Origin of the sequence: Methanobacterium sp., assembly GCA_012838205.1 — an archaeon.
In the GTDB taxonomy this organism is placed as follows: Archaea; Methanobacteriota; Methanobacteria; order Methanobacteriales; family Methanobacteriaceae; genus Methanobacterium.
Genome location: DUPR01000024.1, coordinates 1 through 57,671, shown reverse-complemented (window position 1 = coordinate 57,671; position 57,671 = coordinate 1). Strand labels below are relative to the sequence as shown.

Here is a 57,671-nt window from a genome sequence, read left to right as displayed (position 1 = left end):
AAGCCATCTTTTGTTTGACTGGTGCAAAGGCGGAGATGGTGGCTGCTGGGGGAGTAGCAGGGGCAGAAGGTTCGGTATGGCTTGCAGTTAGTGGAGTAAAACAAGAAGTCGCAGTTGCACAAAAATTAATAAAATCTTTATCAAGGGAGCCCTTATTCTCATTACCAGAAAATGAATAAAGTAACATACAGTGCATTTTTTTAAAAAGAAATTCTATTAATTTCCGGTAAGACAGCATCTATTCTGGAAATATTTTTAACCTCCAATCTCCTTAATTATAGCTTGATGCATCCTACGGATGAACTCTATCCTCTCTTCATACTTTAAAACATCAAGATATCCCTGTGAAACCAAGTTAAAGGCGAACGGTGATGGTATTCTAGTGTCAATACGTTTGATCTCCATTTTACCATTCTCAATAAGCTTTAAAACTTTTTTTGCATTTTTAACATCCATAAAATCTTCCATAACCTCTCTTCTGGCTTCTTTGAGGATTGAAAAATTAGGATCCAACTCCTTAACAAATTTAAGCAATATTTTACCCTTTACTTGTTGACGGCCCACTGACTTTTCCTGGCCTTTATAACGCCTTAATATCATAAGAGAACGACCTGCACAGTGGCGAAAACGACCAGCCAGTGTTTCTGTCCGATCAATGGCTTCTTGAAGATATTTCTCAAGATTTGCTGTTGTTAACTCCTGAAAAGCTTCTAAACCTCCAATTTTGCCCTCACTGGATAGGTAAAACCCATTATCAGAAATGGAAATCATCACATCATGACGATATCTCCTTGCTATAACATAAGCCAAAGCACGACTCAGAGCATCATTAACCCGCCTTCCAAATAACGTATGGAATACAACGAATTTACGACCACCAAATCCAGTGTAATACTCAACCAGGAGGGTTCTCAGATTAGGGACTATTGCATACAGATATTGTTCTCTAAAATACTGGTAAATTGAGTGTGCAGCGTTATAATCTAGGTAAAGATAATCGTGTATAAAATCTATTATTTCCTTTTTATTCCTTCCTTTTTTAAATTCCCACTCTAAAATTCCCCGAAACTTCTGGATCTCCATGGCTAAATCAAAGGATAAGGGCAGTTGTTCTGAAAACCATGAAGGAATAGTTGGAGGCCCTGAAGCAGGGCTGACATTAACACTCATCCCCCTAGCATAATTGAAACGGTAAATACGACCACCAAGCACAAAACTGTCACCTTTTCGGAGTTTTTCCATAAAATCCTCTTCAATACGGCCTACAACCTCCCCACCACATTTCACCACCGCAGCACTACGGTCAGGAATAGTTCCAATGTTGGTTGAATATAACATACGGGCTAGTTTTCCCCGTCTACCCATGCGGTTTTCATCCCAATCCACCCATATCTTGGCATAAACATAACGCTCCTCTAGTCGGCTGTATTCACCAGCTAGATAACTCAAAACACTGTGATAATCCTCTTTTTTAAGTTCACGATAAGGATAACTCCTCCTAATAAGTTCCAATGCGTCATCTAGATCCCATCGTTGGTCAATGGCCATCCCATAAATTTGTTGTGATAAAACATCCAGACAATTCTCAGGGATATGAATCTCATCAATTTTACCTTCCATGGCGTTTTTAAGGATGAGTGCACATTCCACCAAATCATCACGGTCCACCACCATCATCCGACCTTTAGATTTTTCATGTAGTTGATGTCCACTTCTACCAATCCTTTGCAAAGCTCTGGAAACAGATTTAGGACTTGATACCAATATTACAAGGTCGATGTAACCTATGTCAATTCCTAATTCCAGACTGGTAGATGAAACAACAACCTTCAATTTGCCTTGTTTTAGTTTGTTTTCAGCTTCTAATCGCAACTCCCGAGAGAGACTGGAATGATGGGCCATAATGTTCTGATCATGATAGCTATCTGGGTACCTTTTTTTGAGATTGAAAACCACACTTTCTGTGCCACTACGGGTGTTCGTGAAAATAAGGGTTGTCTTGTGTTCTTGGATGAGTTCATGAAGCATTTTATACATAGCATTGTTAGTTTCATCAGGATCAGTGGCTATAATATCCTTAACTGGACAAATAACTTCCATATCCAGTTGTTTAAGATAGTTTACATCTACTATCAGACAATCACGTGGCTGACCATAATAATATCCTACCAGGAATTCCGCCATTCTCTCAAGAGGGTGGACTGTGGCACTGAGTCCAATTCGTACAAATCCTCCGGTTAAATGTTCCAATCTCTCCAGACTAAGACTGAGGTGAACACCACGCTTGTTTTCGGCCAGGGAATGAATTTCATCCACAATTACATAACGAACCTTAGATAATTTCTCCCTGAATTTGGGAGCGCAAAGAAGAATAGAAAGAGATTCGGGGGTTGTTATTAGGATGTGTGGTGGTGTTCTAAGCATCTTTGACCTTTCGTATTGGCTAGTGTCACCTGTACGAACAGCTTTACGGATATTAAGTTTGCGTCCTGATATATTTTCAATTTCTGATAATGGTTCTTCTAAATTCTTTTCAATATCATTATCCAGAGCCTTAAGAGGTGATATATAAAGACAGTAAACCCGATCCTCCAAGGTATCTTGTTCAGCCAAGCGGGTTAATTCACTGATTATGGATAGAAAAGCAGTAAGTGTTTTTCCAGAACCCGTTGGTGAGGATACCAGTACATTTTTTCCCTGGTGGATGTCCACAATTGATTGGCGTTGTGCCTCAGAAAATGTTTCAAACTTTCCCTGAAACCATTCTCTGGCCCAGGGATGAAGTATATTGTAAATCTCATTATCCGAGTATTTTTTTTCCTGTCGCGTTATCATATTATCCTAAAAATCTATGAAATGAGAGTCATAAGGATAAGACTCTTTTTGAACCTTTAATAGATGGCTTATTTTTCCAAAATAAAAAATTTCAAAGTTTTCAACACCATAAATTTCCATATCATGCCAATTGGTTTTGTTTAAAAAGGGGGAGAGGGATTTCTCGTTGAGAACATCAGAACCTTCGGTTATGAAATTAAAAGAGGGCATAACAATTATATTTTTACTTCGGAATTCTCCAGCTAGAAAACATTTAATCTTCTCTATCCTCTCACCACTTCTAATTCCAACTGAAGGATGTTCATGGCCTATGATTAGTGTTTCTTCTTGTATTTTATCCCAGTCAGATGGAATTTTATCACCATGCATCACCAAGAAATTATCAATAGAATACGATGGATATACATCAAGTCCTGTTTTTTTGGCAATAATTGGAGTTAATGGGTCGTGATTACCTTTGATTAGAATGATCTTTTCAAAATTTCCCTTCAAATAATCAATGAATTGTATTGTTTCTCTCCATTCTTGGCGGTTAATCTTTCCAAATTCATGTTTCAAATCTCCGTTGATAATAATGTTGGAACAATCACTTCTGGAATGTATATCCCCCATTCTCTTGATGATCTTTGAATACTGGAATTTTGGTATCATTATCCCCTGATAATTTAGGGCTTCCTCATATCCCAAGTGAAGATCGGTAATAATCAGGTGATCTTCAACTTCCAGGGCTAGATCTAATATTTTGGCACCATAAATATTATCATAATCCATGAAAATCCTCTAAATTTTAGAAAAAATATAATAAATCCTTTATAGATTATTCGGATTAAAGTATAAATTTTTTTCCAATAGTTTTAATGCATCAACCCATTTGCAGTAAATTAACATAAAATATAGATTAGGTGTTGTTCATTCAATGTGAAAAAAAATTATAGAGTTGGAGTTTTAAAAAACAAAAAATATGACTCCAATTATTTTTCGCTGAAAGTTTGAGTAACAGGGAGGTTCCGCAGCCATCCCAAGTCACTCTGATACAGCATTCGGATGTCTTTAATTCCCAAGCGTATCATGGCTAATCTTTCAATACCCAGTCCAAATGCAGCAACTGGTGTTTTGACACCTAATGGTTCTAAAACTTCAGGACGGAACATTCCAGATCCGCCTAACTCTATCCAGCTTTCCTTTTCTGGCAAGTAAACCTCACATTCTGTTGAAAGGTAAGTGTATGGGAAATAAGCTGGCCGGAAACGGACTTCAAAGCCTAATTGGTGATAGAACTCTTTTAAGATCCCTAAAAGGTTTTTGAAGTTAATGTCTTCTGCAGCCACAATGCCTTCCACTTGATGAAACTCGGGAAGATGCTTGTAAGTGATAGTTTCCCTGCGGAAAACCCGTCCCACTGAGAACATTTTTAATGGAGGTTTGTTTTCAGCTAAAAACCGGGCGGATACACATGTAGTGTGTGTTCTGAGCACTGCCTGCTTGGCAACATCTCTATCCCACTGATATCCCCATCCTTCACTCCCGGTATGACCACCATCTTCATGGGCCTGACCAACCTTTTCCACCAGATTATCCATGGGTAAATGGGTAGTTTCAGGTGATTTAACATAGAAAGTATCCTGCATCTCCCTGGCGGCATGGTCCTGGGGTTGGAAAAGGCAGTCGAAGTTCCAAAAAGCTGATTCTAGTATAGTGCCTCTGGACTCAGTAAAACCTAAATTCAGGAATATGCGACGTATTTCTTGGATGGTCCTCTGCAATGGGTGCATTTTACCCGGGAAAACCAGGGGGTGTTCAGCATTTATATCATAACCCCTGTAATGGAGGTTTTTCCAGTCTCCACTTTTTAATTGTTCATGAGTTAGCTGTGTGGCTTCTTTTTTGATTTCAAAACCATAATCAAGGATTTCTTGACCTTTAGATGTTATTTTAAGGGTGTAATTCGAATTTTTATTTAAATTAATCAGGCCTTTTCTTTTTTTAAGGAGTTGGAATCCTTCTTTAAGTGATGAGGATAAGCCATTTATGGTTAAGATTTTCCCAGAATTCAAAATAGTATCCAAGAGAATTTCATCTATTCCAGGCTTTTCTAAGGCATGTTCACCTTTGCTGGTTATGGTCACATTACCTTTATCCAAAGCAGCCCAACCTTTTTTAAGGAGCCATCCTATGGCAATTTTAACTTCTGAAGGTTCAATCCCTGATTTAATTGCAAGATCCTTCATATGTATTGTGTGATTTTCATGGAGTGCTTCTAAGATTTTGCGCTCAGGCAAACCTTTCTGAGCATAATCAGTACCGGAAGGTCCTAAACTCAGGAATTCATCAACATTTTTTTCTACATTAATAATTCCTTTAGATTCCAAAGCCCCGGCAGCGCTCATAACTTGTTTTATATTTAAATCTTGTGATTGGGCCACATCTTCAGGTAAGGTTTCTCCCCCTGCCTCTCCAATGGCCTTTAACACCTTCTTCTCGTAAAGATGCATTTGATTGATGATCTTATCTATCATTTTAAACCTCAAAATTACTTATTATTGGATACAGTTTATTATAATAATAAAAATATCATTTATCAGTTAAACTAAGTTTGGAACTTTAAATCTTATACTCTTTATAATTATTTAGATAATTAATCATTATAGATGATGCTGTGAAATCAGCAGTTGTTCCTGGATTCAAATCATTTTCTATTAATCTTTGGTCAAATTGCTCCAGTAGCTTTTTACCGTTCTCAGTTAAAATTCCTCCTTCTTCCAGTACGGACTTCGCTTGGAGGGATACTTCTTTAGCTTTTTTTTCACCATATTTACGGCTTATGAGAGTGTCTGGAACCTTGGAGAGAATTGTGAGGAAGGTCTGTACTGTGGCGATGTTTATACCATGTTTTGTTTTAATTTTGTTAAATAATGGAAAACCAAGATCAAAGGTCACTGGCATTTGATGAGTCAGTTCATAGGAAAGACAATCCCATTCTGATGACATTTCCAAGACATGGAACATATTTATGTTTTCATCAAGGAGTTTCTGGGTGGAACTATCACTACCAACATCTAACTCTTCTTGTTCACCCATCCCCCCTGCATCAGCGATGTTAATTGACTGATAAAGATGCACTGCATCTTTAGGAGTGGTTAATCTTAATATTTGGTCTATTTTACTCCTTAAATCGTTAATATTATTGGTCATACCTGCTGCAGCGCAAATTGGGGTTAATAACATTATTATCCCTAAATTGGTGTTATTAGCAACCCATCGGTCTGTTTCAGTCACTGCTTCCAAGATTAAATTTCCAAGACCAATCTTTCCCCATTTTTCAGGGGTTTTTCTAAGATCAAAACCTTTCGATGCGGTTTTTGCCATAATATTCCCTATAGCTATTCCGCTAAGGAGAAAATCCTCAAAAGCCATGTCAGAGAAGTCTTGAGTTCTGTGGACATTTCCAGGTTTGGGATGACCACTGACTTCCAAAACAGATGCTATTTGGGCGCATTTGCCCACAAAAACAGGGTCCAATAATTTCACCTCAAATTTTTATCATTCTCTCAAATTAATAGAATTGATTTTTCCAATGATAGTAAGTTTCTTTCGCCTAACATTCTTCTTTAATATTCCCCTCTAAAAACTCAGGGGTGAAATGAGAGATGATAAGATCGGCTCCTGCTCTTTTAATTGATAATAAGGATTCATATATGGAATCTTCAGTGAGGTATCCTGCATCAATTCCTGCTTTAAGCATGGAATATTCTCCACTAACTTGATAAGCAGCAGTGGGAACTTGAAAAGCTTCTTTAACCCGCTGTATAACATCCAAGTAAGCCATAGCTGGTTTTACCATCACTATGTCCGCACCTTCCTCCAGATCAAGTTCAGTTTCCATGAGTGCTTCTTCAATATTGGAAGGGCTCATTTGATAAGTTTTACGGTCACCGAATGATGGTTCTGAACATACAGCATCCCTAAATGGAGCATAGAAGGCTGATGCATATTTTGCAGAATAGGACATTATTAAAGTGTCCTGAAATCCTCCATTATCCAGCATTTCCCGAATTTCTCCAACCCGACCATCCATCATATCCGAGGGCGCTACAATATCTGATCCTGCTTCAGCATGGCTTAAAGCTGTTTTAACAAGTAATTGAAGGGTTTCATCATTAACAATTTGATTCCCTTCCACAATTCCGCAGTGTCCATGGCTAGTGTATTGGCAAAGACAAACATCTGTGATTACCACCAGATCTGTTTCTGCTTTAAGACGTCTCACAGTCTGTTGAACAATCCCGTCATCTGCGTAGGCCGCAGTTCCCATTTCATCCTTTTCTTCTGGCATTCCAAAGAGTAAAACAGATTGAAGTCCAATTTTTTCCAGCCTTTTAGCTTCATCAACAGCATCCTCCAAACTGTAACGGTACTGGCCAGGCATGGTATCAATAGGCTCCCCTGCACCTTCTTCAAGTTCTTCTTTGATGAATAGGGGGTAGATAAAATCTTCAGAGTTTAGTACTGTTTCGCGGAGAATTTTCCTTATCTGGCTGGTTTTTCTTAGTCTACGCATGCGACGAGTTGGGAATTGCATTTGATCACCATCTATATCCATACTCTACATATATTATTTAATTCAATGATGGGCATTTAAACATTACATTTAATCTATTTCTTCATAGATATATTATTTCATTGAGTATATCGTCTGAATTCTTTCATATCTTTAAAATATCATCATAAGGCTTTTTACGGTAATATCTTTTTGCATGTTCCACTAACAACGCATGGTATTCTTGATAGATAGGTACAGATAAAGGTAGATTATTTTCAAAGAGTTTTTTCAACTCCATGTAACTAATTTTCTCATCCACCAAGCTCAGATTGCTGAAAATTCTTCTGGTGTAGGTATCAACAACAAATTCGGGTTTTTTGTAAGCATAAAGGAGGATTGAGTCAGCAGTTTCGTTACCTACTCCTTTAACCTTTAAAATTTCGTTTCTACTTGGAGTTGTTCCTTCCAGGGATGAGAAGAACTTGGTGATCCCACGTATGTAAGTTGATTTTTGATTTAAAAACCCTGCTGGGCGAACTGCTTTTTTCAGTGCTTCATCATCTAATGAAATAATTTTCTCAGGATTAAAATTTGTAATCTTTTTTAAATTCAAAAGGGCCTTTTCTGCTGACGTCCAAGCAGTGTTTTGGGTTAGAATTGACCCTAAAATAATTTCATATTTCTGTTTCTCAGTTTCAGGAAGTTCATAATTAAGGGGATGGTAACCATGAGTAGCACCACTTTTATTCAAATTTTCTGATTCGAGGTCTATTAATGGCCACCAACCTTGAGGACCGTAAAGATTGTAAAGTTTTTCATAGATTTTTAATATGGATTCATTCATGCAGTTGATCTCCTGAAATTAAAAAAACTTTGAAATAGATATATCCGACATTATTAATAAGTACAAAATAAATTGTTAAATTGTGTGGAATTATGAGAATTAAATGTGATAGATGCATTTTACGTGGATGGGAAATCTCTGATATTGATAGTTTAGTGGAAAATGCCAACAATTATCGTATTGCTGTTAATATGAGAGATCTTTTCCCACACCCCTACACAATTGAGGATGCAAAAACATGGATTGAGATAACCAATAATGATGAAACGAAATGTAATTTTGCAATAACCGTCAATGATCAAGCAATCGGCGCCATAGGACTAGCTTTAGGGGAGGATATAGAAAGAATATCTGCAGAAGTGGGATACTGGCTAGGAGAAAAATATTGGGGCACTGGAATCGCATCTTCAGCTTTAAAGGGAATTGTGAATTACGGATTCAATGATTTAGGGCTAAAAAGGATATTTGCCAAACCTTTCGAACATAACATGGCCTCAAGAAGGGTTCTTGAAAAAAATGGATTCTATCTCGAGGGTATCTTAAAAAGAAGTGCTTTCAAAGAAGGAAAAATATATAACCAAGCATTATATGCTGTTACTCAATGAACATTCTACTATGGTGAATTAAATGGCATGTAAAGTGTGTAAAAACGATGAACATGAATTGGAACAATTGTTATCACCTTATATAACACTTTATTCCCGATGACCCTAAACTGAAGAAAAACCCCACTTTAAAAATCACTGGAATGAAATTCTCTCTGATCCAAATCTTTCATACTTAATTGTTCGGTGGATGGAAAGATAAACTCATCATACACCTTAGCTATTATTAAAAATCTAATACAGATCAGCCAGACCCTACGGTTTATTTAACTGATAATACAATGAATTAATACCATAGTTCTATTTATTATAGCTACCAATATTAATAATCAGAGTTTAATGGATGTGGATTCAATGGCAGGCAACACTACCGGGAATTTGTTCAGGGTCACCACCTATGGGTCCAGCCACGGCACTGCACTGGGTGCGGTAGTGGATGGTTGTCCAGCAGGACTGAAACTGTCACGTGAGGATATACAATCAGAATTAGACCATCGTCGACCAGGCACCAGTAAAATAACTACTAGTCGAGGCGAAACTGATCAAGTAGAAATTTTATCTGGAATATTCCAGGGGAAAACAGATGGAACACCCATTTCTGCAGTGGTGTATAATAAGGATGCTGATTCATCTGCCTACGAACCCTTCCGAGATAAACCTCGCCCAGGACATGGTGATTTCACATGGACTTCCAAATATGGTAGATATGATTACCGTGGAGGGGGCAGAGGGAGTGGTAGGGCCACAATTGGTCATGTTATAGGTGGGGCTGTTGCCAAAAAACTCCTTAATCATCTAAAAATCAGAGTAATTTCCCATGTAACCCAAATAGGAGATTTGAAGGCCAAAAACGTATCTTACAATCTTATTGAAGAATATTCTAAAAAGAATCCAGTGCGGTGTGCCGACCAGAAAGCAGCCAAACTTATGGAAGAAAAAATCCTGGATGCCCGAGAAAAAGGAGATTCTGTTGGTGGTGTTGTGGAAACCATTGCCTTCAATGTTCCAGCCGGAATTGGAGAACCTGTTTTCGATAAACTTGATGCGGATCTAGCCAGGGCATTGATGGGTATAGGTGCAGTTAAGGGTGTGGAAATTGGTTTCGGATTCAAATTAGCTGAAACCACCGCTAGTGCCACCAATGATGAGTACTATTGTGAAAGTGACCAAATAAAGACTACCACTAATACCAGTGGGGGCATAATCGGGGGAATATCTAATGGGATGCCTATTGTAACTAGAATCGCAGTTAAACCCACCCCCTCCATAAGCATGGTTCAAAAAACTGTTGATCTTAAGACCATGAAAGAAACTGAAATAAAGATCAATGGCCGACATGACCCTTGCATTTGTCCACGGGTCACTGCCGTAGCAGAAGCAGCTGTGGCAATGGTGCTGGCCGACCACTTGTTAAGATCAGGATTTATCAATCCCTGCAGTATTTAGATGACAGAATAAAATGTAAAAAACCTTTTTTTTATAGGAAACTTATATTTTTTCCCTCATTAATCCAATTCTTAAACTATTTATCATCCTTTTTAATAGGTGTTTTTGTACAGGAAACCATTTGCCGCAATTTCTGGCACCTTCGAGTTTTGCAAGATTCTTTCTCTTTGTGCCATGAATAGTGTTTGCAGTTTTCATAGGGGCAATGATAGTGTTCATGGCACATTACCATGCCCTCATTAAACATTACTTTCATAATAATTCACCTCAAAATAAATGGAATTAGATTTATAACTATGATTAAAAGAAGGGAATTAAGCCTCGGGGGGGATTTGAACCCCCGACCACGAGATTACGAGTCACGCGCTCTACCAGACTGAGCCACCGAGGCAACAAATATTCATTTTTTTTATTATTCAGCTTATTTATTTTTGTTTTGTGGATAATTTAAAATTCATCCAGAGTCTGTTGTTTTTGTCTGAACTTGTCTAGATTTATAACCATACCATCCTGGGCTGCCAGTGTTTTTATACCAGTATTTTTAGTTATTCTCATGGCTTCTTCTACAGGATGGTCTGTGATGAGTTTCATTCCTAGATGGGTCATAATTGCAAGTTTAGGGGAAGTTTCCTCCAAAAGTTTTTGAAATTCATCGGCACATAAGTGTCCTCTGATTTTTTCATTTCCCGGTCTGATAACACTGGCAATTAGCACATCAGCGTTCTGATGATGGTTATGCAGGTCCTTAAAATAGGCTGTGTCAGATGTGTAAGATAAGATGAATCCATCCCATTCCAAGCGGAAGCCGATATTTTTAGGGTCCCCATGAATAGTAGGTGTGGCGGTGATCTTAAGATCATCAAATCTAAATGTTTCACCAGCTTCCATTACTTTCACTTTCGATTTACTCAAGTGATATTCTGAGATACAGGGCCCCCATTTCTGGTATCCGTTAATAACACTCTCACTACCAATTACCATGCCCTTATTCCTGGTCATCCCCCTAGTCATTGCTTCAATTAAGACCTCAGCATCGCTATAATGGTCGGTGTGAGAGTGTGATACCAGGATTCCATGGAGTTTAAGGGGGTTAACACCGAACTGGTAACTTCTTACCAGAGCCCCAGGCCCAGGATCCAAGTGCAGGTTTTTACCATCAATACCGTCGATTCTAAATCCGCCGGTCATCCTGCGCTGAGTTATAGTGGCGAAAGCGTCCGCCACCACTTCCTAAAAAGGTTAGGTTCATATTTTCACCATGATTTGTATAATATTAAACTATTGTATCTTAATTAGTTAAACTCTAGTTTAAACACTTTGGTATTGATTACTCTGATTTACAAAGTATGATATCACAGCTTAAGGGGGATTTATTCTTTTTTATACATAGATTTTCATCTTCAATCACCACTAGATCTCCGACACTTAATGGTGATGGTTTTTCCATTTTCATGTAAATGGTATCTCCGGCCTTAGCAAGGACATCCCAGTTCATATTCAATGCTTCAACTCCATCAGTAAGAATTACTTCAACTTTATCTGCTTCCACATTTTTTACTCTTCCTACTTCGCCCTGATTTATGATTCGGTTTGACATTTGAATATCCTTGCGTTGTTCCAGCATTTCCTTTCTGAGTGTTTCTCTCCATTTCGCCAGTTTTTTAACATCATGGATCAGGGTGGTTCTAAGTAATTCCATGGCCTGCTTATGATCCATTTGAGGATGGATCATGAATATGTCATATTCTCTGCTTACAGATGGGGTGGTTTGGGCCAATTTTTCAATGACTTTTTTGAATATATCTTTGACTTCTTCAAGGTTGATTTTGGATTTCCAATGCCTTTTAAGCTCTTTACTAGCTAATTCTTTGGTAATTTTGTTTCCAAAAATCACTATAGAGCTTTTTCCACTTTTCACATTTTTGATCTGGGATCCAGAAAGTTCAACTTGGTGATAGCCATTGGTGGTTGCGTATATTCTTTTTCTCTTAGTTTCGTGAGTGGCTCGAACTTTAACCTCCCCCACCAGTACTTTTCCCAGATCACGCACTTTTACTCCATCATCAGTAATTTTAAGATTTATTCCAAGTTCATCTGCCCTTTTTATGAGTTTTTCGTCAGTTTTAATCTTTCCCGAGTATAACTCTTCTTCAAGAATTTCTCGCTGATCTTTATTGCCTAAAAAACCTATGCTTCGCTTGTCGCCAACCATCACACAGCCTTTACTCCCAATATAAGTCATAATAAGGCTCATTCAATCACCATCCGAACTTTTTTTAGATTTATAATTTTTTTCATCAAATTGAATTCATCTATAATTTTACAATGAATATTGATCAATGTAGATTAAAATTCTTATGCTTACAGATAACATTTTTTTCTAGGAATTGGGGAAGTGATTTTTACGTGCAATAACTGGCTAATTCTGTCTTGATGGTTGTTTAAATGATGATGAATATGGGGAAAAATTATTTTTTTCCTAAAAAAAATCATGGGGGATAATGAAAGTTGCCAATAGAAAAATAACTTGTTTGTGTAATTAGTTTGTATTGTTGGAAATAGATTTTTCTTTTTTTAGATTGGTATTTTTATGTTGATTGAGTAAAAATGAAAAAAATGATAAAAATGTAAAGTAAATTTTAAAAATGATTTTATTTGGATAATTAGTGGTCTATTCTTTTTCCATGAATGGTACACTAAATTTGAAAATACAATTTTCTCTTCCATCGGCGATGGTGGCTCTTTTAGTTACTTTACCTTCCATCCCAGTCCAATCAAAGGATTGTTGTATTATGGCTTGGCAGTTTAAGCAGAAAACTGGTTTTTTCTTCGCATCTTCTAGCCAGGGGCAGTTAAGAAATTTAAAAAAATATTCTTTGCCTTTAGCGTCGATTTTTGTTTGTATACCAAATTCGGTGAATAGTTGGGCAATCCAATCAAGGTAAGCATTATAAATTCCTTTCAAATCATCTATGCCTTTTTCTTCCACAGTATCTCCAAGTTCTTGTTCAAAACGGGGTCTCATGTCTTCTTCAAGCCGTGATGCGAAGAGTTTTAGTAGGGTATTTCTTAGTTCAACATCGGACTGATCTGCAGAGGTGGGCATGTTCATGATAAAATCATAAAAATCGGCTAATATTTTTTTCTTGAGGTTTTCACTCTTTTTCTGGTCTTCAGCGTGTTTATATAAAGCCATTTCTAGATTAGCATTCAATTCACTCTTTTTAAATGGTTTGATGATATAGCCGTAGGGTTCGGTCATTCGGGCTCTTTCCAGGACTTCTTCATCTGAGTAGGCAGTTAAGTAGATAACTGGGATATCTAACTGATTTCGTATTTTTGCTGCAGCTTCTATACCGTCCATTTTCCCTTTTAGGACAATGTCCATCAAAATCAGGTCTGGTTCTTCTCGTAATGCTGTTTGAACAGCGTCTTCTCCAGTGAATACAATGTCTACTACTGCATAATCTAGTTCTTCCAATTTCTGTTTAATGCCCATGGCAACTATTGCTTCATCTTCAACCACAAGTATACGAGATTTTGCCATTAGATCCGCTCCTTATATTTAAGTTCATCAAACTCAATCAAGAACTCTTTATTCTCCTCATTCATTGTCATTTCTCCATTTAACTGCATAACCAAGCTTTTAATAAGCTTTATTCCTAATGTATTGGTATTTCCTATTTTAAAGTCCTTGGGAAATGGTTTTCCGTCATCTTTAATTCTCATTATATATTTGTCTTTATTTTTTTCTGACAGTTCAAGATCTATATTTCCTTCACCATGGGGAAATGCATGTTTTAGAATGTTAGAGATCATTTCATTAATGATGAGACCACAAGGGATTGCAGTTTCCATGCCCATTATGATATTATTTATTTTTATATTAATTTTGATCTTTTCAGGGTCCACACCAAAAGAGTGGAATAGATCATCTATGAGGTTTTTCACATAGTTTTGGAAGTTGATGTTGGTTAAATCTTCCGATTGGTACAAGTTTTCATGTATCAAGGATATGGAGGTTATTCTATTCTGACTTTCCCTGTAAAGATTTTTCATGTGATTATCATCTATTTCAGATGATTGAAGGCTTAATAGGGTGGATACTATTTGCAAATTATTCTTCACACGATGATGGACTTCACGTAGTAGAAGTTCTTTCTCTTGGAGTGATCTCATTATCCTGTCTTCAGCCAGTTTACGTTCAGTTATGTCACGACCCACTCCAACAAATGCTTTTAGATTTCCATCATCATCTAACAGGGCTTTGTTTGCCCATGAGATCCAGCGCCATCCATTCATGGTTAAGAGGCGGTGTTCCAAGAAAGATACATATGGAGGATTATTTAGTTTATCCAGGGCTCGGAGAGTTTTTTTCTGATCATCCTGATGTACTAATGGTAAAAAGTTACTCCCCACAATCATTTCCTCAGTACGCCCCAGCACTTCACAGAATGAAGGACTTGCAAAGAGTATATCGCCTTCTGGATCGAATTTAACAACCATGTCGGTCTGGTTTTCCACCATAAGCCTGTACTTTTCTTCACTCTCCAGCAGAGCTTCTTCAGCCTTCTTTTTTTCCAATTGTTCTTTTAATTCTTTAAGGGCTCTTTGAACAGCGTATCCCAATTTAGAGAGATTATGTTTAAGCACATAATCGGTTGCACCTTTTTTGAGCATTTCTACTGCAAATTCTTCCCCGATCTTTCCACTGACAAAGATGAAAGGAGTGTGTGGAGATTTTTCCTGGGCAATATGAAGTGCGGTTACTCCATCAAACTGAGGTAGGGAGTGGTCTGCAAGTATTATGTGCGGTTGCCATTCTTGTACTTCTCTAATGTAATCTTCTTTTCTTTCAACAAGATGGCTCTCAAATTCGAAACCTTCTTTTTTTAACTCTCTTATAATGAGTTCCGCATCTAAGGGGACGTCTTCTAATATTAAGACTCTAATAATTTCTTCCATAACATCACTAAGGGGGATTATTTATTAACATCCAGTAGAATCCTAGTGTAGAAACTGCTTCTATGAAATCATCAAATTCCACTGGTTTACTGACGTAACTATTAACCCCTAATTTGTAACTTTCAACAATGTCTCGATCTTCTTTTGAGGATGTTAAAACCACTACTGGTATTTTGTTGGTTCGTTCATCTGCTTTTATTTTTTGCAGCACTTCTAACCCATCTACTTTTGGCATCCTTAAATCAAGTAATATTAGTTTTGGAATATTTTCAAAATTCCTCTCGGCAAACTGTCCAGTTGCAAATATAAAGTCAAGTGCTTCTGCCCCATCTTTTACCCAGACAACTTGGTTTGCCAGATTTCTTCTTTTAAGAGCTCTCATGGTCAGTTCTGCGTCAGTGGGGTTATCTTCCACCAATAGAATTTCAGCTTCTTCAACATCCATTTATACACCTTCTAATATTATTTAAATCTTAGATTTTATTATGCGTTTTAAAAGTATTGGTTAGGCAAATGTCATTTCTTTTTGGGTTTGTCTTTAGGTAGGGTGAAATAGATGGTTGCACCTTGATCAACGGCTCCTTCACCCCAAACATTTCCTTCATGTCGTCGAATAACTCTTTGCACGATTGAAAGTCCGACACCAGTTCCTTCAAATTCTTCAGGACTGTGTAATCTCTGGAAGAGGCCGAAAAGTTTATTAATATATTTCATGTCAAACCCAGCTCCATTATCTTTGACAAAATATACAATTTCTTTTCCCTCTTTTTTACTTCCTATCTCAATAATAGCCGGGGTCTTGTTTTTTGTAAACTTAATAGCATTACCAATAAGGTTTTGGAATACTTGGCCCAGCATTGCCCGGTCACCATAAGCATTAGGAATATCTGTAATAATAAATTCAATATCTCTATCAGCTACATCAGCACTAAATTCATCAAAAACGCTTTTTGCCAAGGCTGCCATGTCTATTTCGTTTAAAACCATTTCTTGACGGCTTGCTCTGGATAAAAGGAGAATATCATCAATTAAGTGTCCCATTTTAGCAGTATTTTCCCTTACAATATTAAGAAGTCGCATTCCTTCTTCATCCAGCGTATCCTCATAATCCTCAATTAGTATTCGTGAAAAACCATCAATTGCTCTTAAAGGAACTCTTAAATCATGAGAAACAGAGTATGCAAATGCTTCCAGCTCCTGGTTTGCGTCTTCTAGCTTTTTACTTTGTTTTTCAAGTTTTCTGTTTAAATAATTAAGTTTCCGAATTTTTTCAATTCTCTCGGCAATAATTGCTACTAAAATAATTACAACAATTAGCATTAATAAACGAAGGAGATCATCACTGATAGGTAGTTTTGAAGCGTTAAACGTCGGTGCTATTTCAGATAAAGTAATCAGAATTGGGCTAATTACCATATTTTTACCTCCTTAAAAAAACTATTGATTCATGTTCCCCATATCTACATTTAACCATATTTTTACTTACAATACAAATAATTCCACCACAAATCCATTAATCCAGATTAGCAAACTCATGAATATGGGTTTAATAGGACATGCTTATAGAATCTTTTGTACTGTTAAATCTTTTATTAGAATTTATATGGTGTAATATATTAATAAACATGTTATATTAATTTGGGAGTAATTACAAGAAAACAGCGACAAGATAAAAATTTAAAAAAAAATTAGATAAACTTCATTATGAATATTTTTAGGAGAAAAAAAATCCAGTTTTATGTTAATAAATTTTTCTTACTTCTCATTTTGTTCATTTTCCACGATTTTCTGTTGTTGATTTACTTAACTCTTTTTCATGACTTATTTTTGGATTTATGGATTTAGAAGCTTTATTTAAGACTTCTTTTAAAAATTCCCCAGTATATGATCCGCTAGTGGCAATTTCTTCTGGCGTACCTTGGGCAACTACCATCCCCCCACCGTCTCCACCTTCAGGTCCCAAATCAATGATATAATCAGCGGTTTTAATCACATCTAGGTTGTGTTCAATCACCAAGACAGTGTTTCCTCCATCACGTAGCCGTTCCAAAACTTGTAAGAGTTTCTTAATGTCTGCAAAATGCAATCCAGTTGTGGGTTCATCTAATATATACAGTGTGTGGCCAGTGCTTTGACGGCTCAATTCTTTGGCTAATTTAACCCTTTGAGCTTCTCCTCCAGATAAAGTTGTGGCAGGTTGTCCTAGCTTAATGTAACTCAAACCCACATCGTCCAAAGTCTTTAATTTCTTTTTTATACGTGGAATACTATCAAAAAATTCCAATGCTTCTTCAACAGTCATATCTAGAACTTCAGAGATGTTTTTCCCCTTATAACGAATTTCAAGGGTTTCCCTATTATATCTTTTACCTTTACAGACTTCACAAGGCACATAAACATCAGCTAAAAAGTGCATTTCAATCTTAATTATACCGTCACCAGAACAAGCTTCACATCTTCCTCCTTTAACATTAAAACTGAACCTTCCTGGTTTGTAACCTCTCTTCTTAGAAGTGGGTGTCTGGGCAAATATTTCCCGAATATATGTAAACACCCCTGTATAAGTAGCCGGGTTTGAACGTGGAGTACGACCTATAGGGGATTGATCTATGATGATGATTTTATCCACATTTTCTACACCTGTAATCGCATCATGTTTGCCTGGATTTAAGTGTTTATTGTTTAAAATACCATAAAGTCCCCGGTAGAGAACATCATTAATTAAAGTACTCTTACCTGATCCAGAAACTCCTGTAATGCAAGTAAAAACTCCCATTGGGAATTTTACATCAATATTTTTCAAGTTATGTTCCCTGGCACCCTTCACAGTTAAATAGTTCCCATTGGGGGGCATGCGATTTACAGGGAGTGGTATACTCTCTTGCCGGGAAAGGTAATGACCAGTTATAGAATCAGGGTTTTCCATTATTTCTTGGGGAGTTCCAGTTGCTGTTATCCAGCCGCCATGTTCACCAGCTCCAGGTCCGATATCTACTACATAATCTGCGCTGAGTATAGTATCTTCGTCGTGTTCCACTACAATAAGAGTGTTTCCGATATCCCTTAATTTTTTAAGAGTTTCGATGAGTTGATGGTTGTCGCGCTGATGAAGGCCTATGCTTGGTTCGTCCAAAATGTAGAGAACTCCCACCAATCTAGAACCAATTTGTGTTGCTAAGCGTATTCGCTGAGCTTCTCCACCCGAAAGACTTCCCGAAGATCTATCTAAGGTAATGTAATCCAAACCCACATCTTTCAGGAATTTCAAACGTTCCTTTATTTCTTTTAAAACTTCATGACCAATGTACTGGTCTCTTTGGGATAATTTCAGAGATTCAAAGAATTCATAAGAATGTTTTATAGGCATTTCTACTACTTCTGGAATATTTTTATCACCAACAGTCACGCTACGACTTTCAGGCTTTAAACGGGTCCCATCACACGCTGGACATTTCCTATCGCTCATGAAATGACCCATATAACTACGCATATAATTGGATTTGGTTTCCATGTATATTCTCTCCATACGCCGCACAACGCCCTCAAAATAACGATTCACCCGGTGTAAACGGTTTTTCCGTTGGAAAACAAATTCAATCTTATCTGGAGATCCATACAAAATAATTTCCTGATATTTTTGGGGAAGATCATGGAAGGGAGTGTCCATGCTGAAGCCATAATGGTCAGCTACTGCCCTTAACATCTGCCCATAATAATTATCCCTGTGTTTAGATTTACTCCACGGCAATATTGCTCCTTCATTTAAGGAGAGCTCATGGTCTGGTACCACCAAATCTGCGTCAATTTCGAGTTTACTTCCTAATCCATTACATTCTGGACAAGCTCCATGGGGACTGTTGAATGAAAACATTCTGGGGCTGATTTCCTCAAAATTTATTCCACAATCTGCACAAGCAAAATGTTCACTGTAAATTTTCTCTTTTCCATTTTCTGAGGATCCTTGAACTACTATTAGAAGCCCTTCCCCCAATTCCAGTGCAGTTTCCACAGAATCTGCCAGTCTACTTTCAAAGTCACGGTCGTAACGGATTACCAAGCGGTCTACCACAACTTCAATACTGTGTTTGAAGTTCTTTTCCAATTGCAAGTCTGAGTCCAGATTATGGATTTCTCCATCAACCCTTACCCTTACAAAACCTTTCCGTCGCAGTTCTTGGAAAACCTTTTTATGCTCACCCTTCCTGTCCCGGATCAGGGGTGCGAGGATTTGTATTTTACTACCTTCCTTTTCTTGGAGTATGCTGTCCACAATTTGGCTAGCTGTCTGCTGACTTATGGCTTTACCGCACTGATGGCAATGTGGAGTGCCAATGCGTGCATAGAGAAGTCTTAAATAATCATAAATCTCGGTTACAGTACCAACAGTTGAACGAGGATTCATTCGAGTTGTTTTTTGGTCAATGGATATAGCGGGGGATAATCCTTCAATATAATCTACTTCTGGTTTTTTCATCTGCCCCAAAAATTGTCTAGCATAAGCTGAGAGTGATTCCACGTAACGTCTCTGTCCTTCAGCATAAATAGTGTCAAAAGCCAGGGAAGACTTTCCAGATCCACTAATTCCAGTAATAACTACGAACTTGTCTCGAGGGATATTTAAGTCTATATTTTTTAAATTATGCTCCCTGGCACCTTTTATAAGAATATTTTCTTTCTTATTCATGAATACGAAACTCCTCTAATCTGAAACTCCTTCCAACATCAATATTTTGTCACGAATACTGGCTGCTTCTTCAAAATCCAGTCTGGCAGCTGCTTTTTTCATTTCCTCTTTCAAATCTTTAATTAAAAGACGTAATTCGTCTTTAGGCATTTTATCCACATCATCACGCATAATAACGTCTTTTTGAGACGTTTTCTCTTTCAAAGTCCGCTCAGTACTTCTCGGAATGATTCCATGGTCTTTATTATATTGTAACTGCATCTTACGTCTTTTATTTGTAATTTGTACTGCATTACGGACAGAATCAGTCATTTCATCTGCATATATCATTACTTGGCCTTCAACATTCCGTGAAGCTCTACCAATGGTCTGTATTAATGAGGATTCAGAGCGAAGAAATCCTTCCTTATCTGCGTCCAAAATACCAACTAACCCTACTTCTGGGAGATCCAATCCTTCTCTGAGGAGGTTAACGCCCACCAAACAGTTGAATTCTCCTCTACGCAAGTCGTCGATTATATCTATTCGTTCCAGGGTGCTAATCTCTGAGTGTAGGTAACGAACTTTTACACCAGCACGTGCATAATAGTCAGTTAAGTCTTCGGCCATGCGTTTGGTTAATGTAGTTACCAACACTCGCTGACCATCATTTACCTTTTTCCTGATTTGTCCAAGAAGATGGTCAACTTGGCCACGAACTGGATTTAACATCACTTCCGGGTCCACCAAACCTGTGGGGCGGATAATTTGCTCTGCTACTTGTTGGCTAAGATTAAGTTCGTATTGGGCAGGGGTTGCTGATACATAAATCACCTGATTCTGCAAACTTTCAAATTCTTCAAAATTTAGGGGTCTGTTTTCACGAGCTGAAGGTAATCTGAAACCGTAATTAACTAATACATCCTTACGTGCCCGATCTCCAGCATACATTCCTCTTATTTGGGGTACGGTAACATGTGATTCATCAATTATAGTAAGATAATCATCAGGGAAGTAACGCAGTAGACTGTAAGGTGTTTCATCCCATTTACGACCAGAAATATGCATACTATAATTTTCAATTCCCTGGCAGTAACCCATTTCCCTCAACATCTCCAAATCAAATCTAGTGCGTTGTTCCAGTCTATGAGCTTCAACAAGCTTATTTTCTGCCTCTAAAACTCTTAATCTGTCTTCTAATTCATCTTCAATTGCACTTAAGGCTTTTTCCATTTTGTCAGGCGTAGTTACAAAGTGTTTTGCAGGGAATACCACAACTTTATCTAGATCACGGGTGGCTTGACCTCTTACATGATCTATGAATGATAGTTTGTCCACTTCATCTCCAAAAAGCTCTACTCGGATAGGGGTTTTCCCCTGAGCAGGGAATATCTCAACTACATCTCCACGCACTCTGAACTTTCCACGTGTAAAATCAATATCATTACGTTCATATTGCATTTCAACCAGTTTTGAGAGTATTTCCTCCCGGTCGATTTGTTGTCCCACTTCAAGTAAGAGTACCAGGTTTCCGTAGTCTTCTGGAGCACCAATACCATAAATACAAGACACACTGGCCACTACAATAACATCTTCCCTGCTGAGGAGTGATTGAGTTGTGCTATGGCGCATCATATCGATTTCTTCATTAATAGACGATTCTTTATCAATGTAAGTATCTGTCTGGGGAACATAAGCCTCTGGCTGATAATAATCATAATAACTGACAAAGTATTCAACAGCATTATTAGGAAAAAGCTCTCGAAACTCCTCATAGAGTTGTGCTGCCAGTGTTTTATTGTGAGAAATTACTAGAGTGGGTTTCTGCACTTGTTTAATAACATTGGCCATTGTAAAAGTTTTCCCAGAACCAGTAACTCCTAAAAGGGTCTGGTGTTTCATCCCACTACAAACACCTTCAGACAAAGATTTAATGGCTTTAGGCTGGTCTCCCAAAGGTTTATAAGTCGACAAAAGTTCAAATTTTCTCATTGATCAGTCCTCTCTTGAAAAAACAAAATATTAATAAAGATCATTAATAAATCTAAAAACAGATTATAAATTTTCTTGACAAAATTACAATTAAATTCTATTCATTATATATTATATATAATTCACTGATCCATGAACTGTTCGTATACTACTCTTCCAATATATTTAATTAAATAATCCTTATTGGAATATTAACCATAATTTTTATTAATTGAATATCATATGCAATTTTTCATAGATTCAGGAGGATTAAAAATGTCGAATTCCATTAAACGAATAGGCAAATCATTGATACGAGCTGGAATGCTTGAAACTACACCATTATGTGTATATTTTCATGATGAAATCCCTCAAGATGCAGTACCTATGGTTTCAGTTGATAAATGTGCTGCTAAAGCGATACTTACCGCTGCTATGGATGAAAACACACCTACGCTTTATATGGGTCCGGATTGTCTCAAAGGCTTTTGTTTGGGAGGTATTACTTGGTTGGGATTTTCAAAGAAACTATCACCCTACATCAAATACTTTGTATCCACTGGGCACGAAGATTTTGCAAATGGAGATGCTGAATATTTAAAAGCCAGCCCTGAATTATTTGAGAAATTCACTGAATCAATTGGTTCAATTAATTTACCAAGGAAGAATCTAATTGTGGAACCTTGTGATAAATTCAGTGAAGACGAACAGCTAGAAAATTATGACTATGGTGATATAAGTTATCCCATTATTCGGTCATTCCTCTGTTTTGGTAATGCACAGCAAATCCGTAACCTTTGTAGTTTGATTCATTTCAGAACAACAAACCCATTTGAATCAATCATATGTCCATTTGGCCCTGCTTGTGCAACAATGATCACTTATCCTGCACATTTAGCTGAAAAAACACCAAATAATGCTGCTTTCATAGGGCCTACTGATCCTACTGGAAACCATTGGTTCCCAACAGATTTCATGGCACTGGGAATTCCCTTAAATATAGCTATAGATATGTGTAATGATTTGGATGATTCTTTTGCAGTCAAACGGCCCGAAGTTGCATACCCCAAAAATAGGGATGATGTTCGACAGTATAAACGAAAATAATAATTAGATTTTCTTACTAAAATGGAATAAGAACAGTAACAAGATTTTTCAAAAGATCATTATATGAGGATCAATTTTGTCAACCACTATTAACAACCCTGATGATTTACCAGAAAAACCAGGCGTATATCTTCTGAAGAATGTTCATGATGATATTCTATATGTGGGCAAAGCCAAATCCCTTAAAAAAAGGGTTAAAAGTTACTTCAAAGCCCAACTGGATGATCCAAAAACCAGGATTTTGATGCGCCATTTCCATCATTTAGAGTACATGGTCACTGACACTGAAAAAGAAGCCCTTATTTTGGAATCTAACCTCATAAAAAAACATTTACCCCGTTACAATATACGTCTTAAAGATGATAAACGATTTCCCTATATCCAAATTACTTCTGAAGATTATCCGAAGCTTTTAATAACCCGCAATCTCCAACATGAAGGTTCTTTTTTTTATGGTCCTTTTACGGATGTTACATCTGTTAGGAGTATTTTGAAACTTTTAAAACCAGTATTCCGCCTCAGAGATTGTAAACGGATGGATGGGCCCTGTCTTAATTATCAGATTGACCTTTGCCCAGCACCTTGCTCTGGTAACATAAATAAAGAGGATTACCAGAAAAATGTGGATAAAGTGAAGTTGTTCTTGGAAGGTCGTCATAATGAAGTTTTAGAGCTTCTGAGAAAAGAGATGGAACAAGCTGCTCAGAATCATGATTATGAAAAGGCTGCTGTCATCAGGGATCAACTGTTCTCCCTTGATGAAGTTATGGAAAAACAGAAGATGGAATTCAACAGAAGCCTAGATCAGGATGTGATATCCTATGCAGTTAATGATGATGTAGTTGTTGTGGTTGTTTTTAGAGTTAGATCAGGTAAAATCATGGGGAAAGAGGATTTTCTTATGGAAGGTGCTCAGGATAACTATCCGCAGGAGATAATTGGGGCTTTTATAAAACAGTACTACTCTGGACCTAGACCAGTGCCTGCTGAGATTCTTCTACCTATCAAGATCCAAGACGAGAAACTGATCACTCAATGGCTTTCTGAGAAAATGAACGTGGAAAATCCTGACAAACATCCTAAAAATTATGCAATATCTTTAAAAGTACCAGAAGAAGGTTTAGAATATCGTTTAGTTGAAATGGTTACTAAAAACGCGAAAATTATAACAAATCATTACCAACAAGCCAGGGTAGCGTTACTTGATCTTAAAAAATATCTTAATATCCCCAGAATCCCCCGCCGTATTGAGGCTTTTGACGTTTCTAACTTAGGGGGAAAAATGGCAGTAGCCTCCATGGTGGTTTTCGAAGATGGAAAACCTAAAAAAAGCCATTATCGTAAGTTTAAACTAAAAACTCCAGGTCCTGACGACTATGCCATGATGCGTGAAGTTCTCACCAGAAGATATGAGAAAATTGCCATTTCTGGTGGAAAAATACCTGATTTAATTATAGTTGATGGAGGTCGTGGTCAGCTTAACATAGCAAAAGAAGTTTTGAATTCATTAGATATAAAAACTGGTGTTATTGGTTTAGCTGAGGAGTTTGAACACATATTCATACCTGAAGTTTCTATCCCTATCATTTTGCCCACTGATTCTACAGCGTTACATTTGCTTCAGAGTGTAAGGGATGAAGCCCATAGATTTGCAGTAACATATCATCGAAAACTCCGACAAAAAGACCTGGAAAGATCCCTTCTGGATGAAATACCCGGTGTTGGCCCTAAACGTAAAATGAATCTTTTAAGACATTTTGGTGATTTAAATACTATAAAAAATGCCAGTACAGAACAAATTGCAGAGGTTAATGGTATAAACAAAAATTTAGCCCTTAAAATATATGATTTTTTTCACCAAGAGGATGAATGATAAGAGTTTTCTAAAAAATTGGTGTTTTACCATTATTAATAAGAAATATTATAAGTCTAATGGGGGAATATTATTATATAGCAATCATAATATTATAGGGGAGTGGCATGTCTCAAATTAAAATATTGATTGTAGAAGATGAAAGCATTGTGGCCATGGATATAAAGCACCGAGCTGAAGTTTTGGGTTATCACGTTACTGCAATCATTCCTTCAGGAGAGGAAGCCTTGGAGAATGTCGCCCAAAACAAGCCTGATTTGGTGCTTATGGACATAGTTCTAAAGGGAGAAATGGATGGAATTGAGGCAGCTCAAAAGATAAGGGATAGTTATGATATTCCCGTTGTATATTTAACTGCTTATTCTGATGAAAGAACTCTGAAAAGAGCAAAAATAACACAACCATTTGGTTATATAATAAAACCTTTTGATGATAGAGAATTACATAGCGCAGTTGAAGTAGCGTTATACAAACACCAAATGGAGAGCAAACTTAAAGAAAGCGAAAAATGGCTCTCAACAACCTTAGAAAGTATCGGAGATGCCGTTATAGCCACTGATAAACAGGGAAAAATCAAATTCATGAATCCAGTGGCTTGTGAGATAACTGGCTGGAATCATGATGACGCCATTGGCCGCCCTTTAAGCGAAATATTCAGAGTAATAAATGAGGATAATAGTTCTATTGTGGATGATCCTGTTGTTAAAGTGGTTGAAAATGATGCTATTATTGGATTACCATCACAAGTCTGCTTAATAAATAAAAAAGGACATCATATTCCTATTGATGATAGCAGTGCACCTATAAAGGATGAAAATGGAAACATTATAGGTGTGGCTCTGGTGTTCCGGGATGTAACCCAGCGCAGGAAGGAAGCCAAGGAAAGAGAAGCATTACTTAAAGACAAAGCTCGAGGAGAACTTTCTGGTTTCATTCTCAGTACTTTGCCAATATTTGCTTCTAACATTCCACCACAAGTTAGAAATAATATTGTCCAAAGTTTTGGGGATAGGTTTGAAAAACACATGAAACCCCTATTTTTGGAGGAAATGGAAAAATGTCAGATTAATCAAGGTGTGAACTTGGAAGATGAGTCACAATCATCCAAAGAAGTCATTTTTCAGTGTTATCTCTCCTGGATTAGTGAATTCATGTCTAATTTAGGTATTGTTACCAAGGCGGACATTAATTTCGAGAATGGTAAAAATAATCTTTATTTGGGCAACTGCCCCTGGATGAGTGAAACCAGTGCCAGCCCAATATTTTGCTTAATATGCCGAGCTATAGTCATACGCAGTTTCACTTGGACTTCATTAAAAGGAAATGTAGAACAAAACAAATGCATACTAGATGGTAATAAAGATTGTTCATTTGATTTCAAACTATTTTAGGCATCCAAAAAGGATTTATTAATATTTTTACTATAATTGACTTTGATGGATACAAATCAACAATTATTCCTTTATTTCAAATTTGCAAAAAAGAACCTTAACACGCCTAAAAAAATAATTATAACCCGTGAGATTATTAATTTGGAGAAAGTAGCAGAACATGTTAATTAAAAAATTATCCTAATTCACTTTTTCAAGGGGGTTTAGTATTTGGAACGAATAAAAACAGGGTTAAAAGGTATTGATCAGTTCACAGGCGGACTTCCGAGAGGTAAAACAGTCCTTATCACTGGAAACGCTGGTTCTGGGAAAACAATATTTGGTTTACAATTCGCACTTTCTTGCTGTCGACAGAATATTAAAACTGTTTACATCACAACTGAAGAGGATTCAAAGGACCTTTATACTCAAGGGTCCACCTTTGGATGGGATATTAAATCATTCACAGACAGTGGACTTTTACGTTTTATTGAACTTGCTGGTGTTAGAGCTAAAGTGACTGAGGCGGAGATCAGCATAGATGCAGAAGCAATGAAGGGAAATTTCTCAAGTTTCATCAAGAATCTACCTGAAGACACAGAAGCAGTAGTTATTGACAATATAGGTAGTTATACAGCTAAACTCAACCCCTATGAATTTCGGGATCGTTTTGATCTTCTGGTTTACGAATTAAAACAAAGAAACATCACTTCTCTGGTTATACTAGACAGTGCTACATCTAAAGAATTCAATGAAATCGCGCTATTTTCTGTTTATGGAGCAATTAAACTTATGAAAAGAGAAAATCCATACACCGGTCGAAGGGAGAGGGTGATGGATTTTGTGAAAATGAGAAGCACCAAGACACCTACTCAATTCCTGACTTATGAAATTAATGATAATGGCATCGAAATTATATCCAGCTTGGAAAGTAAGGATTAAAGAAAAATTATAGGATTAATAATGGAGAAATTTAAAAAAAGGTTCTATTAGTTCAATAATGGGAATTTGCATTGAATTTTATTCATAGTGTTCATTAGGGATTATAGTAATTGTTAACACTGTGAAACATGGCTGGGTGGAATTGGTGGATTTGTAACGACTTCTGTAGTATTGTTGGGCAATGGATCATCAGGAGTTGGGTTACTATAGGTTTGTTTTTCTTGGGGGGCTGTTTGCGGACTGTCTGTATCTTGTGATTTTAAAATATCACTTAGTGCAATGGCCCCGATAATTAACAAGCCAACTATCATCAACACTATTATTTTATCCATTTAAAACCCTCGGAATTGACTTTCTATTTATTAGATAAGGTTATATAAATTTCTATTGTCATCCTTTGCATCAAAGTGAAGAATATTTAAGTCCTAATGAATTTTATTCGACCCAATGAATTTTTATGTTATTTTCTGCAATCCCTTTAACTAAGAACTAAATAGGTTAAATCTTTTTTAAAACCGCCAGGATGAGTTTTGCAGCGTTTTCTACATCATTTATATTTACCACACTAACTGGTGTGTGTATATATCTGGATGGTGGTGATATAACGCCTGTGGGGATACCTTCTCTGGTGAGGTGGATGGCGGTGGCATCAGTGGTGCCTCCTTCACTCACTTCTAACTGATATGGTATCTCTTCTTCTCGGGCTACATCGATTAAAAGTTCTTTTACTTTGGGGTGGGTGATAATTCCTCTTCCGCTGGCATCAGTGAGTATGATGCAAGGGCCTTTACCTGCCTTTGCTGGTGCTTCTTCTTCTTTTATTCCAGGATGGTCTCCAGATATGGTTACGTCTAGGGCCAATGCCATATCTGGATTGATACGGTAGGCAGAAGTTCTTGCACCCTTAAGACCCACTTCTTCCTGAACTGTGCCCACACCATAAATGTTGGCATTGCTTTTGGCTCTTTTCATTACTTCCAAGAGAATGGCACATCCCACTCTGTTGTCCATGGCATTTCCCATTACCAGATCATTTTTCAGTTCTGTAAATTCCTGTTTAATGGTGATGGGATCACCCACATTGACCATTTGCTCCGCATCTTCCTTACTACAAGCACCGATGTCAATGAACATATTTTCATATTCTACTGGTTTTTTCTTTTCAGACGCTTTCATCCTGTGAGGAGGTTTGCTCCCTATTACACCAATGACTTTTTCTTTCTGGCTGTGGATGTAAACTTCCTGATTTAGTAACATCTGGTCGTTGATCCCACCCAGTTTAGAGAACTTTATGAATCCATTTTTATCAATATATCTTACCATAAGCCCAATTTCGTCCATGTGGGCAGCTAACATCACTTTTTTCCCATTGGGGGTTCCCTTTTTTAAGGCGATAAGGTTACCCATTTCATCAATTTCTAAATCATCCACATGTTCCTTTAATTCGTCCATCATTATGTTTCGAACTTCATCTTCGAATCCAGATACACCAGAAGCGTTAGATAGTTTTTCTAATAATTTTTTCATATTAAAACCTCAAATTCATAGAATAAAAATTAAAATTTTATTAATATTTTTTTCATTCAATCAAAGTGATGGAAATACTAAATCATACATTTCTATAAATTTTTTCCAAAGCAATTTGGATTAAAATGATTTAATGAGAATAATAATTCCAATTATAACCAACAAGATAGGGCCTGCTTGTTCCTGGAGGAAAGTGATGGGTATTATTCCCATATTAACACCATACCAGACCAGACCAACTATGATAAAGAATAAGCTGAAGTAAAGGCCCCACATATTTATGTTTCTTTTTTTATCGGGTTTGGAACTTTTTGGTTTGCTTATTGTTACATCTTCATCCATGGACATCGCCTACGATAACATTTGATAAAATACTGTTAGAATGCTCATATGCTTAGTTATATCCCTTGATATGATTTTTATTCATTTTTTAAGTAGTGATTTGTAATTGTTTTGATCCCGTGTTTGTTTGTGTATGATTTAACTTATAGATACTGTTATACCACTATATCCTTGTGAACTAAGGGATCTTTGCACACTTTTTAAGATCGTATTTTTTTCACTGGGATTCACTTCACGCGAAAGATGTATAGTAACCTTTTTGGTTCCATCCATTTGGATACCATTGACTTTAACTGGTAAAGTTCCGGGATTGCTAATCCCCATTTCAGTTGTGCCGTTTTCAGCTCCAAATCTAACTGCAGTTGCAATACTATTTTTCACGCTTTGCTCATTAACAAAAACGCCAACCCCAAGCACAATAAATAGGATTATAGCTACAAAAAGGATTACTTCTACTGATAATTGTCCTTTTTCATCCATGGGAATCAATTCCTTTTGTATCTGCTTTATTTTATAATAACTAAAGTTTACATTTTTTGTAAACTTCGTACTTAAATATATCTTCGCATCTAATAAATAATATAGTATATTATCATAATATTCTTCATCTTTATTAAAGTATATATCATGATTTGAGTATTATTAATTCAAAAAGTTATATAGTTAAAAAAACAAATTAATCTATAGTATACACAATTTATAGAATACTATATTAACACAGTAATAATTAGTTTATATTATATGTAATTTCATAATGAATATTGAATGCAGATAAAGGAGAGGGGTTTTCCTGAAATTATTTAAAAAAGATTCAAGAGGTTTAGCATTTTCGCTTGACTTATTACTGGCTCTAATTCCAATAACCATCATTTTGGGTTTAGTTGCTGCTAATATGGGCAATATTATGTTTGATACGCAGGATGTCGTTTACCGAAGTTCAATGGAACGTTCTGCTCAGGATACCAGCAATGCTCTTTTAAAAACATCAGGTACTCCTTATGATTGGGAGACCCGGGGTGCTTCTCAAGTAAAATCTGTGGGCTTGGCTAAGTACGATAGTAGTAATAAATTACCTCTTGAGTACGTTTTATCAACGGACAAGGTTGGGGCCATCACACCTGCAAATGTTCAAAGTATGTTAGGTAATCAGTACAGTTTTCAATTATTAATTACTACGTTGAAAACTGGCAAAACTATACGAGACCTTAACAGCGTAGGTAACACTAAAACTAGAGAGGATGCTCCTGATGTGGTAGCGGTCGAACGGATAGTTTCAATATCTGAATTTGATATTGTTGCAGAATTAAAAAATATAAGACTTACAAAGTCCCCAATAACTCTTACCGAGTATTTTCCAACTAATAGGGCTTATCTTGATGCATTTGATTATTATGTTTATGTTGATAATTCCGACAAAGTCAGTTCAGGATGGGTTGAGATTAATGGAGTCACTGGCAACCAAAGGGTTGTTCCAACTAGTGAATTTCCGTCATCTCCACCATTGATACGTTATATTGATCCTGTGATTCAACAATTAAAAAACGGAGAAACTTTACAACAGAACCGAATTCAGACACGACTTGCAGGATCTCCTGGAGATACGATGAATGTTTATGTCATCCGAGTACCAAAAGGAACCCCAAGTCAAGATATTAATCCTGAAAATATTCACGGAGTTAAGGCCAAGTATGTATTATATGTGTGGACAAGGTGATTCTTATGGATGAAAACGGTTATATACTCACTGCTGATTCTACCCTAGCTTTGATAGTGGTTGTAGTGTTTACTGCAACAGTGGCAAGCTACTCCATGCTACCCGTGTACATGGGTCAAGATCACCAGCATCTGGAGGCTCTTGGAGACAGTGTGCTGCAAACTATGGAACAAGATGGTACTCTTAAATATGCTTCTGTACAAGCTGCCAACGGCTCCACAGCTGATGCTCGTGATACTTTACAGGAGAGAATTCATGCATCAATACCTCCGGGAATAGGATACGAGGCGATTATGAATGTTGGAGGTAATGTTGTCACAGCAGATAGTTCAAGGGAACCTGAATCTCCATCGTTTGGTAAAGATATTGCCACTCGGGTAAGGGTTATTTCCGGTCCTGAGGAAGGATGGTGGGGACGTGCTTGGTTTAAATCTGAACCAGTAGAATTCATTAATAAAGAGATCCGTCTAACCACCACAGTGTGGAATTTCCACAACTGGCTTACTAACTTTTCACCATGGAACTCTGGTAATGGGTTACGAAGTTATACGTATTGGGGTAAAGGTTCTTCAGCTCAAACCATCCCATTTGCTATTCCAGCGGGTGCCCGGATATTCGGGGCCAGATATTTGGTAGGTAGTTCATCCTCACATCACGGAGCTTCTTATGGGACTAATACAGTTGTAAACGGCAGACCTGCGCTTGTGGCTAACTCTAACGAATTCGTGTTCCTCAATGTTCGACCCACTACCTCTACTCGAATGTATAATTATCTGGGGACAATACCGGTTTCATATTTGCAAACACCCAATAACAATTTTTATGTGCGATTTATACCAAGGCCTAGTACCAGTAATACTTATGATATGGCTTGGTTTGCCATTCTTGCAGATTACTCTACCAATATCACAATTCCTGAAAACGTTACTGAAGAAACTTACTCATTCCCGAATGCTGCAGGATTAGCCGTGTATAACGAGGTAGAATTGGGAAGTGGAAGGGGTTATGGTCGGATATTCGATTTAGACTCAGGGACATTGACTAATCTTAATTCTAGACGAGCAATATCTTGGAATAATATGAGGAACCGAAATCATGGTTTTGACAATGGAATTCCTTTCGTAATTACTAGTTTACCAGGAGTAACTGGGACTGGTCATGGAACTGGCGTGAGTGTTGTTCGTGACATTCCTATACCTTCCAATACTAACCTTTTAGATGCTTATGTGGTTGTTAACAGTTGGGGGGCAAATGACGGTGCTCTGGTAGAGGTATGGGATAGTCAGTCCAATAATTGGCGAACTGTTTTCAATTCTTTTAATGTGGATGGAATTACTTACAGTGACCGGTCTGATGGTTATGGTAACCTTCCGGGGATTATATATCTTGGAGATCAATTAAGAACAGGTGCAAATAACAAAGTTCGGGTTACTGTGTTTGATGATGTTCCATCATCAGATTATGACCTTTGTGGTGTCGAAGATTCGTATGTTAAGGTTTTCACCAGCCCATATAAGGTAAGATGGAGCACTTATCCCTTCAGAAGTCATCAGTCTCGTAATAATGTTGAAGAACAAACCAGGTCTTTCGGGCTTACTACTGACAGCCAAAAAGCTATGATGTTTATGGGTGTGGGACTAAACACTCGACAAGTCACGGTTCGATACGATGGCACAAGTCAAATCTTATATCAGGGTCCAGTACCATTTTCTTTGGATCTGGCCGAATTGGATGCTCAAAAAAGGTTTTTCAGAATTACAACCCCTGATTCAACTCCAGGCAACTATACACTCAGACCGGGAAGTTATTCTATAAGAGTCAGAGTGGATGGACCGTCTAATGCTTGGGAGTCTGGTGATTATGATGCTAATGCTGCCATATTTTCAGGTACCAGGATTGCTGTAATAAATCCTCAAATCCAGAATGAGTGGTCTGCAGGGATGGGTAGAAATCCTCAAGATGCCATGGCTAATGCTACAGCTATATTGCTTCAGAAATATCCTGGAATTAATCCCGATGATGTGCATACTTCTGCCTTGTTTGCTGGTAACACACCCAATGCGGTTACCATCCGGTTAAAGTTATGGAAACAATAGAATTTATATGAAAGAATAGGAATTTGATAAAATGGATGAAAAGGGTTATACCATCACTCCAGTAGCATTATTACTGATGATACCGGTGATAATATTGGCGGTGGCCTTTGGGGATGTTGTTGATGAGGTGAATCAATTTTCTACAATAACCATAGGTAGTGATGTCACAGAAGGTACTGTTTCTGCTGTTTACACTTATATAAAGTATGGAGCCGCTGATTCAGGGCGGTGGGGTGCTTATAATGTTACCAGGACTGTAATTGACCGACAACATTTCCTTACTGATAGCAAACTTCACGTCAGAGAAGTTGTTGCTGGTCAACTAAGTGAACATGTTGTTGATTCTTGTAGTAAACTGTCCCGGGAAACCGGTAGAAATATTTCAATTAACAATAAACAAATTCCAATTAATACTACTAATTTCACCATGGATAATATTTTCACAGCGTCTGACATTGAAGTTTCCCAAGTTGATGCCTACGGCAAGGGTGACCCTTATGGTTTCTATGTTGTGGTGAAAGCAGGGGTACCTATAAAGGTTGAACAGGAAGGCCAAGTTTATGAGGGGACATTACCGGAAATAAGGGGTTATGCTCCTATTATTGGTATGGAAGATCCTTACATATGGATTCAGAGCAGTTTTAGAACTAGAAATGCTATTTATCCTTATTCCCAATATGAAAAAGCATATGATGGTTCTTTAATTTTCCACTTTGATGATAGAGTAGACATAAATCGTGTCAAGATTGAGAACTTAGGAGATTGTTTAAACGGCACAGGCAATCCTGAGAAAATTCCTGGCATGCCTCAATATTTCCCAAACCCAAATGGACTTAACTTCTTTGAAAGATTACAGGGAAGTCAAATAGCTGGTGAGCAAGCTGACACCCGTTTGAGCACGTTTGTAGTGGGCGATCCATTAAGTGACATGCACCAAGGAAAGACCATATCTGCGGTAGATATTGAATACTTTGCAGAACCTCCAATAGCTGGCACTAAAATAATGCTTGGTGGTAATGATTATCTTGATTCTAGGGGTGCTGTTTTCTATTTATCATCAACGTACAAAACTCGTTTCGCGCTGCAAAGTAATTACAATAGTAATAAACCATAATCTACAGGTGAAAAAGTTGTATCCGGACAAAAAAGGACAAATAAGTGCTGAATTTTTATTAATTACATTTGTTGTCCTATTTATTTTGGCAGGCATGCTTGCACTGGTTTCTGATGGAATGAGCCAGACACAATCAGCAGATATAGGTAAGGCTAGAGTTGTGGGTGAAAAATATGCTAGTGCTATAAATGCAGTCCATGTTGCAGGAAATGGATATTCTGCTAACTTCACTATTCCGGGAGGCATAACTGTGCCCTCTACAACATTCACTGTAAATGATGCTACTGATTCTGTTGATGTCAAGTTTAAGGGCAAAACAATTAATATTCCAGTAATCCCCTCCGATCTGACTACCTTTACTGTTACCAGCTCATCTACTGACAAAGTAGTTACTATCTCAAACAAAAATGGTAAAATATCATTCAAATTAAATAATTAGTGAAACATTAAAATACTGGAACATTAAAAAGGTATTGCTATGGATATTGATCTAGGTGAAGGTTGGGAGAAAAAGGCACTGATTGTTGTGGCGGTTGTGGTTTTTATACTGGTAGCTTATGCATATAATCCATTTCAACCCAAACCAAACATAACCAGTGCGAATGAATCTTACAAACCACCATCACCTGCACGGGTGAACCCCCCTTCTATTGATTCTAACGAATCTAACAATTCTGCTGAAACAAGCCAAAATAATACTTTTTTAATATCTTCGGATAAGGCTAAACAGATAGCTTTAGCTGAATATTCGGGGTATTCTGCGTCAGAACCAATGCATGGAACCATAGTGCTAAATCAGACCACAGTTGTTGTCTGGATCGTTCCATTAACAAAAAGTTCCCAACCTTCAAAAACAGTCTATGTTGATGTCAACACCGGGAAAATTGTAAAACTAACCTGATATGGCTCTATTTATAAATTAATTCAATAACAAAAATTTCGAAAAATTTGACAATTCACAGATAAAGCTTGACTATCCAGAGATGAAACCATGGAAACACTATTTGTAATTGTAATGATTATATTATTTTTTCTTCTCATGGCCTTTGTTTTTTCCACCGCACTTTTAACACCTTTCATCGGTAAAAAAAATCTATTATTCGTGATCGGTTTGGGTTTTGTGGTGGGTCTGATTGGTGGAGCCTTTTTCATTGCACCAGTATATGATGATCTTCCGGACATGGCCCGCGCTGTTTACATGTCATCCAGTGACCAGCAGGAAGTCATTACATTAAATATTTCTACAGATAGTGATGTTAACCGAGCTATTGCAGATGTTAAAGAAATTCCAGGAGTTTTAAGTGTTGAAAGTGGTAAGATAACTGTTAAAACAACCCATATTAGTAGTGACTGGAAAAGTAGTTTGGAATCACGTATGACCACTGCAGTTAACAACATCACTTCAGGCAAGATCGTTTCCAATGAAACGATTATGGTTGAATTAGAACCCGGTAGTGACCCCACCGCCGTGATCAAAAAACTCAAAAACTGGATGAACTTGGTAAGTGGTATTGACATCAGATTCAGCATAGTCGAAGTTAAGGTAGTGGTAGATGCATCAAAGGTAGATGATGTTGTCAGACAATTACCTCAAGGTGAAGTAGTAGTAAATGGGATCAGTGGTCCGGTGGAAAAAGAAATCAAAACCCTTAAAAAAACCCTCCCTCCAAACAACAATGTTATTATATTCTGCGGATTTTTTGGCGCGATTGTTGGTATATTGGGAATGTTCATTGACACCATTCTCCAAGGATTAAAAGCAATTATTGGTCGTTTGCTTAAAAAAGGGAGTTAACTAATTTTTTTTAGAATTTTTAATAAAAATTTTAATAATAATTACTGAATTAAAGATGAATTACCGATTTAATTAAATAGGATGTTGGATATGAAGGCAGCTATACTTTTTTCTGGAGGTAAAGATAGCATAATGGCCACATATAAAGCTATTATGGGTGGATGGCAAGTGGAATACCTTCTCAGTGTTTTTTCAACCAATCTTCACTCTTACATGTTTCATGTTCCAAATATCCACCTTACTCCGCTTCTTTCCAATGCATTGGAAATAAATTTGATGCAAACTGAAACCCTGGGTAAAAAGGAAGAAGAATTAAAAGACCTTCAAAATGCTCTTTTAAAACTTAAAGATAAGGGTGTTGGGGCCATATTCACTGGAGCAATTGCCTCCAATTATCAAAAATCACGTATAGATCACATCTGCCAGGAAATAGGAATAGAATCTCATTCCCCACTCTGGCACATTGACCCAGAAGAATATATGAAAGAGGTGATCAAGCTAGGATTTGAAGTTATGATTACCAGTGTATCTGCAGATGGACTGGATGAATCATGGTTAGGGAGAATAATCGATGAAGAACTATTGGAAGAGTTAAAAGATCTCCATGAAAAATATGGTTTCCACTTGGCATTCGAAGGTGGTGAAGCTGAAACATTGGTTCTCAACGGTCCAATATTCAAAAAGAAACTCAATATATTGAAATATAGGAAGGTTTGGAATAGGGATAATGGGTATATAGTCATTGAAGATGCAGTGTTGGAAGATAAAGATTAATTTTTAGGGGAATTTTATACTAGTTAATGTTTTTTCCCAGATCAATTAAAACTCACTTTTCGATCCTTAAAATGAATATTAATTAATTTTCATGGTGGGCATAACCAGTCAATAAGTTCATCTGGATTTTCTGTATGAATTATAACTTCTATTTCTCCCAGGGGAGATAAATCATCTTCAACTAAGTTAATTTTACCTGCAAAAGCAGCTTGTTTGCTTATTTTAAATTCAATTTTATTAGAATCCTGATTTAACACCTTTAAGAGTATTTTGCGTGCAGCGTCTCTAATTCGTTGTTTTTCAAGGAATTCTTTAAAAAAAATCAATGAGGAATAACTTCCAGTCACAGTAACTTGGTTTTCAGTTATTAACAAGTCATCATAGTCAAATATGTTGGAAAGGGCCTCAATCACTTTGTTCAGATTTTCAGTAGGATGCACCATTGCCCTTGCTTCTACTTTACAATTCATTTTCAATTATCCTCTGAACAGTTTTTTTAAATTTGTTTAAACTACCTTCATTAACTACCATAAAATCTGAATTTACTATAACTTCTCCTATTCCAAATTTCAGTTCTCGTTGATCTCTTTCCATGGATTCTTTGGAATCAGCCGAATCATCAGATCTCATCCTTTTTTTCAGCCGGAAAAAACGGGTTTCTGGTTTAGAATGCACAGCTATTACTTTAAAATCTTTAAAATTCTTCTTAAATATATTTACTTCCCATGGGCTGCGAATACCTTCAACTAGGAATAATTGGGGTTTGTTCACTCTGGATTTAGAATTAGATGATGAATTTTCCTTGGTCAAGTTCTTTATTATATCTACGCAACGACTGGCAACCACGTGTTTACCATATTCTTTCCGTAATTGCACTGCCACTATTCCGGGATCTTCATTTCTTTGCTGGGCTTCTTCCCTTATCACATCGCCCATCTTTACTACTTTCATCCCCAACTTCTCTGCAACTCTAGAAACCACGCTTTTACCAGATCCTGGCATTCCTGTTACTCCAATTACTTTCATGTTCATTCATCCTGTTTAAAATGATGGGATATTGAGTTTAGCGATTTAGAAATATTTTCAGAATTGTCAAATTTATTCACAATTCTTGTTAACTGTTTTTTGGAATATTTTTTTAGTTTGGCCACTTCCTGAATCATTAAGGGTATGGCTCTAACCACGTTATCTACTATGGTTATGGATGATGTTTGAGCTGTTCTGGATAAAGGATTCAGATCAATGGTTATGACCTTTTTCCCTAATGATACCAGTGCTTGTGCCCTGTCACCATCTTCTAATGGCACTAATACTACATCTGCTTGGTGCACACCATCAGGATGTGCACGGGATCGGGGTCCTTCCAGTCCAGGAATAGGGAGGTAATCATCATTTTTTCTCCCTAAAACTTTTGTTGCGCCCGATTTTTTTAACAGTTCCTCCATTTTCTCAACCCTTTGCGGGGTACGATAGAATAAATTGATTTCGATGGGTGCTGGAATTAAACGGGATAATTCAACAAGATGTTCTGCGCTAAGAACAGCAGTATTACCATTAACTGATATCACTGGATTTTCAGCCAGTAACATTGCAGAAACTCCACATCGAATGGCTTCAATTGCGGAAGGGCTGGTTTTTTCACCTAAAATATAGTCAAAGGCTTCACCTCTTCCATGGGCGATTAGGGCAGTGTCTGCAAGGATTCCTTCTTGGTAAGCCTTTGCCATTTTTTCCCGCAATAGAAGGGATTTGTAACGAGGATGTTTAGATGATATTTTAAGCATCTTTAGCTTCCTTTGATTTGAAAATAATTTAATTTGTCATATTTTTCTAGAAGAGAATTAAAAAATATTTATACAAACATAAAATTCACTAAAAAAGATTAAATATTAAATCTTGTTCACTGTTTCTATAATGCTAATGGGTTTGTTACCACTGTTACTCAAAACTTTGTTTTCTGTTTTTAGTTTTACTAAGTTTCCACTGGATGCCCCGTAACTGTTGTCCACTATATAAATATCTGGCTTAACATTGGACCGGATGTCATATTCTACCTTCACATAGGCCATTTTTTCTCCAGTTTCAACAACAACTCCATATGTGAAGTCACGGTGGTACCGAATCCTAAAGATAAGGTAAACCACTGCAACGGCAATCATTGAAAATATTAGAATAGTAAGAGATGGGAAAAAACTCCATGAAAATGTAATTACCAAGGTAGGGTTAGTGCCTACTAACACCAGCACAATGCCCACTGCAATATACATTAGGAAAAAATCCCGATATGCAGGGAATTCAGGGCCATACATGACTTTAACTCTGTTAAATAGGGTATAAAGAATAAACCCTACTAATAAAATAGATATAATAGCGTATAAAACCATGGGTATGAAACTCAGCAAGGTTAACACTGATAAAATGAGAAACCCAGCGGATAATATTTGCAGACGAAAGATGGTATCTTCCTTTTCCTTGGATGTGAATGGGGCAGAGATAAGGAGAACATCTGAATCTCCTTTATCTGTTGCTGGAGTTTCTTTTGATTTAATTTTTCCGTAGTCATTACTGGTTCTTTTAGACGCTTTTTCATGAAATCCAAAATTATCTTTTACCTGGGAAACATTCTCTTTTAAGTTTTCACTAACAATTTTTTCTTTCACACGATCTTGGTTGATATTTTGAAGTTTCTGAGGAATTTTTGGTATTGCCAGAATTATGGATCCCAGAAGTGAGAAAAATCCCAACATGGCATTGCCTAGTTTGCTGAATATCCCCATAATTATCACTTTAATTTTTTTTTATTATTGTTTAGAACTTGCAATTTGTCAGATAAAATAAAAATAAATATTTAATTAAATTATCTGTTTACATTATGATTAATTACCCCGTTTAATGGCTGATGGTAATTGGAGAATGATCACCAGTAGTTGGCCAAGTTACAGTAACAGTATGCCATCCTTTGGAGAAGGTAGGATTGTTTATAGTAACATTATAATTTATATTTGCGGTTATATTTTTGGAAGATTCTCCATTTAAAGGCGTATTTAGAGGTACATTCATTTGAAGATTTCCTCCGTTTACTGTTAAAGTTTGAGTTATGGGCATATAAACACTGATGGTCCTTTTTGCACCTGGGCCGTTAGCATAAACCAAGTTAACTGCATTAGCTATGCTGTTCACTGCGTTGTCAACATCTGCTGATTTAGAAATATCCATAGTGTCATTAACTGATTTACCTACTAATGGTATGGAAACAGAAGCCAATATTATCAAAATTACTACTACAGTTAATAAATATTCTGCAGATACTTGTCCTTTATTTTCCATATTAATCACTACTATTTTATGATTTATGACTGCGCATTTATATAAATATTGGCACAACATTAGTTGCTCATTAACAATCTAATCAGCTATTTTTAATGTGATTTTACATTATGGGCAGATTTAGAATTGTTAAATTATCCAAGAAATGACCATTTGCAGAATAACTAACATATCTCCAATAAAAAGGGATATTAACAGTCCAATGAAGATCGAAGGTGCGAAGGGAACTCCTCGTTTGACTTTGAATTTATTAGAAATCTTCCCTTCACTATGCAGTTTTTTAAGGAGTTCAATATCATCCGGTGTTAATCCTGCGGCTAAATTTGTAATTAACTTCTTTCCCATAGGCGTGGTCAGCATGCTAATGTCTTTAGTTTTAATTCCCTTTGTTATTTTATCCACAAAACTTTCATCATCCACATACACCTTATCATCGCGTTGGTAAAGATTATAGGCTGGTATCATTCCTTCTGAAAGTTCTTCCAGCGGATATTCATCTTGTAAGGCTTGTTTATTTATTGATGATAAAAACTTCCTTATGATTCTGATAAAGGTCATGGTGATATACAACAGAATGATACTGTAGATAGTAATTTCTAAATTATAAAATAAGGAGGCAACAACTACTAATGATACTAAAACTGCTTTCACTTGGTTCGGCAGCTTGGATATTACCAGTGTTAGCAAAATCATCAATATCAAAGAAATTATCACGATTTGCAGGCGGAGTTCTTGAGTTACAAACATGGTTATTGTTATTGATGATGTCATTACCAGTGTCAGGACAAAATTTTTTTTATAATCTTCGGTGATTGGTGAAAATAACTCGCCAATCAAATGTTTTTTAATCCTCAAAACCACGTAAAATACATAAATCAAGATAAATGGGAAAACAGATAAAATACTGTTAATAATTAAGGTTAAAGGGAAAGGATAGATTCCTTCAACAGGGAAGTGCACTCCGAATATATCGTAAGATATCAAAACAGGGGAAACTGGTAGAAGTGCTGCCAGGGCTGTGAAAAGTTTGACATCACCTCCAGCCCAAGCTCCCATCTTCCAGAAAACATATCCTAAGGCAAATACAACTCCTGTAATCACTATACATATTACAATAAACCAGATTTCACCCATCATAAAAGAATAAATCCCGTTAAGTATTATTCCCAAGGCAATAAGAGGGAACGTTAGTTTGTTAGGTATTATGCCACGTTTAAGATCAGAATAACTGGCGTAAAGACAAGCTACTATGGCGATGAAAGTGGTTATTAAAGGGATTTCAACCATCATTTAATTCCTCTATATTTTATCATTCAGATTTCCTCAATCGTTATGCATTGACTTTTGTTTATGATTCAGGAGTGTTGCTTCCAGAAATGATACAAAGATGGGATGGGCCTTGTTGGGTCGTGATTTAAATTCAGGGTGGAATTGGCAACCCAAAAACCAGGGATGATCCTTCAACTCAACCATTTCAACCAAAAAGTCGTCATGTGAAGTTCCAGAAATTATTAGTCCTTTTTCTTGTAAGATTTCCCGGTAGTCGTTGTTTAATTCATAACGATGCCGGTGGCGTTCGCTAACTTCTTTTTCACCATAGGCATCCTTAGCCATAGTTCCTTCTTTAAGTTGGCAGGGATAGGAACCCAACCTCATGGTTCCTCCAATATTTTTAATCTTTTTTTGTTCTTCCATTAGATCAATGACTGGATAAGGAGTTTCAGGGTTAAATTCTGTGCTGTGTGCATCATCAAGCCCATTAAGCCGGGCAAATTCAATCACCATGCATTGCATTCCTAAACATATTCCAAATAACGGTACCTGATGTTGTAATGAGTAACGGACTGCTTCAAGTTTTCCAGATATGCCTCGCTCCCCGAAACCTCCAGGAATAAGAATAGAATCTAGATGACTAATTTTTTCTTCATTGATTTTATTTTCGGCTTGTATCCATTCAATATTCACTTTAATTCCCACATGAGCGGCAGCATGTTTTAGAGATTCTCTGATGCTCATATAAGCATCTTCCAGTTCAACGTATTTGCCGATAATACCAACATTCACCTGATATTCATCCTGTTGAAGGGCATTAACCACTTTTTTCCATTCTTCCAAGTCTTGTTTACCGGTTTCGAGTTTAATTCTGTTTATTACATACTCTCCCACATGTTCTTGGTTCAAGATTAGGGGTACTTCATAAATTGAGTGCACATCAGGTGTGTTAATAACAGCTTCCCTTTCCACGTCACAGAAATGAGATATTTTATTTTTCAGAGGCTGATCCATAGGTAACTCCGAGCGACAAATAATCATATCGGGTATTATCCCAGTGCTTCTGAGTTCTTTAGTGCTGTGCTGAGTAGGTTTTGTCTTAAACTCACCTGCAGCTTTAAGATAGGGCACATATGTTACGTGTACAACCATAACATTGTCATGGCCTTCTTCGTTTCTAAGTTGTCTTAGTGCTTCAAGGAAGGGTTGGCTTTCAATATCCCCTACAGTTCCACCCACTTCCACCAGAACAACTTCGGCATGGCTTTCGTTGGCTATTTTTCTAATCATATCCTTTATTTTATTGGTGATATGGGGAATGATTTGTACACAGGAGCCCAAGTAATCTCCTTTACGTTCATGATCAATAACAGAAGAATATACTTTGCCAGTGGTGATATTAGATTTACCGGAGAGATTCACATCTAAAAAACGTTCATAGTGCCCTAAATCTAGATCAGTTTCCATACCATCTTCAGTCACGAAAACTTCTCCATGTTGGTAGGGGTTTAAAGTTCCAGAATCCCAGTTAAGGTATGGGTCGATCTTGATTGCTGTAACATCCACACCATATGATCTTAGAATTCTGCCAATTGAAGCTGAAGTTATCCCTTTTCCAATTGAACTTACCACACCACCAGTAACCACAATATATTTAGACAGACTAATCATCTCCTTTAAAGATTCCATTGATTATTGTTAAGGTTGATTATTATTTTTTTTAGCAACAGAATTTTATTCCCAGTTGAAATGCTCTTATTTAAAAGAGGAATAATTTCAAATAGAACTTCCTAAATAGGAACATCTATTTATTGTTGAATCTCATTAAAAAAGTTACCTAAATAAAAAGAGGAATTGAAAATGAACTCATAAAAATGGTCAAGGTGAGTAAAGCTTCAGTACTTTATTATGGGCTGCGTATTCCCAATCATCTTCAAGACCAGGCAACTTTTTCAAACCATACTTTCTTTCCAAAGCTTTCAAAATCAGGAAATCTGCTAATTGAGGGTTTTTAGGTAATAATGGGCCGTGAAGGTAGGTTCCAATACAATTGCGGTACACCATCCCCTCCTGTTTATCTTTACCATTGTTGCCATATCCCACCAACACCTTACCCAGTGGTTGATGTTCGTGATAGGTGCGCCCTCCATGGTTTTCAAAGCCCACAAATGTTTCAGGGTTTAACCCTAAACTGTTTTCGATTATAATGTTCCCAATAAGTCGTCCTTCTTCACTACGCGTGTAGTAATCGAATATTCCAAGTCCCGGAACATCGGAACCTTCTGCATCAATATATTTTTCTCCTAATAACTGATAACCACCACATATGGCCAGAACTGGGGTTCCTTCTTCAATTAATTCCCCTATTTGGTTGCTGTATTTACGAAGATGGGTGTAAACAATGTTTTGCCCACGATCCGAACCTCCTCCTATGAAAAAAAGGTCACCATCAATCAATGGGGCTTCGTGTTTCATGCTGAACCCAACCACTTCGACTTGGATGCCCCGCCACTTGCATCTTTGAGTGAGGCAAGTTACATTGCCAATATCTCCATAAAGATTTAAAAGATCTGGATACATGTGATAAATTTTTAGTTCCATAGTTTTTCCCTGAGTATTTGATTCTATTAATGTTTGTGAAAAATGTTGATACTTGGGGAGTTAATTAATTTTCAATTACATTTTTCTAAGTGTATTATGGAATTTTTAGATTCTTTAAGTATTCTCGAAAATGTGACATTTTCTTACCAGACCCTTCTAAACGTGCCAGAACAAGTTCTCGGGCCTGAAAAACTGCAGTATATGTTGGTAATAGGTAAATGATTTCTACTTCTTCTTCCAATACTTTTCCTATTGCTTGATCCATGTCATTATCTAATTCTATTAGTCCAACAGGCACCCCGGCATATTTAAGTCGTAATGCGATATCTTCAGCTCTTCGGCCTGCGCAAAAGATTTTATTAAGATTTTTAACATTACTAATTTTTTCTAATTCAGCATCCCATATCCATGACACATCCGTACCATCGGCTGGATTATCATTCAGTACAAATAGCATGGATTTATCTCGCTCATCAAGGGATATGCTGCTTATAGTTTCGGTGAGTCCGATGGGATTTTTGACCAGAGCTATTTTAACAACTTTGTCTGGGAATTGGAAATTTTCCATCCGTCCCAGATGATATTCAAATTCCCCCACTAAATGAGCAACTTTCTTCATGGGCAACCCGATTTCATGGGATGTTGATAATGCCGCGCAACAGTTATAAGCATTGAAAATACCTTCGTATGGAAAGGCAATGTCATGAGAGTTATGATCTTTTGTTTTAAACTTAAAATGGTAAACATAGTCACGATAATCTATTTGCGTAATAGTATAATCATAATCAGGGTTTTTAAAACCACAATCTGGGCATTTGTAGCTACCTAACTGGCCATAATTATAATAATCATATTCAAGGTAACTGCTGCATGAAGGGCAGAGTCTTGATTCAACTATTGCTTGTTCATCAGTGCTGTACTGGTTATGTGCAACACCATAATATATATTCTTTTTATTCAACTTTTTAAAGTCAGAAACTAGGGGATCATCAGCGTTCAGAATTAAGGTAGTTTTCAAAGGTTTAAGTGCTTCAAAAATATCCTGAAATGCTTTTTCGATCTCTCCATAGCGGTCCAATTGGTCTCGGAAGAAATTAGTTACCAGTACATAGTCTGGTTTAATATCGCGAGTCACCCTTCTAAACGAACCTTCATCAACTTCAAAGATTCCCCAATCATATTCTTTTTTTCGGTCATGTAAAAAAGCACTTACCAATCCCTGTGGCATATTTGCGCCCCGTAAATTAGAAAGAACTGAGGAAAACTCCCTTCGAAAAATGAAATTAAGCAAGTTGTTGGTGGTTGTTTTACCATTGGTCCCGGTGATTATGATCTTTTTATGGCAGCGTTGATTTACTAGTTTCAAAATTTCAGGATAAATTGCCATTGCCACTTTACCCGGCAGGGCACTGGCGCTACTTCTGAAGATTTTCCTGAGGATAAAACTGGTAACTGTACCGGTAGCAACTGCAAGAGAATATCTGAATTTTGAAGAATCTATATTGAATCCCACCTTAATGGATTGATATCAAATTTATAGGGCACTAAATAGTTAATGATTGATTCACTGTATTTTTTTACTAGAATATTTAATAAAAAATTTTAAAAACTGGTAACCGTCCATTAATTCTTTGGAACTATTTTTAAAACTTTTTTCAACTGCTACTTCATCATAGCTTTCAGTATCATCAGATTCACATCCAGGCGAATACACTGCATATGGAACAGGATCGGAAGTGTGTGTCCTAATATCAATTGGGGTTGGATGATCTGGTAATATGGCTATAGCAAAGTCACCTAATGAAGGAAGTTCTTCTAAGAGTTTACCAAGTATACGCAGATCTATACGTTCAATCGCCATTATCTTTTCCTGGATATCACCAGCATGACCTGCTTCATCTGGAGCTTCCACATGGATAAATACCAAGTCATGATTTTCAAGAGCTTCCAAGGCGAAAGTTACCTTGCCACAGTAATCAGTATCATAATATCCTGTTGCACCAGGAACATGGACATTGGTCAGCCCTAAATATGTTCCAATTCCTTTAATAAGATCCACACCAGTAATGGTTGCACCGCGAAGGCCGTAATTATCTTTAAATACAGGCATCTGGGGTTTGGTGCCCTGCCCCCATAACCAAATCATATTAGCTGGTTTTTTACCTTCATCTATCCTTTTTTTATTTACAGGATGTTTGGTTAGGATATCAGATGATTTTTGCATTAACTCATTGAGTTTAATTGAGAAAGGATGATCTTCTGGTTTTAAGAGATGTTCAAAAATGGGTTCTCCAACTACATCATGGGGAGGTGTTGAATTAAGGCTAGCTGCATCTTTATTGTTTAATACAAATAAATGCCGATAACTAGTTCCCAAATAAAATTTACCGAAACGATAAAAAGATTTATTTAAAGCTTCTATGAGTTGTGATGCTTCGGCAGTGCTAATATGTCCAGCATTAAAGTCAGCAAGCATGCCTTCATCTACAGTTATGAAGTTGCAACGAAATCCCACATCATTGTCTGATAATTCAGCCCCAATACTGGCAGCTTCCAATGGTCCGCGACCAGTGTAATACTTCTTCGGGTTGTAACCCATTATAGAAAGATTTGCCACATCTGAACCAGGTTCCATTCCCTCGGGAACAGTTTTCAATAATCCTGATGAACCATTTTTAGCTATAAAATCCATGTTAGGTGTTTGCGCACTCTGAAGGGGTGTTTTACCATCCAGTTCTTTGAGGGGAAGGTCAGTCATTCCATCTCCAATAACCACTACGTATTTCATTCATTATCTCCTAGTACTACCGAATTTTTAAAATTAGTATATAATGGAAAATGTTTAAGTTAATTATTTTTCTTGTTTCGCATTTTCCAGATGCTTACGATATCGCTTAAAATTGCTGAAGCAGTTTCCACAGAGCCTGCACCTTTCCCAACTACAGTTATATCATCTGCTAAGTCAGTTTTAAATGTGGCCACATTAAGTGTGCCTTCTACTGCAAAGGGAGAACCTTGACGAACCAAACGTGGTGATACTTCCAGATTATCAGAAGAAGCTTCTCCGATTAGCTTTATAAGTAACCCTTCTTTTTTGGCTAGAGATATTGATTCAGAGGTTATTTTTGAGATTCCTTCTACTTTAACATCTTTAAGTGTTACTGGCATGTTAAGCACTGAATTTGCCAGTATCACAATTTTACAAGCAGCATCAATACCCTCCACATCTTGGTAAGGGTCTGTTTCTGCAATTCCCATCTCTTGAGCTTCTTTCAGGGTTTGTTCATATGATGAGCCTTCATTAGCCATTCTGGATAAAATATAATTTGTTGTTCCGTTAAGTATGCCATATACGGATTCTATGCTGCACCCTGCTAGGGTTTCATGGGCTAAATTTAGAATAGGCATGGCTCCACCAACAGATGCTTCAAATTTGAATTCTACATTGTTTTTTCTGGCACAATCTGCCAGATCTTGGAATGATAATGCGAGAGGGCCTTTATTGGAGGTTACTACATCTTTACCATCTTCCATGGCTTTTAATATATGTTTATGTGCTGGTTGGCCATCATTGATATCGGTGGGGGTGACTTCTACTAAGCAGTCATATTCTATCTCATCTAAGACTTGAAGACTATCCATATTAGGATAACCATAATCAGGGTATAGTGCGATTTTACCAGTGTCATTTTTTGTCTGGAGAAGTAATTCTTCATCCAGGCCAGATTCACAAATAGCGGCTCCTGAACGATCACAGACTGCCACAATCTGGGGTTTGAGTTCATATTTATTTTTTAAATGATCTTTTTTCATGGATATAACGCGAGCTATGCCTTGCCCCACTGCTCCGAAGCCTAAAATAACAATTTTCATTAAATTCACCTGTTCATATTAGTTAATCTTTTCAGACTTCATTTATTACCAGAAAACCTTTTTCTGCACCGAGTTTTTTGATATTTTCCAGAACTTCCTTCTTCTGGCCAAAATCTGCTTCGATGACCATCATGGTAGCCGAGTTTTTAGGATCATCAGACATTTTAAGATCAAGATCAGCAACTTTAACACTATTCAATTTGTTTAATTTTGATACTGTGTCTTGGAGATCTTTTTCTACTATGTCACCCACCAGAATTGTGGTGATTTGTTCTTTGCGAAGCACACCATCAACTTGTAATATGTTAATGTCTTTAGATAAAAGAGCATCCATAACTTTATCTAAAATTTCTTTATCCCCTTCAATAGTTATATGGACTGGGACAGTACCTCTTTCGGTTTTAACATCTCTCTGGTGTATTACTGCAACAATATTAGCTCCTAATCTGCCCATTGGTTCAAAAACTTCCAAAAGTTGTCCTGGAACGTCTGGCACATCCAGCACTAAATTGAATCTCATTTAACCCACTTTCCTTTCTCAACTATGAGATTACCATCCTCATCAACATTGGTGTTTTCCATGATCTTTTCTGGGTTTTTGTCCTCAGCACGATCTTCTCGTGTTAAATTAACGTTGTCAACCATGTAATGGGTTTCTTCCAAGTCAGGTATGTTTTCCAGGACTTTGGAAAATTTTTGAAGTATTTCCTCCGCCTCTTTTTCAATTTTCAACTTATTTCACTCCTGCACAAGTATTATCAAATAATTTTTTAATCTTTTTTGGGATTTTTTATTCTTTTTATCATAATTTAAATGCAGTTTATATATCAATTGTTTATACTTAGCTTTTTATGAATTTAAATGTCTATAAAGTTAAAGGAATTTTTCAATCCCTGCATGTAAATTTCATCTTTTAGAATCTTCTTTGTTAATATTTTATGAATCCCTGATCCATACTGCGCAGCCTTTTTAGGCCTTTTTACAATTTCCTGAGGAACTCCTAAGTCTTTAGCCACTTCTCTCAAAATACATTTACGCAGACGGTCGTTTGATCCATGAATCTTGTATTTTAGAGGCGTATTAAGGGTTATATTCACAAAATTAAGATCTAGGTAAGGGACTCTTAATTCCACACTGTGGGCCATGGATACTTTTTCATCCCTTTCTAGATTCACATGGTAAAGATTTTTTACATCATTTTCTAGGTTTTTTTGAGCATCTATCTTGTTTTGTGTGTTAAAATTTAGGTATCTATGATAACCTGCCAAAAGTTCATCAGCACCCTGGCCAGATAACAGCACTTGAATGCCATTTTCACGGGCCATCTCCGCTGCCAGATATGCAGTCATACCCACCCCCAATTTCATCAAGTTCCACTCTTCTATAGCATTTAATACAAGGGGTGTGTAATTTCTGACAAGTTCTTCATCAACTATTCTGGTGTGGATGCTATGGCCCATATGTTCAGCTACTTTCATTGCAAAGTTAAGATCAGGTGAACCTTCACTACCCACAGTGTACAGTTCAGTTTCAACCCCCAGATCATTGCATAACACTACAAGTAGAGTACTGTCCACCCCGCCTGAGAAAGGAATTCCAACCCTTCTAAGAGAATTAACTCTCTTTTCAACAGATTTTATAAGGCTTTCTTTTATAAGGTTTTTTAAATCAGCTTTATTTTCAGAAAATCTCCCTTTAGAGAAGCTTTTATCCATAAATAACTGATTTTTCAGAGGCACTAATTCTTGGTTATGAAGCATGTGGTTTGGTGGTAGGCTATGAGTTTCATCAATTCCCACTTTCCATAAAGCCTTTCTTTCAGATGCAAATCCAAAATAATCATTGTTTGAACCATAATAAATAGGTTTAACACCTAAGGGGTCACGGACAACTACTAAATTTTTTTCATCATACACTGCAAAGGCATAATCACCATCGAGACGTTTTATGATAGGGGGTATGCAATTTAGCAAGTGACCATCATAGTAGTACATGATCAATGCCAATACAATCTCTGAATTACTATCTGTTTTAAAATCGTAATCAAATGTTTGTACAAGTTCATCACGTAATTTTTTATAGTTATATATTTCGCAGTCACATGCCAAGAAAATATTTCCTTCATTTAACAGTTGGACGGTATCAGAACCAGGAATAGATAAGAAGTTGTGCCCTAAACCCACTTTTCCTTCAGGGATTTCCAGATCATCTATTTTTCCATAAGACATGATGCCATCAACATAAACCCCAGACATATCCGGACCCCTATGTTTTAGGCTTAGTAACATTTCATGTAATTTTGCACTAATCTTTTCCCCAAAAATACCAGTAATGGCGCACATTTTAAAAAAATCCTTTTTCTTTAAATAATTTGACGTAATAATTGAAAAATTAATCTAAATATAGTATTTAAATAAATTAGAATGAAACATTATTAGTCCAAATTCTTTTAACTATTGTTCTACCTTTTTAATATTAAAAAACCATTATAAATAAAGCACTTCTTTTATTACTTGTCTTCTAATATTATGTCCAAATCATTCAACTGACTCCTTATTTCATCAGAAAGCTCCCAGTCTTTCTTTTTTCTTAATTTATTTCGGATATCAACAATGAGATCTACCAGTTCTTCTGTCAGATTCGTGTTTTTAGATGTTGAAGTGAAATTAAATCCTAAAATATTGGAAAAATCATTAAATAAAATCTGAATTTCCTGAAGAGTTTTCTGAGAAATTGTTCCCTGCTGCATATTTCGATTGATAACTCTTATAAAATCAAAAAGCAGTGAAAGTGCCAAAGGAGTGTTGAAATCATTATCCATAGCTTCCAGGAACTTTACTCTAGTTTCTTCTATTAATCTGTTGAATTGTTCTTGATTTTCTCCAGTTTCATGGACATAACTATGGGGTGATGATTCATCTGGCGAAAATTCCCTTAAATTGGGTTTTTCTGTATTAAGGAGTTTATCAATGGTTTCATAGAATTTATATATTCTTTTCAAACTATTTTGGGATTGTTCCAGAATTTCGTGGCTGAAGTCAATAGGGCTGCGGTAATGCGTAGATAATACAAAGAACCGGAAAACTTCAGGAGGATATTTTTTAATGAGTTCCTTGATGGTGATGAAGTTTCCTAGGGATTTTGACATTTTCTCACCCTTCACATTCAAAAAACCGGTGTGCATCCAGTAGCGTACCATTGGTTTTTTTCCTGATGCTGATTCCATCTGTGCTATTTCTGCTTCGTGATGGGGGAAAATCAAATCCAAACCACCTCCGTGTATGTCGTATTGTGGTCCGAAATACTCTTCAGTGATTGCAGTATCTTCAATATGCCATCCTGGACGTCCAGCACCCCATGGGGAATTCCAAACAAGTTCTTTATCCTTTTTTTTCCACAGAGCAAAATCTTCTGGATTTCTCTTGTTAGAGTCCGGGCTTATTCTGTGCACATTTAAATCTTCGATTTTACGGTTGGATAACTTCCCAAAATCAGGATATTTTGAAATGTCAAAGTAAACTCCGTTATCAGTTTCATAGGCGAATCCAGCCTCTAATAAAGTTTCAATTTGGGCTTTGATTTCTTCAATGTGTTCGGTTGCCCTAGCATATAAATTGACATTTTCCACTCCCAAGCTCTCCATATCCTTAAGATATTCTGCTTCAAATTCTCTGGCAAGATCCAGGGGGTCTTTACCTGTGGAAATTGCTCGATTAATTATTTTATCATCTATATCGGTGATATTTTGCAAGTAAAAAACACTAAAACCACGATATTTAAGGTAACGTGCTATAACATCAAAGGAGATATATGTCCGGGCATGTCCAATATGTGAATAATCGTACACTGTTGGTCCGCAGACAAAAAGTTTAATCCTATTTCCATTTAATGGTTTGAAATTTTCTTTGCTACGGGTGAGTGTGTTATAAATTTTTATCATTAGATCACGAATACTAATTTAAACCATTCGTTACAATTTAATTAGAGATTGTATTCATCTTTTACCATAAGTAATTGTAGTATTAATATCTAAAACTACTTTTTTGTTAGATAAAAGCCGAGATCGGGATTTGAACCCGAGTATCATGGTCTGCAGCCACGCACCTAGCCGCTCGGTCATCTCGGCAAAAAAGAACCTTACGATTTATTATGATATAACAATATTTGAGCTTAACGTTTTCTTATTTACTAATTGGTATAATTCTAATTTTATTTACATAAATCATTTATTTCCAATTCCCATTCATTTTACATTAATGGCTTTTTAAATCTTCACTACTCGTTCTGTTATATTCAAATAACAGAAATGTTTTATTTTTCATATTTTTAAATTTTTGTAATTTCCCATTTGTTTATCTGTTTTTTTTATCATTAAACATGATTAAAAGGAATTAATCAGATTAATCAACTTTTTCGCCTGCGTCAGGGCCTGGTTTGACTGAATATACATCAGTTACCTTAACTACAATTGCTGCTTTGGGGTTCAATTTGGTCATCACATTCTGGGCCCATTCTACTACTTCTTCAAAGATTTTACCAGATTCGAATATTTCTGCGGTTCCTTTAAATTGGTAGGGATTTTTCTGAGCATTTTTAGTAACAATGGATACGTTGGGGTTTTCTTCAATGTTCTCACGGGTTTTTTTCATATAATTATCAGCAATCAATATGCTGGTATTGTCTATAGGCCTTGCAAAACCTATGGGCACGACATTCGGAATGCCTTCGTTGCTGGTTGTTGCCAGAAAAACTAAATCCTTTTCTATTGCATCCATCATCTCATCAGTCATGGTCATATTACTCACCAAAATTCCTAAACATTGCAGTTCTGATTTATAATAATAATTTGTTTTTCGAGTGCATATTTTTATTCATGGCTAGAGAAATCAATTATGTGATCTTTAAAAAAAAATAAGAAAATTGGATATTAATCCAATAAAAAAATCAATATAAATAGTTAATTGTTAAAAATAGGTTTTTTATACTTAAATAATCCATTTTAAGGTTTTAGCTTTGGAATTTTTTGAGTTAACATTTTCTTTTAGAGTTACCTATTTTCTTTTAGTCTTCGTATGGCTTCATCAAACAATATTATTGATTTTTCAAGTACCAATTGAACGGAATAATTGCATAAGTGGCGAAGATTTATGATATTTTTGGCTTTACCATTTGTTTCTACCAGCACCAGCGGATAACTGCGACACACTTGTGGTCTTGAATTATATATGCTGCACCGGTTGGTTTCAGGGTCAATGAATTTGCAGGGCTGAATATCTTTAAGCTCATAATGTTCAGGATATAGTTTGTTGCGAATAATCTCTTTTTCCAAGTCTGGGTTAAAATTCAGTAGAATGTTTAACTCATCCCGATGTATGAAAATGGATTCTGATTCCCTGCAGCATCTTCCACATATGTTACACCATTCTTGATGTTCTCTGGCAAGTTCATAGTTTGAAGGACCACCTATTGCATCTAAACCAAGAATGTCTGCTAATTTTATTATTTCCTTAAGGTCCTGCTTATTAACCCCTAATTTTTTATATTTTTTCACAGATCTTTTCTTTTTCAACCTCTGAAAAACAGCCTTCTCCAGAAGTTCAACTTCTTCCAGAGAATTTTCACCTTCTTCTGACTCCAAAGCCCTCTGCCGGAGCTCATTAAACAGTTTATTATCAATAAGAAGATCTCTTAACATAATTACACACACGCAATGAATTATACACAGATTTACTCAATTCATCTGCATCTCTATGAAAATTATTCATTTAAGTAATTTAAGGCTTGAAATAACATTATCAAATTCTTCATCAGCACCTATATTATCCAGGGCTTCTAACACCAGAGATAACTGGGCATGAGTCTCAGGATAACGTGGAACTGCAGAACAATTACTTTCTGGAATAATTGAAATATCATAGGTTCCTATCTTTTTGGCAATTTTTTCAATTTCCACCTTATCCAAACCAATCAATGGGCTCAAAATGGGAATTGAAGTGGAATAATGTGTGGCTAAAATGTTGGGCAGTGTCTGTGATGCTACTTGCCCTAAACTACTGCCATCAACAATTGCGAAGGCTTTCTCATTTTTTGCTAACTTTTCGGCTACTTGGTACATTCCACTTTTACATAGGACACAAGTCATCCGATCTGGTGCTGCATCTATACATTTATTCAGGAAATCTCCAAAATTCATTTGATAAAGTTTTAATTTGGTGCCTGCTGAATATTCTTTAAGCTTTTGGTATATTTTCAGGATTTTCTCATTAGATCCAGATGTGTACGGATAAGTGTCAAAATTAAGAAGCGTGACACTGCAACCCCTTTTCATCATTAAGAAAGTGGCTACAGGGGAATCAATACCACTGGAAATCAAAGATATAACTCTGCCTTGTGTTCCAACAGGCAATCCTCCCAGTCCCTGAATTATCTGGTGAAATATGTAGGTTTCATCTCCCCTTACTTCTACGAATAATTCAAAATCAGGGTTAGAAAGGTCCACCTTAGACCCGGTTATGCCATACACAACTGAACCACAATATGCTGCCATTTCCTGGCTAGTGAAATCATGTTCACCTACCCTTCTACATCTAATGGCAAATGAATCATCTGAAGAAAAAACACCATTTTCAACCAGTTTTCCAATGTAGGATTGGATTAATTTTTTTATCAAATCACAATCAGTCCCAGTCACTACTGCAGGACTAAATGATACTATGCCCAGAATTTTCTGGAGAGATTTAAGTGTTTTGCTCATGCTACGGGGATAAATGAAAATTCTACCCTGATTTAATTTCACTTGATCATCGATAACTGTTTTTATATTATCAATTAGTTTACGCTCAAATTTACCACGTATTTTAGGGCTTTTAATCCCAATTTCTCCGTACCGAACTATTATCAGTTCACTTTGCATATTATGTTACTCCAACAAAATAAGAAAAATTTGATTTAAAAAATTTAAATTAGGGCATAAAAAAACAAAAAAAAATTGAAAGAATTATTTCCTTGCTTTGGCCACTTTCCTAGCTATAACCAGTTCTCCAATGGCAATCAAACCTACGAAGAATTTTTCCAATCCTCCGGTAGCCCAGATTGCTTCACCGAATGTGGCATCTTTTATTCGCTTCTCATAGTCTTGGGCAGTGACTCGTTTACCAGTGCGTCTTTGGGTTACAATTGCTGATGCTTCCATCAGTTCATCCCAACTTACTCCTTTAAGTTCGTCTTCCATGGCCTTGAAGATCTTGGTAACATTAATTTCATACAAGCTGGAAAGTGTCTTAACAATATCTGTTGTACGTACCACACCAACCACTACTTCATCATCATCCAATACCGGTATGCTGAGAACTCGGTGTTGGGATGCCTCCAACACAGCTAATCTGGCAGGATCATTATGATGCACATGCACAATATCATCCTTAGCATGCATCAACTCTTTGGCCTTTTTTTTACCTTCTCTGAATCCTCTGGCTAAATCCAGGGAAGTAATCCATCCAACGAGTTTTTTATCACCATCAACCACTGGTGTGGTGAATTTACGTTTTTCCTCCATTAGAATGGAAATTTCTGCCAAGTCCTGGTCAGGCGATACAACTATAAAATTCTTGTCCATGATTTCCTTCACTAACAATTACATCATCTCCAGTTTTAGAGCTCCTACCGGGCACTTTCTAGAACAAACTTCGCATAAAATACATTTTTCCTGGTCTAAAACCACTTTATCCCCCTCCAGCTTAATGGCATCCACTGGGCAGTTTTCCTCACAGACTTGGCACTGTACACAAGTGTCCTGATCCACCAAAAGTTCCTTTGTTTTTATCACAGGCCCTAATTCTCTAATTAATTCAATCGAACCTTCAGGGCAAACATTAACGCAAGCTCCACATCCAATGCAAGCTTCCTTATCAATCTGGGCTATCTCTCCTTCTGGAACAGTTATTGCTCCGGTAGGGCAGAATTTAACGCAAGTTGCGCATGAAACACATTTTTCAGGGTTAACATTGATTTCCTGCATTTGCAATTTGCGATGAGGCACCTTGATATCTTTAAGATGATATTTCACTTCATCATCGTTCACATGGGCGGTGCTTTCAATGACATGAATACAGTTAACTGGGCATGTTTGGGCACATATTTCACATTTAACACAATTATCCAGTATTCTGGCGGGTTTAGTAGATTTAGAATCTTCAATGGCATCTACAGGACATTCTTCTACGCATAAGTTGCAACGTACACATTCTGGTGCTATGGTGATAATTTTATCATCCATAACACAATCTTCAATTTTCCCACTAAATTTTTCATGACTTTCTTCTAAGTCACTGGATTTAAGAGCAACCTCCCCTTCAAAAACATCTTTCTTCTTTTTGAATGTCACATCCATGTTAACACCATTAATTTTTTGCCCAGATCTTCTTATTTTGTTGGCTTTTTTGTTTATATTATTATTTGCTCAACCATCTTTTACATATATTTATCTTACTAAATAACAGTTAATCATCAAAATCTTTTTATTTTATCTAATCTTATCAACTGCTGATTTGGAAGGAAGGCCAGTGGTAGCACCTAATTCCTGCACACAACATGATGCAACGAAGTTCCCAATCATTGCTGATTCTTTGATATTTTTTCCTTCAAGAATTCCGTAAATAAATCCAGAGTTGAAAGCATCCCCAGCTCCAGTTGTATCATGGCAATTTACTTCATAGGCATCAAGTAAGTGAGTTTTAGACCCGTCTGTCACTAAACAACCTTTTTTTCCCTGTTTCATGACTAATATCTTAATTCCATAGTTTAGGATCGTGCTGATCTTCGTATCCAAGTCTTTTAGGGTTGTTAATAAAACATCCAACTCCATTTGATTTATAAGTAGGATGTCGGTTCTGTTAAGAATTTTTTCCAGGGATGCAAGGCCTTTATTTACATATATCATTCCAGGATCCAAGCTAACTATCACATGGTCTGGAATATTTTCCAGTAATGATTCTTGTGCTTTAATAGATTTTCCTACGAATGATGTGAGATGTAATAGTTTGGTATTTAGGGCATATTCCCAGTTTATTTCACGGGTATTGATTTCGTCGTTGACCCCTGGATCAACATATAATGCTCTCTGACCTTTTCGGTCAACATAGCCGTGAACAGTTCCACTCCTACCCTTTCCACTTTTTATTATCCCCTCAGTATTCACATTTTCCTTATTAAGATTGTTGAGAAGGGTTTCTCCTTCTTTATCACTACCAATTTTACCTATCAATCCTGTTTCCAGTCCTAATCTGGACAGGCCTATGATGGTATTGGCAGCAGATCCCCCGCAACTTTCTATTAAGTTTTCAATATATCCTTCTTCATCTTTACAGGCAATCTGGTTTACTTGGAATAATCTGTCCAGGTTCAAGGCTCCAAAACCAATAACATCCAAGGTCATGGAAACAACTCTTTTAGATGGATTTTATAATCTCCTAACTTTCCACCATAATTTCCTGCAGAAATACCTAGAACATTTTCATTTTCCAACATTACTTCAATCCCTACCTTCATTGCTTTTTTAAGACTTTCCATATCAAGTCCATTGATTACGATTTCAGGGATATACTCAACACCTTTGGGAACTCTGGATTCTTTGCCAAGTAAATTCTGAAGTGTGGGACAGTAGGGGTGGTTGGTTGTGGGGCCAATCCAGGGATAGTTGGTTTCAGGTTTGGAAGCTGCAGAACAAATATCGAAGGGAGTAATAACTCCTTCAACAGATTCAATAGCTTTCAATGCCGCTCTTCCACATTCCAGCACAGATTTTTTGTTATTGCAATAGTACCAGAAGTTTGCTCCCATAATTCCTTTCATGTAACCAAGTTCTCTTTCAATGAGGAAGTCAGGTATGGCAATTGGTACTACAATCATATGTCTCCCATATAATTCTTCTTCCCATTCATACCCATCTCCACAGTGGCCCACATGTTTTAATGTGTTAATGTAACCGGTAGGATTGATTGATGCATCAAAAATAGATGTGAATGGTTTCACCAATATATCTTGCCTGATGCGGTAGGAAAGTTCCTTTTCGAATTTT

Annotated in this window: 55 protein-coding genes and 2 tRNA genes (1 of these 57 running past the window's edge); 14 read left to right on the top strand and 43 right to left on the bottom strand. The window is 36.7% G+C overall.

The window, feature by feature from the left end:
• Positions 1–179, top strand: the 3' end of a protein-coding gene (locus tag GXZ72_03590; GenBank protein HHT18623.1) for a hypothetical protein. The gene continues 625 nt to the left of window position 1, outside the view; only the last 179 of its 804 coding nucleotides appear in the window; the start codon falls outside the window, past its left edge; its stop codon occupies positions 177–179.
• 76 nt (positions 180–255) lie between these two features.
• Here GXZ72_03590 and GXZ72_03585 read toward each other — a convergent pair whose 3' ends face one another.
• The 6 genes from GXZ72_03585 to GXZ72_03560 form a co-directional block, all read right to left on the bottom strand.
• The gene (locus GXZ72_03585) at positions 256–2,835 is read right to left on the bottom strand and encodes an ATP-dependent helicase (protein ID HHT18622.1); all 2,580 of its coding nucleotides are present in this window, start codon (positions 2,833–2,835) and stop codon (positions 256–258) included.
• A 6-nt stretch (positions 2,836–2,841) separates the two neighbouring features.
• The gene (locus tag GXZ72_03580) at positions 2,842–3,606 is read right to left on the bottom strand and encodes a phosphoesterase (protein HHT18621.1); all 765 of its coding nucleotides are present in this window, start codon (positions 3,604–3,606) and stop codon (positions 2,842–2,844) included.
• 200 nt (positions 3,607–3,806) lie between these two features.
• Positions 3,807–5,351 (bottom strand): phenylalanine--tRNA ligase subunit alpha, encoded by a 1,545-nt coding sequence (locus GXZ72_03575; protein HHT18620.1) that lies wholly within the window; start codon positions 5,349–5,351, stop codon positions 3,807–3,809.
• 85 nt (positions 5,352–5,436) lie between these two features.
• Positions 5,437–6,354 (bottom strand): ATP--dephospho-CoA triphosphoribosyl transferase CitG, encoded by a 918-nt coding sequence (locus GXZ72_03570; protein HHT18619.1) that lies wholly within the window; start codon positions 6,352–6,354, stop codon positions 5,437–5,439.
• A gap of 76 nt (positions 6,355–6,430) precedes the next feature.
• Positions 6,431–7,414: a porphobilinogen synthase gene (gene hemB / locus GXZ72_03565; GenBank protein ID HHT18618.1), complete on the bottom strand. Its 984-nt coding sequence runs from the start codon at positions 7,412–7,414 to the stop codon at positions 6,431–6,433.
• Positions 7,415–7,538: 124 nt separating this feature from the next.
• Positions 7,539–8,219: an endonuclease III domain-containing protein gene (locus tag GXZ72_03560; GenBank protein HHT18617.1), complete on the bottom strand. Its 681-nt coding sequence runs from the start codon at positions 8,217–8,219 to the stop codon at positions 7,539–7,541.
• Between the two features lie 92 nt (positions 8,220–8,311).
• On the opposite strand from GXZ72_03560, the gene GXZ72_03555 reads away from it, so the two are divergent.
• Together GXZ72_03555 and aroC are read left to right on the top strand one after the other, a co-directional pair.
• On the top strand, positions 8,312–8,824 hold the full coding sequence (locus GXZ72_03555) for a GNAT family N-acetyltransferase (GenBank protein HHT18616.1): 513 nt from the start codon (positions 8,312–8,314) through the stop codon (positions 8,822–8,824).
• A gap of 354 nt (positions 8,825–9,178) precedes the next feature.
• Positions 9,179–10,270 carry a chorismate synthase gene (aroC, locus tag GXZ72_03550; GenBank protein ID HHT18615.1) on the top strand — a complete coding sequence of 364 codons (1,092 nt, stop codon included), beginning with the start codon at positions 9,179–9,181 and terminating at the stop codon, positions 10,268–10,270.
• Positions 10,271–10,346: 76 nt separating this feature from the next.
• Here the strand turns inward: aroC and GXZ72_03545 are convergent, their stop codons facing one another.
• The 10 genes from GXZ72_03545 to uvrB all read right to left on the bottom strand — a co-directional run bounded on the left by GXZ72_03545 (position 10,347) and on the right by uvrB (position 21,890).
• Positions 10,347–10,526: a hypothetical protein gene (locus GXZ72_03545; protein ID HHT18614.1), complete on the bottom strand. Its 180-nt coding sequence runs from the start codon at positions 10,524–10,526 to the stop codon at positions 10,347–10,349.
• Positions 10,527–10,587: 61 nt separating this feature from the next.
• Positions 10,588–10,661 (bottom strand) — tRNA-Thr (locus GXZ72_03540).
• A gap of 56 nt (positions 10,662–10,717) precedes the next feature.
• The gene (locus GXZ72_03535) at positions 10,718–11,494 is read right to left on the bottom strand and encodes an MBL fold metallo-hydrolase (protein HHT18613.1); all 777 of its coding nucleotides are present in this window, start codon (positions 11,492–11,494) and stop codon (positions 10,718–10,720) included.
• Between the two features lie 103 nt (positions 11,495–11,597).
• Positions 11,598–12,524, bottom strand: coding sequence for a DUF2121 domain-containing protein (locus tag GXZ72_03530; GenBank protein HHT18612.1), 927 nt, complete (start codon positions 12,522–12,524; stop codon positions 11,598–11,600).
• 417 nt (positions 12,525–12,941) lie between these two features.
• The gene (locus GXZ72_03525) at positions 12,942–13,817 is read right to left on the bottom strand and encodes a response regulator (protein ID HHT18611.1); all 876 of its coding nucleotides are present in this window, start codon (positions 13,815–13,817) and stop codon (positions 12,942–12,944) included.
• Positions 13,817–15,235 (bottom strand): PAS domain S-box protein, encoded by a 1,419-nt coding sequence (locus GXZ72_03520; protein ID HHT18610.1) that lies wholly within the window; start codon positions 15,233–15,235, stop codon positions 13,817–13,819. Before GXZ72_03520 ends, GXZ72_03525 begins: the two co-directional genes overlap by 1 nt.
• Positions 15,236–15,242: 7 nt before the next feature.
• Positions 15,243–15,680, bottom strand: coding sequence for a response regulator (locus GXZ72_03515; GenBank protein HHT18609.1), 438 nt, complete (start codon positions 15,678–15,680; stop codon positions 15,243–15,245).
• Positions 15,681–15,751: 71 nt separating this feature from the next.
• Positions 15,752–16,651 carry a two-component sensor histidine kinase gene (locus GXZ72_03510; GenBank protein ID HHT18608.1) on the bottom strand — a complete coding sequence of 300 codons (900 nt, stop codon included), beginning with the start codon at positions 16,649–16,651 and terminating at the stop codon, positions 15,752–15,754.
• Positions 16,652–17,006: 355 nt separating this feature from the next.
• The gene (uvrA, locus tag GXZ72_03505) at positions 17,007–19,919 is read right to left on the bottom strand and encodes an excinuclease ABC subunit UvrA (protein HHT18607.1); all 2,913 of its coding nucleotides are present in this window, start codon (positions 19,917–19,919) and stop codon (positions 17,007–17,009) included.
• A 15-nt stretch (positions 19,920–19,934) separates the two neighbouring features.
• On the bottom strand, positions 19,935–21,890 hold the full coding sequence (gene uvrB / locus GXZ72_03500; protein ID HHT18606.1) for an excinuclease ABC subunit UvrB: 1,956 nt from the start codon (positions 21,888–21,890) through the stop codon (positions 19,935–19,937).
• A 255-nt stretch (positions 21,891–22,145) separates the two neighbouring features.
• Between uvrB and GXZ72_03495 the strand changes: the two genes are divergently transcribed.
• From GXZ72_03495 to GXZ72_03480, 4 genes are all read left to right on the top strand, one after another.
• Complete coding sequence (locus tag GXZ72_03495; GenBank protein ID HHT18605.1) at positions 22,146–22,976, top strand: DUF169 domain-containing protein; 831 nt, start codon at positions 22,146–22,148, stop codon at positions 22,974–22,976.
• A 76-nt stretch (positions 22,977–23,052) separates the two neighbouring features.
• Positions 23,053–24,849, top strand: a complete 1,797-nt coding sequence (gene uvrC / locus GXZ72_03490) for an excinuclease ABC subunit UvrC (GenBank protein HHT18604.1) — start codon at positions 23,053–23,055, stop codon at positions 24,847–24,849.
• Between the two features lie 107 nt (positions 24,850–24,956).
• Positions 24,957–26,240, top strand: a complete 1,284-nt coding sequence (locus GXZ72_03485) for a methanogen output domain 1-containing protein (protein ID HHT18603.1) — start codon at positions 24,957–24,959, stop codon at positions 26,238–26,240.
• A gap of 210 nt (positions 26,241–26,450) precedes the next feature.
• Positions 26,451–27,161, top strand: coding sequence for an AAA family ATPase (locus tag GXZ72_03480; protein HHT18602.1), 711 nt, complete (start codon positions 26,451–26,453; stop codon positions 27,159–27,161).
• Between the two features lie 113 nt (positions 27,162–27,274).
• Here GXZ72_03480 and GXZ72_03475 read toward each other — a convergent pair whose 3' ends face one another.
• From GXZ72_03475 to GXZ72_03460, 4 genes are all read right to left on the bottom strand, one after another.
• Entirely contained in the window at positions 27,275–27,493 is a 219-nt protein-coding gene (locus GXZ72_03475; GenBank protein ID HHT18601.1) for a hypothetical protein, read from the bottom strand.
• Between the two features lie 166 nt (positions 27,494–27,659).
• On the bottom strand, positions 27,660–28,688 hold the full coding sequence (locus GXZ72_03470) for a M42 family metallopeptidase (GenBank protein ID HHT18600.1): 1,029 nt from the start codon (positions 28,686–28,688) through the stop codon (positions 27,660–27,662).
• Positions 28,689–28,808: 120 nt separating this feature from the next.
• The gene (locus GXZ72_03465; protein HHT18599.1) at positions 28,809–29,030 is read right to left on the bottom strand and encodes a hypothetical protein; all 222 of its coding nucleotides are present in this window, start codon (positions 29,028–29,030) and stop codon (positions 28,809–28,811) included.
• 138 nt (positions 29,031–29,168) lie between these two features.
• Entirely contained in the window at positions 29,169–29,519 is a 351-nt protein-coding gene (locus GXZ72_03460; GenBank protein ID HHT18598.1) for a class III signal peptide-containing protein, read from the bottom strand.
• Positions 29,520–29,934: 415 nt separating this feature from the next.
• Between GXZ72_03460 and GXZ72_03455 the strand changes: the two genes are divergently transcribed.
• From GXZ72_03455 to GXZ72_03425, 7 genes are all read left to right on the top strand, one after another.
• On the top strand, positions 29,935–30,744 hold the full coding sequence (locus GXZ72_03455) for a hypothetical protein (protein ID HHT18597.1): 810 nt from the start codon (positions 29,935–29,937) through the stop codon (positions 30,742–30,744).
• Between the two features lie 5 nt (positions 30,745–30,749).
• Positions 30,750–32,840 carry a hypothetical protein gene (locus GXZ72_03450; GenBank protein HHT18596.1) on the top strand — a complete coding sequence of 697 codons (2,091 nt, stop codon included), beginning with the start codon at positions 30,750–30,752 and terminating at the stop codon, positions 32,838–32,840.
• Positions 32,841–32,871: 31 nt separating this feature from the next.
• Positions 32,872–33,954 carry a hypothetical protein gene (locus GXZ72_03445; protein HHT18595.1) on the top strand — a complete coding sequence of 361 codons (1,083 nt, stop codon included), beginning with the start codon at positions 32,872–32,874 and terminating at the stop codon, positions 33,952–33,954.
• 7 nt (positions 33,955–33,961) lie between these two features.
• On the top strand, positions 33,962–34,393 hold the full coding sequence (locus GXZ72_03440; protein HHT18594.1) for a hypothetical protein: 432 nt from the start codon (positions 33,962–33,964) through the stop codon (positions 34,391–34,393).
• A gap of 39 nt (positions 34,394–34,432) precedes the next feature.
• The gene (locus tag GXZ72_03435; GenBank protein HHT18593.1) at positions 34,433–34,855 is read left to right on the top strand and encodes a PepSY domain-containing protein; all 423 of its coding nucleotides are present in this window, start codon (positions 34,433–34,435) and stop codon (positions 34,853–34,855) included.
• Between the two features lie 90 nt (positions 34,856–34,945).
• Positions 34,946–35,749 carry a hypothetical protein gene (locus GXZ72_03430; GenBank protein ID HHT18592.1) on the top strand — a complete coding sequence of 268 codons (804 nt, stop codon included), beginning with the start codon at positions 34,946–34,948 and terminating at the stop codon, positions 35,747–35,749.
• A gap of 90 nt (positions 35,750–35,839) precedes the next feature.
• On the top strand, positions 35,840–36,523 hold the full coding sequence (locus GXZ72_03425; protein ID HHT18591.1) for a TIGR00289 family protein: 684 nt from the start codon (positions 35,840–35,842) through the stop codon (positions 36,521–36,523).
• Positions 36,524–36,612: 89 nt separating this feature from the next.
• Here GXZ72_03425 and GXZ72_03420 read toward each other — a convergent pair whose 3' ends face one another.
• From GXZ72_03420 to GXZ72_03310, 23 genes are all read right to left on the bottom strand, one after another.
• Positions 36,613–36,993 (bottom strand): hypothetical protein, encoded by a 381-nt coding sequence (locus GXZ72_03420; protein HHT18590.1) that lies wholly within the window; start codon positions 36,991–36,993, stop codon positions 36,613–36,615.
• The gene (locus GXZ72_03415; protein ID HHT18589.1) at positions 36,983–37,549 is read right to left on the bottom strand and encodes an AAA family ATPase; all 567 of its coding nucleotides are present in this window, start codon (positions 37,547–37,549) and stop codon (positions 36,983–36,985) included. Before GXZ72_03415 ends, GXZ72_03420 begins: the two co-directional genes overlap by 11 nt.
• A gap of 2 nt (positions 37,550–37,551) precedes the next feature.
• Positions 37,552–38,307, bottom strand: a complete 756-nt coding sequence (locus GXZ72_03410) for a phosphopantothenate/pantothenate synthetase (GenBank protein ID HHT18588.1) — start codon at positions 38,305–38,307, stop codon at positions 37,552–37,554.
• A 105-nt stretch (positions 38,308–38,412) separates the two neighbouring features.
• Positions 38,413–39,294 (bottom strand): DUF2101 family protein, encoded by an 882-nt coding sequence (locus GXZ72_03405; protein HHT18587.1) that lies wholly within the window; start codon positions 39,292–39,294, stop codon positions 38,413–38,415.
• A 118-nt stretch (positions 39,295–39,412) separates the two neighbouring features.
• Positions 39,413–39,850, bottom strand: coding sequence for a hypothetical protein (locus GXZ72_03400; protein ID HHT18586.1), 438 nt, complete (start codon positions 39,848–39,850; stop codon positions 39,413–39,415).
• Between the two features lie 129 nt (positions 39,851–39,979).
• A complete protein-coding gene (locus GXZ72_03395) occupies positions 39,980–41,140 on the bottom strand; it encodes a hypothetical protein (protein ID HHT18585.1) in 1,161 nt (386 codons plus the stop codon).
• Between the two features lie 33 nt (positions 41,141–41,173).
• Complete coding sequence (pyrG, locus tag GXZ72_03390; GenBank protein HHT18584.1) at positions 41,174–42,784, bottom strand: CTP synthase (glutamine hydrolyzing); 1,611 nt, start codon at positions 42,782–42,784, stop codon at positions 41,174–41,176.
• Positions 42,785–43,000: 216 nt separating this feature from the next.
• Positions 43,001–43,723: a glutamine amidotransferase gene (locus tag GXZ72_03385; protein ID HHT18583.1), complete on the bottom strand. Its 723-nt coding sequence runs from the start codon at positions 43,721–43,723 to the stop codon at positions 43,001–43,003.
• 94 nt (positions 43,724–43,817) lie between these two features.
• Positions 43,818–45,224 (bottom strand): DUF1727 domain-containing protein, encoded by a 1,407-nt coding sequence (locus GXZ72_03380; GenBank protein ID HHT18582.1) that lies wholly within the window; start codon positions 45,222–45,224, stop codon positions 43,818–43,820.
• 63 nt (positions 45,225–45,287) lie between these two features.
• Positions 45,288–46,511, bottom strand: coding sequence for a cofactor-independent phosphoglycerate mutase (locus tag GXZ72_03375; protein HHT18581.1), 1,224 nt, complete (start codon positions 46,509–46,511; stop codon positions 45,288–45,290).
• A gap of 59 nt (positions 46,512–46,570) precedes the next feature.
• Positions 46,571–47,605 (bottom strand): homoserine dehydrogenase, encoded by a 1,035-nt coding sequence (locus tag GXZ72_03370; protein ID HHT18580.1) that lies wholly within the window; start codon positions 47,603–47,605, stop codon positions 46,571–46,573.
• A 22-nt stretch (positions 47,606–47,627) separates the two neighbouring features.
• Complete coding sequence (locus GXZ72_03365) at positions 47,628–48,116, bottom strand: ACT domain-containing protein (protein ID HHT18579.1); 489 nt, start codon at positions 48,114–48,116, stop codon at positions 47,628–47,630.
• Positions 48,113–48,328, bottom strand: coding sequence for an Asp-tRNA(Asn) amidotransferase subunit GatC (gene gatC, locus GXZ72_03360; GenBank protein HHT18578.1), 216 nt, complete (start codon positions 48,326–48,328; stop codon positions 48,113–48,115). Before gatC ends, GXZ72_03365 begins: the two co-directional genes overlap by 4 nt.
• Positions 48,329–48,453: 125 nt before the next feature.
• A complete protein-coding gene (locus tag GXZ72_03355; GenBank protein HHT18577.1) occupies positions 48,454–49,938 on the bottom strand; it encodes an asparagine synthetase B in 1,485 nt (494 codons plus the stop codon).
• A gap of 167 nt (positions 49,939–50,105) precedes the next feature.
• Positions 50,106–51,536, bottom strand: coding sequence for a cysteine--tRNA ligase (locus GXZ72_03350; GenBank protein HHT18576.1), 1,431 nt, complete (start codon positions 51,534–51,536; stop codon positions 50,106–50,108).
• Between the two features lie 115 nt (positions 51,537–51,651).
• Positions 51,652–51,722 (bottom strand) — tRNA-Cys (locus GXZ72_03345).
• A 274-nt stretch (positions 51,723–51,996) separates the two neighbouring features.
• Entirely contained in the window at positions 51,997–52,392 is a 396-nt protein-coding gene (locus tag GXZ72_03340; protein HHT18575.1) for a flavin-nucleotide-binding protein, read from the bottom strand.
• Positions 52,393–52,643: 251 nt separating this feature from the next.
• The gene (locus GXZ72_03335) at positions 52,644–53,291 is read right to left on the bottom strand and encodes a YkgJ family cysteine cluster protein (GenBank protein HHT18574.1); all 648 of its coding nucleotides are present in this window, start codon (positions 53,289–53,291) and stop codon (positions 52,644–52,646) included.
• 66 nt (positions 53,292–53,357) lie between these two features.
• On the bottom strand, positions 53,358–54,509 hold the full coding sequence (thiI, locus tag GXZ72_03330) for a tRNA 4-thiouridine(8) synthase ThiI (protein HHT18573.1): 1,152 nt from the start codon (positions 54,507–54,509) through the stop codon (positions 53,358–53,360).
• Between the two features lie 84 nt (positions 54,510–54,593).
• Positions 54,594–55,229: a CBS domain-containing protein gene (locus tag GXZ72_03325; protein ID HHT18572.1), complete on the bottom strand. Its 636-nt coding sequence runs from the start codon at positions 55,227–55,229 to the stop codon at positions 54,594–54,596.
• A complete protein-coding gene (locus tag GXZ72_03320; protein HHT18571.1) occupies positions 55,230–55,985 on the bottom strand; it encodes a 4Fe-4S binding protein in 756 nt (251 codons plus the stop codon). It abuts the gene before it with no gap.
• A gap of 132 nt (positions 55,986–56,117) precedes the next feature.
• Positions 56,118–57,029, bottom strand: coding sequence for a carbohydrate kinase family protein (locus GXZ72_03315; GenBank protein ID HHT18570.1), 912 nt, complete (start codon positions 57,027–57,029; stop codon positions 56,118–56,120).
• On the bottom strand, positions 57,026–57,671 hold a 646-nt coding region (locus tag GXZ72_03310; protein ID HHT18569.1), incomplete at its 5' end, for a formylmethanofuran--tetrahydromethanopterin formyltransferase. The genes GXZ72_03310 and GXZ72_03315, both read right to left, overlap by 4 nt.

What these genes read in the sequence shown, in the direction of transcription:
- GXZ72_03410 (HHT18588.1), bottom strand. Translation starts at nt 38,307, where the DNA reads ATGCTTAAAATATCATCTAAACATCCTCGTTACAAATCCCTTCTATTG.
- GXZ72_03515 (HHT18609.1), bottom strand. Translation starts at nt 15,680, where the DNA reads ATGGATGTTGAAGAAGCTGAAATTCTATTGGTGGAAGATAACCCCACT.
- GXZ72_03495 (HHT18605.1), top strand. Translation starts at nt 22,146, where the DNA reads ATGTCGAATTCCATTAAACGAATAGGCAAATCATTGATACGAGCTGGA.
- uvrA (HHT18607.1), bottom strand. Translation starts at nt 19,919, where the DNA reads ATGAATAAGAAAGAAAATATTCTTATAAAAGGTGCCAGGGAGCATAAT.
- GXZ72_03580 (HHT18621.1), bottom strand. Translation starts at nt 3,606, where the DNA reads ATGGATTATGATAATATTTATGGTGCCAAAATATTAGATCTAGCCCTG.
- GXZ72_03510 (HHT18608.1), bottom strand. Translation starts at nt 16,651, where the DNA reads ATGGTAATTAGCCCAATTCTGATTACTTTATCTGAAATAGCACCGACG.
- thiI (HHT18573.1), bottom strand. Translation starts at nt 54,509, where the DNA reads ATGCAAAGTGAACTGATAATAGTTCGGTACGGAGAAATTGGGATTAAA.
- GXZ72_03475 (HHT18601.1), bottom strand. Translation starts at nt 27,493, where the DNA reads ATGGATAAAATAATAGTGTTGATGATAGTTGGCTTGTTAATTATCGGG.
- GXZ72_03425 (HHT18591.1), top strand. Translation starts at nt 35,840, where the DNA reads ATGAAGGCAGCTATACTTTTTTCTGGAGGTAAAGATAGCATAATGGCC.
- GXZ72_03525 (HHT18611.1), bottom strand. Translation starts at nt 13,817, where the DNA reads ATGGCAAAATCTCGTATACTTGTGGTTGAAGATGAAGCAATAGTTGCC.
- GXZ72_03335 (HHT18574.1), bottom strand. Translation starts at nt 53,291, where the DNA reads ATGTTAAGAGATCTTCTTATTGATAATAAACTGTTTAATGAGCTCCGG.
- GXZ72_03575 (HHT18620.1), bottom strand. Translation starts at nt 5,351, where the DNA reads ATGATAGATAAGATCATCAATCAAATGCATCTTTACGAGAAGAAGGTG.
- GXZ72_03555 (HHT18616.1), top strand. Translation starts at nt 8,312, where the DNA reads ATGAGAATTAAATGTGATAGATGCATTTTACGTGGATGGGAAATCTCT.
- GXZ72_03315 (HHT18570.1), bottom strand. Translation starts at nt 57,029, where the DNA reads ATGACCTTGGATGTTATTGGTTTTGGAGCCTTGAACCTGGACAGATTA.
- GXZ72_03485 (HHT18603.1), top strand. Translation starts at nt 24,957, where the DNA reads ATGTCTCAAATTAAAATATTGATTGTAGAAGATGAAAGCATTGTGGCC.
- GXZ72_03530 (HHT18612.1), bottom strand. Translation starts at nt 12,524, where the DNA reads ATGAGCCTTATTATGACTTATATTGGGAGTAAAGGCTGTGTGATGGTT.
- GXZ72_03445 (HHT18595.1), top strand. Translation starts at nt 32,872, where the DNA reads ATGGATGAAAAGGGTTATACCATCACTCCAGTAGCATTATTACTGATG.
- hemB (HHT18618.1), bottom strand. Translation starts at nt 7,414, where the DNA reads ATGCAATTCCCAACTCGTCGCATGCGTAGACTAAGAAAAACCAGCCAG.
- GXZ72_03420 (HHT18590.1), bottom strand. Translation starts at nt 36,993, where the DNA reads ATGAATTGTAAAGTAGAAGCAAGGGCAATGGTGCATCCTACTGAAAAT.
- GXZ72_03520 (HHT18610.1), bottom strand. Translation starts at nt 15,235, where the DNA reads ATGGAAGAAATTATTAGAGTCTTAATATTAGAAGACGTCCCCTTAGAT.
- GXZ72_03465 (HHT18599.1), bottom strand. Translation starts at nt 29,030, where the DNA reads ATGGATGAAGATGTAACAATAAGCAAACCAAAAAGTTCCAAACCCGAT.
- GXZ72_03455 (HHT18597.1), top strand. Translation starts at nt 29,935, where the DNA reads ATGTTTGATACGCAGGATGTCGTTTACCGAAGTTCAATGGAACGTTCT.
- GXZ72_03430 (HHT18592.1), top strand. Translation starts at nt 34,946, where the DNA reads ATGGAAACACTATTTGTAATTGTAATGATTATATTATTTTTTCTTCTC.
- GXZ72_03415 (HHT18589.1), bottom strand. Translation starts at nt 37,549, where the DNA reads ATGAAAGTAATTGGAGTAACAGGAATGCCAGGATCTGGTAAAAGCGTG.
- GXZ72_03545 (HHT18614.1), bottom strand. Translation starts at nt 10,526, where the DNA reads ATGAAAGTAATGTTTAATGAGGGCATGGTAATGTGCCATGAACACTAT.
- GXZ72_03585 (HHT18622.1), bottom strand. Translation starts at nt 2,835, where the DNA reads ATGATAACGCGACAGGAAAAAAAATACTCGGATAATGAGATTTACAAT.
- GXZ72_03450 (HHT18596.1), top strand. Translation starts at nt 30,750, where the DNA reads ATGGATGAAAACGGTTATATACTCACTGCTGATTCTACCCTAGCTTTG.
- GXZ72_03340 (HHT18575.1), bottom strand. Translation starts at nt 52,392, where the DNA reads ATGACCATGACTGATGAGATGATGGATGCAATAGAAAAGGATTTAGTT.
- GXZ72_03355 (HHT18577.1), bottom strand. Translation starts at nt 49,938, where the DNA reads ATGTGCGCCATTACTGGTATTTTTGGGGAAAAGATTAGTGCAAAATTA.
- GXZ72_03470 (HHT18600.1), bottom strand. Translation starts at nt 28,688, where the DNA reads ATGAAAAAATTATTAGAAAAACTATCTAACGCTTCTGGTGTATCTGGA.
- GXZ72_03400 (HHT18586.1), bottom strand. Translation starts at nt 39,850, where the DNA reads ATGGAAAATAAAGGACAAGTATCTGCAGAATATTTATTAACTGTAGTA.
- aroC (HHT18615.1), top strand. Translation starts at nt 9,179, where the DNA reads ATGGCAGGCAACACTACCGGGAATTTGTTCAGGGTCACCACCTATGGG.
- GXZ72_03350 (HHT18576.1), bottom strand. Translation starts at nt 51,536, where the DNA reads ATGATAAAAATTTATAACACACTCACCCGTAGCAAAGAAAATTTCAAA.
- GXZ72_03435 (HHT18593.1), top strand. Translation starts at nt 34,433, where the DNA reads ATGGATATTGATCTAGGTGAAGGTTGGGAGAAAAAGGCACTGATTGTT.
- GXZ72_03560 (HHT18617.1), bottom strand. Translation starts at nt 8,219, where the DNA reads ATGAATGAATCCATATTAAAAATCTATGAAAAACTTTACAATCTTTAC.
- GXZ72_03385 (HHT18583.1), bottom strand. Translation starts at nt 43,723, where the DNA reads ATGGAACTAAAAATTTATCACATGTATCCAGATCTTTTAAATCTTTAT.
- GXZ72_03320 (HHT18571.1), bottom strand. Translation starts at nt 55,985, where the DNA reads ATGGATGTGACATTCAAAAAGAAGAAAGATGTTTTTGAAGGGGAGGTT.
- GXZ72_03375 (HHT18581.1), bottom strand. Translation starts at nt 46,511, where the DNA reads ATGAAATACGTAGTGGTTATTGGAGATGGAATGACTGACCTTCCCCTC.
- GXZ72_03395 (HHT18585.1), bottom strand. Translation starts at nt 41,140, where the DNA reads ATGATGGTTGAAATCCCTTTAATAACCACTTTCATCGCCATAGTAGCT.
- uvrB (HHT18606.1), bottom strand. Translation starts at nt 21,890, where the DNA reads ATGAGAAAATTTGAACTTTTGTCGACTTATAAACCTTTGGGAGACCAG.
- GXZ72_03365 (HHT18579.1), bottom strand. Translation starts at nt 48,116, where the DNA reads ATGAGATTCAATTTAGTGCTGGATGTGCCAGACGTTCCAGGACAACTT.